This window comes from Paenibacillus sp. AN1007, from assembly GCF_040702995.1.
In the GTDB taxonomy this organism is placed as follows: Bacteria; Bacillota; Bacilli; order Paenibacillales; family Paenibacillaceae; genus Paenibacillus.
Window position 1 is genome coordinate 5,722,501 of sequence record NZ_CP159992.1, and the last position, 57,671, is coordinate 5,780,171.

The following is a 57,671-nucleotide window of genomic DNA, read 5'->3' on the forward strand; positions in this document are numbered from 1 at the left end:
GTACATTCAATGTCACTCCCTACTTTTCATATAAGGGATGTGCATACTGAATGGCTGCGTTTTTGTTTTATCCAATAATAATTCGGCCTTCCGGATGGCGATACAATTTCTTCTCCTTACGTGGACGAAGCGCATACGCTATCGTTAATGGCCCAATCCGACCAACAAACATGGTGAAGGTAATAATAATTTTGCCCCAATTGGTCATCTCATGGGTTACGCCCACCGAAAGACCAACCGTTCCAATAGCCGATGCCGCCTCAAACATCAGTGAAAGGAATGGTGCATCCTCTGTTGTAAGCAGGAGCATCACCACAACCATGAAGATACTGAGGGAAACCATAATAATGGTCAATGCTCTCATGAGCAGATCTTTCGGTACACGCTGACGGAAGAAAACAATGTCCTTGTTTCCGCGAATCATGGCATATACTGCTCCTATCATGATCAGAAACGTGGTCGTTTTGATTCCCCCACCTGTCGAACCTGGAGAAGCCCCAATGAACATAAGCAGGATAAAGAAAAATTGAGTCGCCTGCCGCATCTGCGTGATATCAATAGTACTCGTTCCAGAAGAGCGTGTAGAGACAGATTGAAAGAACGCCGCATATATCTTCTCGCTCCACGTCAGTGAACCCAGCGTATGACCGTTCGTAAATTCAAAAATGAACAGCACTACTGCACCTATCCCGATCAGCGCACCTGATACAGACAGCACCAGTTTGGACTGCAAGGATAACCGCCGACGTTTGCGATATTCGAACAGGTCATTCAGAACAACAAAGCCAAGTCCGCCCGACACCACCAAAATTGAAGCTGTGACATTAAAAATCCAGTCTCCGGTATAGTATTGAAAGCTGTTGCCAAACAGATCAAATCCCCCGTTGTTAAACAAGGATACCGAATGAAAGATGCCATAGTAAACTGCCTGCATGAACGGCATCTCGGCTGCCCAGCGCAGCGCCAGAATAACTGCCGCCACTCCCTCAATGGTAAATGAAAAGATCAGAACTTTGCGGATAATTCGTACGATTCCCTCCATACTGTCTGCATTAATAGCTTCCTTCAGCAGCAGCCTGTCCTTAAGAGACAGCCTTTTACCCAGCACAAGTGCAAACAATGTGGCCATGGTCATGAAACCCAGCCCACCCAGCTGCATGAGAATCATAATGACAATCTGACCAAACAAATTAAAGGTTGCCCCTATGTCCACCACAACCAACCCCGTCACACATGCCGCAGAGGTAGCTGTAAAAAGAGCGTCGATAAAGGCTAGGTGTGTACCGCTCTGATTGGCAAACGGCAGCATCAACAGCACCGTTCCGAAGGAAATAATCAGCAGGAAGCCGCCAACCAAAATTAACGGGGGAGATACAAACTTGGCGATGTGAAGCCTGAACTTCATGAAGGGCACCTCTTTTAACCAAAATAAAAATTTGAGCAGCTGTAACCCGCACTAACAACAACAATAGTTTGACTTGCCTATGTAAACCCAAAGAGGAACTTGCCCCAGCTTGAAGCAAGTGGCAGGTTCCTCTCCTATTATGAACGAAAACTACGTTCCTTATTTACTCTTGTGTACGTGGACGCATATGAGGGAAGAGCAGTACGTCACGAATAGATGGTGAATTGGTGAGCAGCATGATCAGACGATCAATCCCGATTCCCAAACCACCTGTTGGCGGCATACCATACTCCAGTGCACGGATGAAGTCGTCATCCATCTCATGAGCCTCGTCATTACCATGCTCTTTTTCCAACATCTGTGCTTCAAAACGCTGACGCTGATCAATTGGATCATTCAGCTCAGTGAAAGCATTGGCATGCTCACGCCCAACGATAAACAACTCAAAGCGGTCCGTAAAGCGTGGATCTGCATCGCTTTTCTTCGCTAACGGTGATATTTCAAGTGGATGCCCCATAATGAATGTTGGCTGAATTAGTGTCTCTTCAACAAACTCTTCGAAGAAAGCGTTCAGGATATGGCCAAATGTCATATGCGGTTCAACTTTTACATTGTGCTCTTTGGCCAAGCTGTGAGCTTCCTCATCCGTCATATGAACGGAGAAGTCTACGCCAACCACTTCCTTAACAGCATCCACCATCGTTACGCGGCGCCATTGAGGCGTTAGATCAACTTCGTGATCTCCATACTGAATCACTTGTGTACCCAGCACTTCCTGCGCGATGTGAGCTACCAGGTTTTCAGTTAGAGCCATGATATCCTTGTAATCCGCATAAGCTTCATACAGCTCAATCATCGTAAATTCCGGATTGTGTCGTGTAGACATGCCTTCATTGCGGTATACACGGCCGATCTCATATACCTTTTCCAAACCGCCAACAATCAAACGTTTCAAGTGAAGTTCGATCGCAATCCGCATGTACAATTCCATATCAAGCGCATTGTGATGTGTAATGAACGGACGAGCCGCGGCACCACCTGCGATCGCATGAAGCGTTGGTGTCTCCACTTCAAGGTAGCCATGGGAGTCGAGGTAACGACGCATGGATTGAATGATTTTGGAACGCATAATGAAGGTCTGCTGCACATCAGGGTTCATGATCAGATCTACATAGCGCTGACGATAACGCAGTTCAACATCAGTCAGACCATGATATTTGTCTGGAAGTGGATACAGTGACTTCGACAGCACTTCCAGGTCTTTTACTTTAATGGTAGTCTCGCCTGTCTTGGTTTTGAACACAACACCGGTTACCCCGACGATATCCCCAAGATCAAGCAGACTAAATGCCGTAAACTTATCCTCTGGCACGCTATCCTGACGAACATAGATCTGGATTCGGCCGCTCAGGTCCTGAATATGTGCAAAGCTTGCTTTACCCATTCCCCGCTTCGCCATAATCCGTCCGGCAATACTGACTTCGATGTGCTTCTCTTCCAGCTCTTCCTTGGTCAGTTCTTCATATTTCTTCAGAATGGAGCCGGCTTCTTCGGTACGTACGTATTTTTGGCCAAATGGATCGATCCCCAAGCTGCGGAGCTCGTCCAATTTGTCGCGGCGAATCTGTAACAGCTCGCTAAGTTCGGTTTCCTGATTCAAGACTTCATCCGTCATGATCTGTATTCATCTCCTTATTTACATTGCAGCCGTGAGTAAACGCTTCTCGGTAATGTTGAAAAAAGCTTCCCTAAGGAAGCTTTTGTCTACCGCACCTGACTGCTTCGTTACTACAGCTTTTTAATATCTACAATTTTATATTGGATTACGCCAGCAGGCACACTTACATCAACCACTGTACCCTTTTTCTTGCCCAAAATAGCTTTACCTACAGGACTTTCATTGGAAATCTTGTTCTGAAGCGGATTGGATTCCGCAGTACCTACAATCGTATATTCCGTGATATCGCCAAATTCCAGATCCTCTACCGTTACGGTTGCACCCACACTTACGGAATCGGTATCGATTTCGTCGCTGTTGATAATTCGCGCATTACGCAGCAGCTTCTCCAGTGTAATGATACGTCCCTCAATGAAAGCCTGCTCATTCTTAGCATCTTCGTATTCGGAGTTTTCACTGATATCACCATATCCGATGGCTACTTTGATCCGCTCAGCCACTTCGCGGCGCTTCACTGATTTCAGTGTTTCCAGTTCTTCTTCCAGCTTCTTGAGTCCTTCTGGTGTAAGGATAACTTCCTTGTCGCTCATCTCAACCGATTCTCCTGTCATGGGAATAATTTGATTGTACGGCAACGGAATCAGTGCTGATGACAGAACTCCGCCCGCATACATCTTCAAAACTATATGAAGTTCTCCAGAGAAATAGAATATTCCTCCTGATGCACTATACTTAGTAAACGCACATGGCGAATTTATACTGAGAAATTATAGGGGAACGATCTCGAAAAGTCAATGTTACGCCCCCTATGGCTGTAAACGTTTTACAACCGCTTCGTTAATTAAGAGGCATTTCCAGTGATGACAGGCTCAGACTCCAGATTCCCTTCGATTTTCAGCTGCTCCACGAAGTTCTCCAAAATCTCTACCATCTCATCGCGTTTGGTTCCTTCCATAATAACATCCTTAATTCGGGCTGATCCTTTCAACCCCTTCAGGTACCATGCCAGATGTTTGCGCATTTCACGTACAGCGACCGTTTCATTCTTGAGTGCAATCAGTCGATCCATATGGAGAACAGCTACACGGATTTTCTCCTCCGCATTCGGGTCGGGAGGCAGCTGGCCTGAACTCAGGTACTGAATTGTACGATACAGCATCCATGGGTTACCCAAGGCAGCACGTCCGATCATTACTCCGTCACAGCCCGTTTCATCCAGCATACGGCGGGCATCCTCCGGTGAAGATACGTCGCCATTACCAATGACAGGAATGGAGACAGCATCCTTGACGTTTTTGATATGCGACCAATCTGCTGTGCCGGTATAGAGCTGTTCTCTTGTCCGGCCATGCACGCTGACAGCACTTCCGCCGGCGCGTTCCACAGCAAGAGCATTCTCCACTACATAGATGTGCTCGTTATCCCAGCCAATCCGCATTTTAACGGTAACAGGTTTCTCCACAGCTTCTACAACGGCGGATACCATCTCGTATATTTTATTCGGGTCCAGCAGCCAGCGTGCACCTGCATCACACTTCGTTACCTTTGGTACAGGGCACCCCATGTTAATGTCAATGATATCTGCATTCGTTTCCTTATCTACGATTCTTGCCGCTTCAACGAGTGATTCCCGGTCGCCTCCCCAGATCTGAAGACTAAGCGGTTTCTCGCGCTCATCAACAAACAACATCTCACGTGTTCGCTGGTTGCCATGCACAATTGCTTTGCCGCTCACCATCTCTGCGCAGACAAGACCTGTGCCAAACTCTTTGGCAATCAAGCGAAAAGCTGGATTACATACACCAGCCATTGGCGCAAGGACCACCTGATTTTTCATTTTAATATTGCCGATCTTAAGCATGCTTGCTGTTTCACCCCTTATCTATTCCAAGCCCGGGCTGTCTGTTCATCCCCAAAGCTGATTTTGTTCAAATTGATCTATATATCTGTCATTCAGGTTTGGTTTGACCTTGTAATTCCTCAATACTAATTGCGAGCACACCAGCAATCCTGCTTAATTCTTGTGGTGTCACTTTCCGATTTCCCCGTTCAATCGTTCCCAGAATGGCCAAAGATATGCCTGTCTCGGCTGCGAGCTCATGCTGGGTTAACCCTTTCAGCTTCCGGAACGCCCGGATTCGGTTGGCCAATTGCATGTTTTCCAACGCTGTATTCCATCCTTTCCATCCAGTACAGACAACGATGCGTGTACAAAGGTATGCAGACCTGATGCCTCGTCCTGCGGTACGATGTCCGACAGCGGCACCAGTACAAAAGCCCGCTCTCCCATACGGGGATGCGGCAGTTGAAGCAGTTCAGTATCTCGCGTCTCACTCTGCATCCAGAGCAAATCCAGATCTACTGTACGCGGACCCCAGCGAATATCTCGAACCCGCCCCAGCTGGTTCTCTATACTCAGCAATTCAGCGAGCAGCTGCTCCGGTGTCAGACTGGTGCTGACGGCAGCGGCCATATTCAAAAAAGCAGGCTGATCCACATATCCTACCGGCTCCGTCTCATACATCGCAGAGCATCGCAGCACAGATATGTGAGGGTGTGCATCCAGAAGCGTTAACGCTTCAAGCAGCGTCTGCTCCCGGTCACCCAAATTAGCCCCTAAAGCAATATAAGCCTCTGAGGATTCAGAGGTCGAATGTGCAATCATGATCAGTTCTCACTTTCTTGAGCGGCGAAGCTCTACAGTTACGCCTCCAAAATGAATATCAAATGGCGGATGCGGCTTCGTCACCTTGACTGTCAACGCATTGATAATAGTATAAGTGTCTAGTAAAGAAGATGCAATATGTTCACCCAACGCTTCAATTAACTGGAATGATTTATTTTCAACAATCTGTTTCACCAATTCATGAATCTCTGCATAATTGATTGTTTTGGTCAGATCATCGTTACGTCCAGCCTCGCCCAGGTCCATATCAATCTCCAAATCGATGTAATACCGCTGCCCCAGCTTGCGTTCCTCCGCAAACACCCCATGATAACCGTAATACTCCATGCGATGCAGTACCATTCTATCCATTCGTTTCGCCTGCTTTCTATTTAAATATTGATATAAGTAGAGAGATAATTACTTTTTTACGCCCTAAAACTCACTCTTTATATAAAACGCTCCGCTCCTGCATGGAAGGGCCGGGCAGGCCCTCCATTATGATCTTCTCCGCAAGCCTGGAGATTGATACAGCATCGCATCACACATGTCTGCCGTCCGCCGGATCGACTTCACATCATGGACTCGTACCATTTGGCAGCCTTGGGCAATGCCAAAGGCCACCGTTGCCGCCGTGCCCTCCAAAGCATCATCTGCACCAACATTCAGCGTATGCTGAATGAATCGTTTGCGGGATGTGGCGAGCAGTACCGGATATCCCAGCTCGTTTAGCAGACCTAAGGAAGACATCAGTTCCAGGTTCTCCGAGAGATCCTTCACAAATCCGATTCCCGGGTCCAGTATAATCTGATGCTCCTGCACACCGGCTGCCAAGGCAAGCCGGATGCTTTCCTGCACATCATGCACAACATCATGCAGATAATCCGTGTAGTCCTGGGCCTGCCGATTATGCATAAGAATAATTGGACAGCCCAACTCTGCCGCTGTTCGCGCCATAACCGGGTCAGCCTTGGCTCCCCACACATCGTTGATGATGTGTGCCCCTGCCTGAACAGCCTGGCGAGCTACATTCGCTTTATAGGTATCGACCGAGATCGGAATATGCGGTGCCTCTGCATGAAGGGCTTCAATGACCGGAATAATCCGTTGAAGCTCCTCGTCTGCACTGACTCTATCTGAACCTGGACGTGTAGATTCTCCGCCGATATCAATAAGGTCGGCACCATCCTCCATCATTTGCTTCGCATGGGCTACCGCTCGCTCTACGCTATTATAGCGTCCACCATCTGAAAATGAATCTGGTGTAACGTTCAAAATGCCCATTATCTGTGTCCGGGTTCCCAGCGTTATTGAAGCTGGACCCCATTCATACTTCCGTTCATAAATGACTGGTGTAAGTGTCATGAAGTATACCCCGCTTTCTCCCGGTACATACGCAGTAGTCCTGCCGTAACCGGGCCGATCTGTCCGCTGCTGATTGTTGTTTCGGTGCCATCCAGATTCCGCAGTGTTGTTACTGGAACCAATTCAGCTACTGAGCCAGTCAAAAATATTTCATCAGCCTGCCACAGCTCTTCCCATGGTGACTGCTTCTCCATGCAGACGATGCCCTGCTCCGCTGCAATCTCCATTACGACCCCTCTGGTAATGCCAGGCAGAATGCCAGTGGACAGGGAGGGGGTATAGAGTATATTTTCACGCACCCAAAATACGTTACTGACAATTCCCTCCGCAGCGTAACCGTCCTGGGTGAGCTGCAGTCCCTCCGCCCCAAGCAGACGCTGATCCTGCTGACCATAACCATTCAATTCACGTTTCGCCAAAATACTGTTCATGTAATGTAGTGACTTGAACCTTACCCTGCTCTCCGGCGTATTGCGCGGTGTGGACAAGCGCTGAAGCACTTTACCCGTCTCATATAGGGCAGGAGAGGGAGCAGGTAGAGCTTTTGCCAATACGATGTGAGTGGGGTCTGTATAATCCCCTGAAGGCAGTCCGAGCGGTGCTTCGCCGGCAGATACGGTATAACGCACGTAAGCATCTTCAATCCTGTTCGCCTGCATCAGACGGGATATCCAGTCTGTTACTTCTGCTGCGGTTACCGTAAAAGGAATACCCAACTCGGCACAACCTGAAGCCATGCGATCCAGATGCCGTTCCAGAAGATAGGGCACACCTTGGTATGTCCGCAGCGTCTCGAACAAACCGAGTCCGTACAAAAAACCGTGATCCGTTACAGGAACCACGGCTGCCGCCAGTTGAACCAGTTCTCCGTTAATCGCGGCATACTGCATGTTATACGTTGGCCTTCTGTTGGGACAGGAAGTTGCGAAGCATCTGATGGCCATGGTCTGTAATAATGGATTCCGGGTGGAACTGTACCCCTTCAATGGCATACTCTTTGTGACGCAAACCCATAATCTCTCCTTCGGCAGTCTCCGCTGTAATCTCCAGACAATCCGGCAGACTGCTGCGTTCCACGATCAATGAATGATAACGGGTGGCTGTGAACGGGGAAGGTAAACCGGCAAATACTGATGTGCCCGAATGAAGCATTTCGGATGTTTTGCCATGCATCATCCGATCTGCACGAATGACATTTCCGCCAAATGCCTGTCCAATGGCTTGATGCCCGAGACATACACCAAAGATCGGAATACTGCCTTTAAAGTGTTCAATGACTGCTAGGCTAATTCCCGCCTCATTCGGTGTACATGGGCCTGGAGAGATCAGAATGTGATCCGGTGCCAGCGCTTCAATGCCTGCCAGGTCAATCTCGTCATTACGGCGAACTTCCACCGTCTCCCCCAATTCACCCAGATATTGAACCAGGTTGTACGTAAATGAATCGTAATTGTCGATAACCAGAATCATACGTCCGCTCCTCCTCATCTCCCACCGCAGACTGCAGTGGAGGCCTTATTATTTTTGTTTAACGGCTTCAATCCGTTCAGATGATTTCTGCTTGTGTTGTGACTCTTCCTGTTCGTGCTTTTGCTTATGCCTCTGCTTACTCTCAGCTTCAGCTCGCTCACTGTAATTCACAGCCCTCATCATTGCTCTGGCCTTGTTGTGACACTCTCTGTACTCGCGGTACGGATCAGAATCAATCACGATGCCTGCACCGGCCTGAACATAGCCCATCCCATCTTTGATCGCAAGTGTACGAATGACAATATTAAGCTCCATGTTACCACTGTAATCGATCCACCCGATTGATCCCGTATAAGGTCCTCTCCGCACTGGTTCAAGTTCTTCAATAATCTCCATCGTGCGGACTTTGGGAGCACCCGTAATCGTTCCGCCCGGGAAGGTGGCAGCTATGACATCAAATACAGATAGTCCCTCGGCCAGCCTGCCTTCTACCTGTGACACGAGATGCATGACATGGGAGTACTTTTCGATGGTCATTAGTTCAGGGACATGAACTGATCCATAAGCAGCAATTCGTCCAATATCATTGCGCTCCAGATCAACCAGCATAATATGCTCGGCCCGTTCCTTCTCACTGCCAAGCAGCTCATCCGCCATCGCCTGATCCTCTGCCTCATCATGCCCTCTTCTTCTCGTTCCTGCTATGGGACGTGCGCTGACTTTGCCATTCTCCACTTTGACGAGCAGCTCCGGTGATCCACTGACCAGCTGAAAGCCGGGACTGCGAAGCATTCCCATGTAGGGTGATGGGTTCACGATTCGAAGCCATTCGTAGATGTGCTCACTGCTGGATTGGAGCTTCTTCTCATGTCGGAGTGAAAGATTAACCTGAAATACATCACCCTGCCGGATATATTCCTGCACCTTATGCACTGCCTGTTCAAAATCTTCTTGAGGAAAAGAGGTCTGCCAACCTTCCGTTTCCCGCTCGGAGTCTTCTCTGCGCAGTGCAAGATGAACCTGCCGATGACGGAGTTCCAATGCCTGCTGCTGCTCTGCTGCCTGGGCAAAACCCATAATATGCAGCCATCGCTGCTGCATAACACCCGCTCGCTTTGCTGCCGCTGCATACAGAGAGCGCAGATCCGCCCCTGCCCGCTGCTGGGGACTCACCTGCAGATGCACCATACAGAAGAGTGCCTGCTGCTTGTGATCGTATGCCCATATCTCTTCAAAACGCATCCACCAGTAATCCGGGAGATCAGGATTATCTTCTGCTATTGTTGGCAGCTTCTCCAGTGATCTGGCCACATCATAGCTGAGGTATCCGGCACAACCGCCTGCGAAATCAGGTGCTCCGTTAACCTTGGGTGCGCGGTAAGGTTCCGTCCATCTTTTTAATACTTCAAGCGGTTTACCTTGATCTGTTCGTGTTGTTCCTTGGTGCACATCATGAACGACGGCGTCCTGCCCTTTGCCAGAAATGACCGATACCGGATTCAAGCCGAGAAAGGTATACCTTCCGCCTTTGCCATTCTCCAGTATGATTGCATTAGGGGACGCATGCTGCCATGCGGCTTCCCACGTCAGCGGTAGACCGCCATGATACGGTCCCTCATCCGACTTCGTTATATAAGGCAGCATAGTCCAGCCTCGTTTCGCCCATGCTTCCCAGTCGGCATATGTTGTCATCAGGTGTGTCATTGCGGCCCGCCGCCCTTTCCTGTGTCACGATATAAGTTGAATTATTGATTTAGACGGACGCTGCGCTTCTCCAGCTTTTTTCTTCCCTCTCCGTTTGGTATAAATCGGTCCGACTTATATAGTTCTTATTGTTTGATAGTATACTAAAGCGCCGTTGCTTTTAAAAGCATTACGCAAAAAATCCTCCCCACCCGTCAGGGCAGGAAGGATTCGTTCATGATCATGTGTGAAACAGAAATATGCTCACATCAGATTAGACCATCAGAAGCATCTGTATCCGTATTATTATGCCTCGAAGTTGTACAGTGGTGTGCTCAGATAACGTTCACCATTACTAGGCACGATAACGACAACGCGCTTGCCGGCTCCCAGCTGTTTTGCTACCTGAAGGCCTGCGCGGATTGCCGCACCAGATGAAATGCCGGACAGAATCCCCTCTTCTTTCGCGACAGCACGTGCGGTTTCGAATGCATCATCATTCTCAATGTGAATGATTTCATCATATATTTCCTGATCCAGAATCTCAGGAATGAAGTTTGCACCAATCCCCTGAATTTTGTGAGGTCCCGGTTTGCCACCTGCCAGAATTGGCGATGCTGCCGGCTCAACTGCCACGATTTTGATACCAGGGAATGCTTCTTTCAACACTTCGCCAGTACCGGTGATCGTTCCGCCGGTACCAATACCTGCGATAAACGCATCAAGAGTGCCGCCTATGGATTGGATCGCTTCAACGATTTCCGGACCTGTTGTTTCGCGGTGAATTTTCACGTTCGCTTTATTCTTAAACTGCTCTGCCATGAAGTATGTCGGGTTTTCTTTGAGCAGCTCTTCTGCTTTTTTGACAGCACCGTTCATTCCTTCTGCTCCAGGTGTGAGTACAAGCTCGGCACCATAGGCACGAAGCAGGTTGCGGCGCTCCAAGCTCATCGTTTCAGGCATTACAATAACAGATTTGTAGCCTTTGGCAGCAGCCACCATCGCAAGACCAATACCTGTGTTACCACTTGTTGCTTCAATAATAGTACCACCCGGCTGCAGCTTTCCTTCTTTTTCTGCTTCTTCAACAATGCTGATGGCAATGCGATCCTTGACACTTGAGCCTGGATTTTGGTACTCCAGCTTTACAAACACTTCAGCACTGCCTTCAGGAACAATGTTGTTCAGACGAACAAGCGGAGTACCTCCGATGAGTTCTGTTACGTTATTAACTACTTTAGCCATATGAATGCCCTCCTTAGTGGGATGAATAATACTTATATAAATTCTACCTTTATACGATTGTGCTTATGAGCCTCTGGATGTTTTTATGAAGAACTGCGGAAATCCGGTGATTATCCGTTCCTTTCTGCATCAAAAACACGCATACAGGTATAGGCAGCGCCGAGCTTTCCGAAAGTTTCTCTTACAATGAAATCATGAATTCAAATCTGTTTATACAGATCTTGTCTTGAATCTTATCTATATCCGAGTAAACGAGTAGGTATTTGATTATTTTCATCTTATCAACGTTACAAGACATTGTCAATATGAGTGCTCAAAAAAATACTTTGCCTTAGGCCCTGAGACCGTAGACAAAGTATTTTTATCAAGATGCAGCTCCTATAAGACAGGACGTTTGTCATTCAATTGTTTTAGGAGGCCGGGATTTCGGAGATGATCACAGCCTCGTATTTATCTCGGAGCATCTCTTCAACCTGCGGCAGCGGATCAGCTTGGCTGAGCGCCAGTTCCATGCGAATTTCCTCATGCACTTCCTCTACAGACTGCTCCTGGCGTTCAGCTCTGTCATTCAGCCTGATGATAGCATAACCGTCATCCACCTGTACCGGACCGGCCGTATCACCAATTTCCATATTAGCAGCAAGCTGCAGAACGGATTTTGGCTGGAACGGATCGTTCTGCTCAATCCATCCCAGTCTGCCTCCCGAATCCCGGGAATAGCTGTCCAGCGATTGCGAACGAGCTGTTTCTTCAAAATCAGCCCCGTTCCTCAAAGCCTTCAGCAGGGCTTCTGATTCAGACCTTTCTTTTACAAGAATAATGGACAGGTCATATTTCTCAGGTGTGATATAGGCTTCACGATGCTCTACCCAGTACTGCTGAATATCATCATCTTGGATTTGTATACCTGCAGTAGCGATCTTTTCAAGCAGTAGACGGTACCCTGCCTCAAGCTCCAGATCCTGCTTGGACAGACCCAGCTGTGATTTCATAGCATCATAGTAGGATCTCTCTGAATCATAACCCTCCATTGCCCCAGCCATTTCTCTTGCAATTTCTTTTGGAGTAACCACCAAATTACGCTGCACAGCTTCGGCATATACCGCTTTCCGGTTCAGCATCTGCAGCAGCATTTCACTGCCATAACGCCGTTTTAATGCCTCAGTCCAGGCTTTATCTGTAATAACTTCACCGTTAATTGTTGCAACCGCGGCTCCTTCTTCCTTGTTGGCATCATGGGAATTCTCTGCCTCATCTTTATTTTGCTGAAGCATCTGCATTCCCATCACTGTACCCATAACCAATACGCCGAGTGTCAGAATAACAACTGCTGTCCATAACCCTTTTTCCTGTCTGTTCATTACCGCATCCCGTCCCCGCATCGATCAGTTCTTAGCTTGTTCTAGGATGGTTTCCAGCTGCTCTTTGTTAAAATCATAAGCTTCATTGCAGAATTGGCAGACCACTTCAGCCTGTCCTTCTTCTTCAATTAACTCTTCCAGCTCGGTCTGACCGAGACTGATTAATGTTTTTTCCAAGCGTTCACGTGAACAACTGCAGTTAAAGCGTATATCCAGCTCACCCATCACCTGTACATCTGGTAAAAGACGGCGCAGCAGTTCTTCCAGTTCAAGTCCCTCATTCAGCAGGGTTGTGACTGGAGGCAGGGCACTAATCGCATTCTCGATTTCCGTAATCTCCGGGTCCGTTAGGCCTGGCAGCAGCTGTATAATAAATCCGCCCGCAACGATAACTGAATTATCCGTATCCACCAGAACACCAACCCCTACTGCAGAAGGCGTCTGTTCGGATTGTGCAAAATAATACGTAAAATCTTCGCCCAGTTCACCTGAGATAATCGGAATACTGCCGCGATAAGGCTCCTTCAGTCCCAGATCCTTGGTTATGTTAATAAAACCTTCCGTACCTACTGCTCCGGCCACATCCAGCTTGCCAAAACGATTGCTCGGCAGATGCACGTGCGGTTGGGACACATAGCCCCGTACCTCACCTTTGGCATTGGCATCAGCTACAATCTGGCCAATCGGGCCGTCACCCTTTACTTGAATGGTGAGTTTTTCTTCCCCTTTGAGCATGGCTCCCATTATGGCAGCCGTGGTTACTGTACGCCCCATGGCTGCTGTAGCCGTGGGAAACGTATCATGTCTTCTGCGCAGTTCCTCTACCAGTTCCGTCGTCTGAACGGCAAATGCTCTTACCTTTCCGTTCATCGCTGTACCACGGATTAACCGGTCAAGCTTGTTGTTGTTGTTTTCCAAGTCATTCAGCCTCCTTTGGCGTATAATCCTATCTCATTAACAGAAAAAAACGGCTCCACAATTAAGCTGTAATTCCAGCCTGCTGTATGCCGCCCTGTGTATGTCTTACCTTTCCCGATTCCGCTCATAGATGACACGCAGCCCTTCGAGCGTAAGAAGCGGATCTACCTTCTCTATGCTTCGGGTCTCTTCTGCAATCAGTGCAGCAAGGCCTCCCGTGGCAATAACCATAGGTTCCGCCTTCATTTCTTCACGGATTCGTTCTACAATGCCGTCCACCTGCCCGGCATAACCATAGATGATTCCTGCCTGCATGGCATGCACTGTGTTGCGTCCTATAACCTTCTTCGGCTTCTCCAGCTCAATTCGCGGCAGTTTGGCTGCCCGCTCATACAGCGCCTCGGTAGCAATATGAATGCCGGGTACGATAGCGCCTCCCAAATAATGGCCTTTCTCATCGATACAGTCAAATGTAGTAGCTGTACCAAAATCAACGACCACAAGGGGGCCGCCGTATTTCTCCACGGCCGCCACAGCATTTACAATCCGGTCCGCGCCCACTTCACGCGGATTCTCGTATCGCAGGTTCAGGCCGGTCTTGATTCCTGGCCCGACAATCATTGGTTTTTGGCCCACGTATTTCTCACACATCATCTCGATGACATTCACCAGCGGTGGAACCACGGATGAAATAATAACACCTTCAATGTCACGAGCTGAGATACTGGACATATGAAATAAATTATAAATCAATACGCCGTATTCATCCACTGTGGACTGACGAGATGTACTCAGACGAAAATGGTGCAGCAGTTCCCGGCCCTGATATACCCCGAGCACAATGTTGCTGTTGCCCACGTCTACGACTAAAATCAAAGAGGTTCACCCCTCTTTCTTTTCGTTTAAATCCAGGCTGATATCCAGGCTCTCAAAAGAATAGGTTAACCTGCCAACCGAAATTACATCCACACCCGTTTCCGCAATTCCGCGAATAGTTTCGAGAGAAACGTTCCCGGATGCTTCTATCTTCACATGTGGAGCCTGTTCCCGAATCAGAGCGATCGCTTCTCGCATCTGATCGGGCCGCATGTTATCCAGCATAATGATATCTGCCCCAGCTTGCAAGGCTTCCTGCACCTGAATCTGGTTTTCCGTCTCTACTTCAATCGTCATCGTATGCGGAATTACGGCCCGTGCACGCTGCACGGCCTTGGAAATACTTCCTGCACCTTTAATATGATTGTCTTTAATCATAACGGCATCATATAGTCCAAAACGGTGATTGGCACCGCCACCCACACGTACAGCATACTTTTCCAATAAGCGGTGGCCTGGTGTTGTTTTGCGTGTATCAACAAGTCTGGTTTTTAACCCTTCAAGGGCAGCGACGTAGGAACGCGTTCGCGTTGCGATACCAGACATCCGCTGCAGCAGATTAAGCGCCAATCGTTCTCCAGTAAGGAGAGAATGAGTGCTCCCTTCAACTTCTGCCAAAATAGTGCCAGGGGTGACTGCATCACCGTCATCTACTTTTGCTGTATAACGAAGCTCTGGATCTACGACTTGAAATACAAGCTCTGCGATTGTTATACCCGCTATGACCCCGTGATCTTTCGCATGGATTACAGCTTTGGATTCACTGCCTGCCGGAATGGTCACATTCGTTGTGATATCTCCTGCACCTACATCCTCACGAAGCCAGCCTTTGATCGTCTCAATAAGTTCCTCATTATATCCATTCAGTATCATGACATCCATTCCTCCACAATCACTTGTTCTCGCTGCTGCAGACTATGCTTCTGCCATACTGCATCATCCCGTGCGGGGAAATCCTCACGATAGTGTGCCCCTCGGCTTTCTTCACGGTGCAGCGCTCCGCTGGTGACAAGCCATGCACAGGTCAGAAGATTGGCATACTCCAGTTCTTCCCTTTGGGTAAGTCTTTGATCAAAAAAAGACAACTCCTGCTGCAGCTTATCCTTTGCCTGCTGCAGGCTCTTTCCGTTTCTTCGAAGTCCTACTTGACGAACCATCATCTTCTGCAGACGCAAACGTCTCTCCGATATCGGCTCGGAAGGCCGCTGCTCTTTCTCACGGCTGATGCTCTTATTGTCCAAGCTTAGAGATTTCACATCAATCCCAAGTGATTCATGAAGTGAAGGCAGGGAATGAATACGTTCCACGATTCTTCGTCCAAATACAATCGCTTCAGATAAGGAATTGCTCGCTAGTCTATTAGCTCCGTGTACACCTGTAGAGGATACCTCACCGCATGCAAATAATCGGGCAATGCTGCTTTCACCGCTCAAATCTGTTTTTACTCCGCCCATCATATAATGCGCAGCAGGGGCAACGGGAATCCAATCTGTGGTCAGATCAAGCCCGTACCGCATGCAGGTTTCGTAAATAGTAGGAAAGCGATGCTTTACCATCTCCGGCTGCTCATGTGTAATGTCGAGGTATACAAACGTGCTGTTAGTCAGTTCCATTTCGCTAACAATTGCTCTGGCTACAACATCCCGTGGTGCGAGTTCAAGCTGCGTGTGGTACTTCTCCATAAAACGTTCACCCTTCACGTTGCGAAGGAACGCACCCTCCCCGCGTACAGCTTCAGATATCAAAAAGCGCGGAGCCCCGGGGTAACACAGAGAAGTCGGGTGGAACTGAATAAATTCCATATCACGAACGACTGCACCTGCCCGATAAGCCATCGCAACACCATCTGCGGTAGCCACATTGGGATTGGTTGTATAACGATACAGCTGCCCCGCCCCGCCTGAGCAGAGCACTGTGGCCTTTGCTTTGACGAACACCTTTGAACCGTCTTCTTTCAGAATCAGAGCACCGATGCACTCCCCATGATCCGTAATGAGATCAACGACAAAATGCTCATCCCAAACATCAATTCCAGAATGTTCATGGACCTCCACAGCGAGCGCTCTGACGATCTCATATCCGGTGGCATCTCCGTTGGCATGTAAAATACGGCGGTGGCTGTGCGCACCCTCCTGCGTCAACGCCAACTCGCCGTTCTCTTGATCAAATAATGTTCCCAGACGGATCAGTTCTCTGACTCCGTCCGGGCCCTCGTTTACCAATACCTCCACTGCCTCAGAGCGGCATAAGCCTGCTCCAGCGGCAAGGGTATCCTGCAAATGGTATACAGGTGAATCATCTTCAGCAATTACAGCCGCAATGCCCCCCTGCGCATATCTGGTGTTGCTCTCAAGCAAAGACTTCTTCGTAATCATCAATACCCGATGCTGTTCGCTGGCTTTAATCGCGGTAAACAGACCGGCAATGCCTGAACCGATCACCAGCACATCAGTCTCCACCATCGGCAGCGCAGAGAGATCAAAATCATATATATATTGCGGTATCATCTTATTCACCTGTCTCGGAGCAAGAGTAACGCATGTTACTTCACCAGTAACATGCGCTCTAGTGATTCTCTGGCTTTATCAGCAACAGCCGGCGGTACATAAATCTGCGGTTTCATCGTTTCCAGACATTTGACCAGCTTTTTGAGGTTGTTGACCTTCATGTTAGGACATACCAGGAACTTCGTCGCAAAATGGAACTGTTTATCCGGGCTGTCAAGACGCAGCTGATATCCTGTACCATCCTCGGTACCAACAATGAACTCTTTGGTTGCTGATTTCTTGCAGTACTCCAGGATTGCTGTTGTGCTGCCTACGAAGTCCCCCATCTCTACAACCTCAGGACGACATTCGGGATGCACAACAAACTCAGCATTCGGATATTTAGCCTTCATTTCAACGACATCTTTTACGGTCAGCATATCATGCGTATTGCAGTAACCTTCCCAGATAATCATCTTTTTGTCTGTATGCTGCTGCACATAGTGCCCTAGATTTTTATCTGGCACCCAAATAATTTCCTCCGAATCCACCGATTGGATTACACGAACAGCATTAGCAGATGTACAGCAAATATCCGTTTCCGCTTTGATCTCAGCCGAAGAGTTAATGTATGTGACGACTTTAGCATTCGGATGCTGTGCCTTGAGCTTACGTAATCCATCCACGTTAACCATATCCGCCATCGGGCAGCCTGCACGTTCATCGGGAATCAGCACCGTCTTGTTCGGAGCCAAAATTTTAGCGCTTTCACCCATAAAATGAACACCGCAGAATACGATGACATCCGCATCTGTCTGCGCAGCTTTCTGAGCCAGCAGGAAGGAGTCTCCACGGAAATCTGCGACTTCCTGTACCTCGTCACGTTGATAGTAATGAGCAAGAATAATGGCATTGCGTTCCTTCTTGAGTTCCATCAGCCGCTCACGCAGCTCGCGATTCATCTCAGCCTTGCGCTCTAAAGCCAGAGCTTCCACCTGTGATCCTCTCCTTATCGGGACAGCGTCAAGCGCTGTTTCATAGGACTAACTAAGTCGTTATATTCGCTGGTGAAACGAATCACAAGCGGTTTAACAACTAATGTACACAACGTTCACGACTCTGTCAATAAATGAAAAAGGGCAGGATATCCCCTCTTATCCCCCTTATACTATCCGGTTCGCCATCTAGCTCTCGATTATCCTTTCCTTCTCTAAATGAATAATTATTTGCAAAAAAAGAGAGCCACGAGGGCTCTCTTTCATCATGCCGGCATCATCGCCGGCCATTCATTACATATTATGATGTTGGCTTTGTGCCGCCATCATTCGGATCACTGCCGCCTTTATCCATGTCCGGAGTTTCGTTAGGAATGTCTCCAACTGGTAGCTCAGATGTTTCATCTTTGCCTTGAATGCGGACACGAACGTCACCGATATTATCGATGATTGGCTCGCCGCCTTCAGTTGGGGTGCCTTCTCCTGAGTTATCGCCTTCCGGTTTTGGCGTCAGAGAACCTGTTTCGATCAATTGCTTGATCTGATCCATTTCGAGCGTTTCCACTTCAAGCAGTGTTTCAGCGATCAGATGCATCTCTCTCGTATGTTTTGTAAGGAGAGCTTTACACTTCTCATAGCAGTCGTTAATAAAACGCTGCATCTCTTGGTCAATCTCATATGCGATGGAATCCGAGTAATTCTGTTCGTGACCGATATCCCGTCCGAGGAATACCTGTCCTTGTGAACTTCCGAACTGCATTGGACCCAGTTTCTCACTCATACCGTATTCCATAACCATGCTGCGCACAATACCTGTCGCCTGCTGGAAGTCACTGTACGCACCGGTACCAATCTCTCCGATGAACAGTTCTTCCGCTACGCGACCTCCAAGGAGTCCGGTTACTTTATCCAGCAGCTCCTGCTTGGTAACAAGCATGCGGTCTTCTTTTGGCAACATGATTACATATCCACCCGCACGTCCGCGCGGAATGATGGTCACTTTATGTACCATATCAGCATGTTCCAGGAAGTATCCTACAATGGTATGGCCTGCTTCGTGATAAGCGACAATACGTTTCTCGCGATCGCTGATGACACGGCTTTTCTTCTCCGTACCCACAATAACACGGTCAATTGCCTCATCGACTTCACGCATGGAAATATCTTTTCTGTTACGGCGTGCTGCAAGCAGTGCCGCTTCATTCAGTAAGTTCTCCAAGTCTGCGCCTGAGAACCCTGTTGTACGCTTCGCGATAATGTCCAGTCTCACATCTTTTGTGAGTGGTTTATTGCGGGAGTGTACTTTCAGAACAGCTTCACGGCCCCTAACGTCTGGACGATCCACTGTGATTTGACGGTCAAAACGGCCTGGACGCAGCAGCGCAGGGTCAAGAATATCTGCACGGTTTGTCGCAGCAACGATGATAATACCTTCGTTCGCTCCAAAACCGTCCATTTCAACAAGCAGCTGGTTGAGGGTTTGTTCACGTTCATCATGACCGCCACCAAGACCAGCACCACGCTGACGTCCCACTGCATCAATCTCGTCAATAAAGATGATACATGGTGCGTTTTTCTTCGCATTTTCGAACAAGTCACGAACACGTGATGCACCGACACCGACAAACATTTCAACAAAGTCAGAACCGGAAATGCTGAAGAATGGCACACCCGCTTCACCAGCTACGGCACGAGCGAGCAATGTTTTACCTGTACCTGGAGGACCTACAAGCAGTACGCCCTTCGGAATCCGTGCACCAACAGCTGCGAATTTCCGAGGGTCCTTGAGGAAGTCTACCACTTCAACAAGCTCCTGTTTCTCCTCGTCAGCACCTGCAACATCTTCAAATGTAACTCGTTTCTTCTCTTCATTGTAGAGACGAGCACGGCTTTTACCAAAGTTCATTACTTTACCGCCGCCGCCTTGAGCCTGATTGAACAGGAAGAAGAACAGCAGGAACATAATGATCAGGGGAATAAAGGAGGTCAGCAGTGTTAACCAGATGCTGTCACCTTTCATTGGTTCCTGATGATATTCAAATTTGTTAGCTTCACTTGCAGCTACAAGTTCGGTAATTGCCTCATCCGTAGGAGGAATATACGTTGAGAAATTTTCTGATTTGGCACCATCAGGTGCTTGTTTGTATCGGCCGGTCACGAGATATGTCTGACCGTTGAATTGAACAGTCACTTCGGCGATATTGTTGGCTTTAACCTCAGCGCGAAACTGATCATATCTAGGGTTTTCTATAACATCGTTTCCATCTGTGATAAATCTAACTAAACCCACCACAACTAAAAAAAGAATCAAATAAAAAGCAGAATTCCGCATGAAGCGATTCATCCCCTACCTCCTCTCGAGACACTTTAATTATTTTAACATAGCCCGGCGTGGCTTCTCAATAGATGCCAAAAACAGCTCAAGGCATGGGCCTTGCATGAAATCAGCTTGTGTAGATCTCGGGTTTCAGAATCCCGATGTATGGCAGGTTCCGGTAGTGTTCGGCATAATCCAAACCGTATCCAACGATGAATGCATCAGGAATGTCAAAGCCTGTATAATGGGCTTCCAATTCCACCTTACGGCCTGATGGCTTATCGAACAGAGTAACTACACGTACCGTTTCAGCTCCGCGGTTCTCCAAAAGCTCAATCAAATAGCTGAGGGTAAGTCCACTGTCGATAATATCTTCGACAATCAGAACTTCACGTCCTTCAACAGATACATCCAAATCCTTAATGATTTTGACAACACCGGATGACTTGGTAGAAGCACCGTAACTGGATACGGCCATAAAATCCATCTCAACCGGTACCGTTATGTTTTTAACCAAATCAGCCATAAATATAAACGCACCTTTGAGCACGCAAATGACCAAAGGATTCCGGTTAGCGTAATCGGCACTTAGTGCTGCGCCTAATTCCTTGACTTTACTCTGAATTTCTTCTTCACTGATCAATACTTCCTGAATGTCGTTCTGCAACTGTGCGAACCTCCTAAGTTATACTATGAAAGCCTTACCTGAACCATACCCACTACCCCTGAATCGCTGAATCGCCTACAGTCATGTACAGGATTGCGGAAGTACTCTCCCTTACAGGAGCTGCATCGGACCGGCGAACACCCGGTAACCAGATCACATTGCCTGCTCCATCACACACCACAGGAATGCGGGGTCTGACAGATGGGGGAATTTTCTCATCGATGAAAATATTTTTCACCTTTTTGCTTCCGTTTAATCCCATTACTTTCATGGTATCTCCAGGTAACCGTGAACGTACAACCAGCGGCATCAAGAGTTGATCCGCATCAAACGCAGCTTGATCCGCCGATTCCGGTACATGATAGTTCTCGGGACTCATCGGCATCAACCGGATATACCGGTTAATTTCGGTGAGTGAAAGCTCATAAGTTCCGCTCCATTGTGCAAGACGATACTCGTAAGATTGATCCTGTACGCCTGTACGTATCCCAAACGAGATCAGATCATACTCCCGGGTACAAGTCAGTGTCTGTCCCATATCCAGACTCCAGGTCGTCACCTCGGCATCCATGACCTTGCGCCGAATAGTTTCGATACGGGTAAAGTCGACAAAATCACTGTCCAAAGGCAGATAATTCAATATTAGTTTAATCAACCTTCGTTGTAAAGCGACATGTAACTTCAAGAAGGAAGGCACCTCAAAGGTCTGCCTTCCGCCGTTCACCTGCACTAGACACCTGTATGTGTCGTAAGTACTCTGCTCCAAGAAATCGTCTTCTTCACCCACAATTTCGGCAAGTCGATTCAGTGACGGCGTGAGTTGTCCATTATATTGCCCCAAAAAAGGAAGCACATCCAAACGAATCGCGTTACGCCGATATTTGCGCTGTTCGTTGCTTTCATCAAGAAAGTACGTAAACCCCTGTGTATTACAAGCTTCTACAAGGTCCGTCTTGTTTATACGAAGGCATGGGCGAATAAGTTCCACATTTTTTTCACGGCGTTTGAACTTCATGCCTGCAAGCCCCGAAAGCCCGCTGCCTCGCAGTAAATGAAGCATAACCGTCTCTGCCTGATCATCGGCATGATGTGCCAAGGCAATGCTTGCTGCACCATATTTCTCAGCCACCTCATGCAAAAAAGCGTATCGCCGATTACGTGCTGCCTCCTGTGGGCTCTGGCCTGTCTGTTTCATATAGGACGGTATGTCGACTTTGACCCATTCAAACGGAAGGCCGAGCTGGCCTGCCAAGGCCATCATCTGACGAGCCTCTTCATCCGATGCAGCGCGAAATCCATGATGCACATGGGCGCAGATCAATTCAAGCGGCATATGATGCCTGCTGATCTCGTGCATAATATGCAAAAAAGCTACCGAATCCGGCCCGCCTGACACAGCGATGACAATCCGGTCTCCGGGAACCCATAACTGATGCTCTTCCGCTGCATCCAGTACGTTATCCACCAGTGTATCCCAGCGTAAAGCTTCCATACCTGTTCCTCATTCCTAGCATTATGTATATGCACGCTCACGATCAAAAACGCAGTGCATAGATGACAACCCCAATAAGTAAAATAACCGACAAAGCAAATGCATTTTTAAGCCATCGCGGTGTGCGTCTTCGAGAACGGCGGCGCATCGGTACGGGCCGTGCCATCAATTCCTTCCACGCTTTTGCCGCAGCATCTGCATCCTTAAACTGACTTTGGAGAGCTCTGGTGATCCAGTGACGAAAAGGTTCCATTCTCTCACTACGTTCAGCCAGCCGCACAAGCTGACTAACATTCCGCAGCTGGGGCAATCCATCAGCAGCCAGAGACTTCAGAGCATCACCTTCCAGAATATGAATCAGCAGCAGTGCAAAGGCAAACACATCATATGAAGCATCTGCGGTTCGACTTCCTGCATTCCAGTACCCGCGATCATACCATTCCGTAAACTGTTTAACACTGCGCCCAATAGATGTTACCCCGCCATAATCAATCAGCTCAACATGCCCGTAATCTGATACCAGTACATTCTGAGGTTTGAGGTCTCCAAACACCCAGCCTGCCTGATGTAATTGGGCAAGTTTCTGCAGCAGTCTTAGTCCGACCAGCAATGTCCAGTCTGTTCCCTGGCGTCGAATAAAGTGATGAAGTGCCTCACCTTGAACATAACGCATCACATAAAAAGGAATGTCTCGGCCTCGAACGGCATAATCATCCACATCTTTAAGATAAGAAGGTATGCCGCTCTGCCGAAGGGCTTCATGATTACGCTGTAACTGAAACGATTTGAGCACATTGATCTCAGACTGCAGATCGATGGGGTCAAACCCCATTTTGAGCGCATATTGTTTGCCATTCTCTCCACGCTGGACAAGAAAAACAACCCCATTAGCGCCTCTGCCCAGCAGCTTTCGAATCGTATATCGGCTTCGATTCCATTTCCCTGTAATCACAGTTCCTGGTGGGAAAGAGGCATCAGACAACGTTGTCACCGAGCATCCCTTCTCTTTCAATGCGATAGTTCCCTTCTATTTCCTGCTGTTCCTCCAGTGTACCATAACGGTAAAAATCAATCACCTTCTGAATTGCAGGACCTGTCGGCGTTGCCCCCTTCGTCTGCAGCCGTCCAAATAAGGAACGAACACGTCCCGGATCATCGGTCCAGTCGATGTCCATTACCGCATCCTCTCCGCTGTGGCGGCCTGGAAAATGAAATACAGATAAGCGGCTCTTGCCTACTCTTGCCTGCAGACTTAACATCAGATCCCGTATGCCTTCTTCTACAGCTGCCAGTTTTGGTTTCATACTTGCACTGACGTCAATGAGCAGCGTGACCTGCAGGGCAGCCGTTTCCGTCATGTTATCCATAACTTCCACGACCTGTGATCGCTGTGAAGGCTCCAGATCGATTACAGTTTTTGGTCCCTTCTCCCCCAAAATTTGTGTTAACTCTCTATTAACCGCCTGCTGAATCGTCTGAACCACTGTTTTTCTTGTCATCATCTGCATCGTATGGGCAAGCTGTCTTGTGCCTACAATTTGGCTGATTCCCCCTCCGGCTCTGGCAATATCCTCAATCTCCCTGCTGCCCAGCTCCCCAATCGTTCCATAATCGATGACACCCACTACATTGACTGTAATGCCCTCTTCCCTCGCCTCAGCCGCTGCCAGTACCGGACTTACTCCCACATTGGAACAACCGTCGGTAATCAACAAAATTTGCTTCATCCGATATCCCTCCGTTATTCGTACTCTCCAACTCTATGACTAGCATTGCCAGATTGAAGAGAGTTCAAACGGATTTCGAGGAAGGATTTGGTCAATGCTGCCCCGCCCTAACTTACAGTACGAGGACGTTCCATACGGCTAATGCCAGGCATATGCAGGGTTGCCCATTCCGGGCGATAGTGTTCAACTTTGCCAACCACGACAGTCATGTCATCCAGAATCTCGTGCTGCTGGTACCGGATCACACTTTCGAGTAGGCAGTCAGCCAGTTCCTGCGGATCCTTCGTGTCAATCTCCTGAATGAGTCGTTTCATCCACAACTCTTTATTTACCGCATATCCTGGAGCATCATAGATGCCGTCTGTCATCATAATCAAAATATCACCTGGCTGCAGCTGCAGTGTCACCAGATCCACCTCAATATCTTTAATGATGCCGATCGGCAGATTGCTCGCCGAAACCTGGATAACCTCCTGTCCGCGTTTAATAAAGCTCGGGGTTGAACCAATTTTCATAAAGGTTGTCTCTGCCGTATATTCATCAATCAGTGCCATATCTACTGTGGCATACATCTCCTCTGGAGAACGCAGCATCAGTACTGAATTGACTGATTTAATTGCCAGTTTCTCATCCATACCTGATTGAAGCAGCTGCTCCAGAATGTTGAGTGCAGCGCTGCTTTCCATGCGAGCACGCTCACCGTTCCCCATTCCATCGCTAAGTGCGACCGCAAATGTACCATTCCCCAGTTCCACGGTGCTGAAGCTGTCGCCTGACATCACATCTCCTCCCTTGGCAGCAGCAGCTACACCTGTAGTGACTTCAAACGTCTTTGCCGATCCAAACGTCACTGTTGCCAGCCCCTGGCGAGGGTCAGTCATCGTCTCATGCAGTACAGCAATATGCTCATCAAGCACATTAGAGATCAGCGGAGCGATCATTTTACGGCATTCATCAAACCCTCTGGTGTATGCATGTACGATTTCAATCTCTACATTACCCGCTTCCAGATTGATAATTTCAATGGAATGAATGGATAGGCCAAGTGACTCCAGTGCATCCCGAATCTGTTCCTCCTGCTGTACCATCTCCTCACTTTCACGTTGAATTTCTTTGGCCAGATCCTCCATCACCTGAGATACTCCTGACAGCTGTTCCGCAACGAGCTGCCGGCTGTCAATAATCTGGCGTTTCCACTGCATATTATGCTGATGCAGCCCATATTGAGCACGCATGACCTCAAGTACCTCTTCCGGCTTGGCACATACTCTGTTCCATTCCACCGGAATCTCTTTGCCGGTTATCTCCGGGTTCGCCTCAATTGAACTCATAACATCGGTCATGTAGCTGTAAGTCTGAATAAACTTTGCATCCCAGCACTGCGCTCGTTTGAAACAGCCTGCACAGGTACCCTCAGCAACCGCATTCATGAAATGGTCCATTCCGCCCTCTTTATGCACCGGCTCCCCCGTACCGGACATCTGGTCAAAGCTGCGTGATAACTGACGGAAAACCTGTGAGAAACGTGTAACTCGTTCTGCTGTAATATCACGAATGCGTTTCGCATATTCATGCTGGGATTTGGTATGATCCTGTGTACCAGGAACATATTTGGAGATCGCGGCAAGCATGCTCTTAGGTGTTAACATAAACAGCACAATGGCTGCACATGTTTCCCACAGGGAGTTCATCACGTCACCCGGGCCGCCCAGGTAAATGGAAAGAATAGACGAGCCCAGCAGCATCCCGAGTGCGACTGCCAAACGTTTTCCTTCACGAAGCATGCCTGCCAGCATCCCGGCAAAAGCAAGCAGACTCATCTGATATACTGCCGACATATCAGCCAGACTCAGAATTAACCCTGTAATCACACCAACCGATGCACCCAAAGGAGCCCCACCTACCAGAGCAAAAATCAGAATAAGGTATCGGGATAACATATGTTCCACGGATAACGACTGAATGGTCCATCCTACCGCACCGGTCATCACGGATGCCAGCAGAATGATTAGGCATAGGATCTCCTCGTTCTTTAGGTTGAACTTTTTTTTGCGGTACGTAAAAATCGGAATGGCCTGAATGAATACCAGGGTCAGCACAAAGCTCAGCACCGAATCCATCGTCAGCATCAGTATGGCGTACCAGCTGAACGAAGGACCAATAACAACGGCGAACAGCTTTACCATAAAAGTTGTCGTAAACACCATCATTGGTGCATAAGATAATTCAGCGCGATCATAAGACTCCAGCCCTCGGAACAGAAGATAGAAGATAGCGATCTCGGAGGCTACAATTAGTGAGACTGGAAACGGAGCAAAGAGACTTCCTGCGAGCAGTGCGGCACCAACCGGAATAATGTAATCCCTGCGCATAAAGGCGATGACGGCGAAGTATGCAATGGCAAAAGGAGATAATTCATTCAGAATCATCGCCTTACCCAGTAAAAAGCCCATAAAGGTAAGCAGCAGTACCCATTTGCGCGAAGCTACCGCCTGGACAGCCTTGCGGGAACCCAGCCATTGTTTCAGACGTCCTGACAGCTCCTCCCGAGCTCGCAGCACCTCCTTTACCTGCTTTCATCCCCGGAAATTGAATGACATTCCACTTCTCCATCATGCTCAAGGCACCCCATTCGATTATTTGATTTCGTGTTTCGTTCTCGATGGTTCTGATTATAGATAGAAGAGAAGACGTAGTTTGTCAGAATAGCTGGACGAGCTGCAAAAATTTTACGACAAAAGAAACAACCACGGCGCGGCGGTGTAAAACCCTCGGCCTTATTACGGTTTCCCTCTTTTTAAAAATAGACGGGGAGTAGAGGATATGTCTGATTTTGAACGAGGAGCCAGACCATATCGTCACAATCTGAGCAGGATAACTGGGGAATGCCACGGAAACCTGTCGGTAAAAAATGGAAGACGACAAATGTTCTTATTATTCCGTTTGGCGGCATATATTGCGAAGAGATTATGTCGTGATGTACCTAAAAATCCACACCTCTCTGATGTTTCGTCGAATGTGAAAGTGATATAAATACTCAAAAGAATGCACAAAAAAACCGTTAGCCTCTTGGCTAACGGTTTTACTTATATATTCAAATCAGGTTGAAACAGATTACACACGCTTGGCGCCGCGGCCGCCGCGTTTGCCTTCTGTATTCTTCTTGAGCGAAGAGATCCGTTCTTCGCTGTCTTTCAGGAAGCGTGACATTTTATCCTCAAATGAAGGTTTGCCTGCTGCGGGCTTGAAAGAACGGCCTCCGCGGTCACGGTTAAATCCACCGCCGCCACCACGACCTTGGCCACCACTTGGGCCTCCGCCGCTGAATCGTTCGCGATCTCCTCCACTGCGTTCCGGTCTAGGAGCTCTCGGGGGTCTGGATTGTGTCTGCTGCTCTACCGGTTTGTCAACAGCCTGTTTGATGGAAAGTCCGATCTTGCCGTCCTTGTCAACGTTGATAACCTTAACTGTAACTTGGTCATTCAGCTTCAGGTGGTCGTTGACATCTTTGACGTAATTGTCGGCGATTTCCGAGATGTGAACGAGACCCGTGACACCTCCTGACAGATCCACAAATGCTCCAAAATGCGTGATTCCTGTCACCTTGCCCTCTAACTTGGTGCCCACTTCAATTGCCATAGAATAAAATGATCCTCCCTTAAAAATATACAACCCGATTTTTTGATTGCCAAAATCATGCTGTGCTACTTGTAATTATACCTTATGCCATAAACCAAGGTCAACTAAGCACAGGCCCAATAGAGAGCCTATTTTTTCCGGTTTATGTGCGTAAGACGCTGGAAAACGAACCTTGCTCAGCAATAGGCTGTATTCCACTAGTTCCCTGAGCCTTCAACCTGAATAGGTGTTTCCTCAGGCAGATAATATCCCTTTTTTCGTGCCAGCTGTCCTATGTATTCAGGATCCTTCAACCGGCTGACCTCATACTTCAGCTGCTCCAGCTGTTTCTGCGTATCCTGCTTTGAAGTCTGCTGTGCGGCCAGATAAGAACTCTTGTCCGAAATTTGCGCATTCTGTACAAGAAACGTATACCCTGCCCAGATCGCAAAAACGGAAACAAATGTCAGCCAAAGCATCAGGCGCCTTCGTGCACCGGCAGATTTACCCTGATTAACCGGACCCTTCGTTCTGCCCACAGGTGTTCTACTCATTCCCCGGACCTCCTTGAAACCAGCGTTTCCATATCGCTGCAATTCTTGTACCCGCTTGGATCATCCACCCAGGCGTTACCCAATATCTCAGGAGCGGCCTAAACATCCAGCGGAGCAATTTGCCGAAAGGAATTAAACATTGCAGCACCAACTTGCCAAGGAATATTAGTATCGCAAGGATGAAACCGAATAATACGCGTACCAATCTGTATATTCCCTTCGCCGGCACCACAATCAGGATGTTAAGGATATGTCCACACCACTGAATCAGTGTTCTTGCGAGTTTAATTAACATTACCACAAAACGCTGGGTTGTAACACTTAAAAGCCAAAAATAGAAGCAAACCCCGATAATCAGCCCCAAAAAGACATAAAACCGCAGCTGTCCTTGATTTCCGGCATACAGCATCCGAAAAACGAACAGCGCGGAGGCGACCCAGTACAGCAGGTCAAGTGTGTGGATGCTCCACCTCGGAAACTGCAGCTGTCCGGACAGTACCCGGTAACTGTCGTAGGCTGCACCCATCACAACTCCCGATAGAAGCATCCAGGTCAGTGTGATCCACTGCGCATCCAGAATCATCGGAACATCTTGCCAAACAGGCCTTTGCTATTTTTGGACTGGGAACCGGGGTCCAAATATTGAAGTGAACTAACCGTACCCTCAATGGATAAAAGACCTTCCTCCAGGCTCAGGTTTTTGATATGTAAATTATGCCCTCGGATCGTCAGATGCCCAAGTTCGGTTTGAAGCAGAAACTCCTCACTGTCAAAGCTCTCCACATTGGAGACTCCCGTCAGGTCCAGCAGTTTCCGATTTTGCATATTCAGATGGTGCTGTTTGGTCTTTCCGTGCTCAACCATGGCATGTACCCCTCCTTCTTTAGTACCTAGCATATGGACGAGAAACCAAGATTAGAACTTCCGGCTGACGGATCTATTATTTCTCTCTGAATACAGCATAAAAAAACGCCCTCCCTTAATCGGGAAGGCGCTTCATTTAATGATATCTAGATAAAAATGTATCGGAAGAACTGTTACCAGTCCATCCCGTTATCCTTGGCGATCGGCTCTTCCTTAACCAAGGTATAGAGGCTGCTCGCCTCATCCTTCTTGGTGCTCTCGGCAAGACGCTCTACCTTAACAGTGACGAGCTTCTGACCGAACTGAACCGTGAGCTCATCGCCAACCTTAACAGCAGCGCTGGGCTTGGCTTCCCGTCCGTTCACCAGAACACGTCCCTGTTCGGAAACGTCTTTGGCTACCGTACGGCGTTTGATCAGCCGAGATACCTTCAGGAATTTATCAAGACGCATTATTTTACAGCTTCTTTAAGTTTGTTACCTGCTTTGAATGCAGGAACAGTGGACTCAGGAATCACGATCTCATTCCCTGTTTGCGGGTTGCGTCCGGTACGACCGGAACGTTTGCGGGTCTCAAAAGTGCCAAAGCCGATCAATTGTACTTTGTCTCCGCTCGCAAGTGCATCTGTAATTTCTCCTAAAAAGCCATTCAATACGGACTCGACATCTTTCTTTGTCAAACCGCTTTTGTTTGAAATGTTGTTGATCAGGTCTGTTTTGTTCATGTTAAAAGCCTCCCAAATTGAAAAAAAAGTATCTGCGAGCCCTGGCTTTCATCCTTTAACCAAGTCATTTCTCGCAAGGTTACTACACATGTATTCTGGCTTGCAAGCTGAATTCCTGCCTTGACCTGCGACTTTTTTTAGCTTTTGCCGCTGCACTGCAGTGAGTCATCTAAGTCCAGTACCCGAAACGATATCTCATTAAACACCAGACTCCAAGCGTTTATGAACACATGTTCGTATCATCATAACATACTGTCCAGCCTGATGGAATAAGGCCTTTGGGTATTTTTACAAATCAGTAAAATTAAAGCCCTGCCTTCTTTGCCTGCTGCCAGAACTGCTCCATCTCTTCAACCGAACTTTCCGCAGGTGTTCTGCCCTGTTCACGCAGCCGATCCTCAATGTACTGGAACCTTGCCACAAACTTGCGGTTTGTCGCGGCAAGAGCCTCTTCCGGGTCTGTATCAATAAAGCGGGCCACATTGGCCGCAGCAAACAAGACATCACCGAGCTCCAGCTTACGTGCTTCCGCATCATGGCCCTGCTGCACTGCTTCTTTCAGTTCGGCCAGTTCTTCCTCAATCTTAGCAAAGACGCCCTCTACGTCATCCCAGTCAAAGCCAACTTTGGCTGCTTTCTTCTGAAGTTTATAACCTTTCATAAGTGCAGGCAAGTCGCGCGGCACACCATCCAGTACAGATTTTTTCTGCACGTCCTCACCTTTGCGCCTTTTCTCCTCTGCCTTCATCTGTTCCCAGTTCTGCAGGGCTTCATTCGCATCTTCAGCCTGATTCTCGCCAAATACGTGCGGATGACGGAAGATCAGCTTGTCGTTCAGTCCCTCAATGACATCATAAACGTTGAATGTGCCGATCTCTTCCTCCATCTGAGAGTGCAGCATAATCTGCAGCAGCAGATCGCCCAGCTCTTCTTTCATATGATCTGGGTCATCCTCATCGATGGTTTCAATCACTTCGTATGTTTCTTCGATCAGGTTTTTACGAATGGATTGATGTGTCTGCTCCTGATCCCACGGACAGCCGCCTGGGCTTCGGAGAATATTCACAATCTCGTGCAGACGCGCGAAAGAGCGGCGGCGAAGCGCATCATCTGTATTTTTGGGTACATAAATCAACGAAAGGTTACCATAACCAGGGGTGCGGTCCAGTTCATGCAGCGGCACCTTATGAATGACTTCCTGCCCCTGCACACCGAGTGCATGGCCAACAAACACCGGATAATCATCCGGATAAACCTCCATCAAACACAGCTTCACATCCGAAGCCGTGAAACCATCGTAAACTTGTCCAATCAGCGTATGCAGCTGCGGCTGTACCAATTCAGGATTCAGACTGCTGGCATCCAGCAGTTGAAAACCTTCAATGGGATCAAAGCCAAGTCGGATAAAGGCCTCATCCAAGAAGCTCTCTCCACCCATGATCCGCAGGGAAATGCCCTGCTGCGGACAGCGTTCCTTCAGCAGACGTACACTCGCTTCCGCCACCATTGGATGGCCCGGGACAGCGTAGACTATCTCGGTACCTGCCTCCCCTTTACGAGCAGCCTCAATCAATTGGTTGGCAATCTCATCGTAAACCTCGGGAAAGGAGGCTTTTGCCTCATAGATGGCGTCAAAAGACGTCATCTCCAGTCCCTCCTGCTTCAGATCAGTTAATACGGGATGATCCAATGTGCGCACATACAATACAGCCGCATGTTTCATTTTTTTAATAATACCTAATGTCAGTTGGTCTGCATCACCGGACCCCAGACCTACTATTGTCAAAGCTGCACTCATCGCGCTTAAACCTCCATCCGAATCATCCTGCCCTTCAGGCAACCTCACCATACGGCACAAAAAAATCCCTATGAACATAAGAACTTTTGCCTCATCTGGCAGGATGTCGCTCTATAATTACACGTATTATACCAGATTCTGTCGCTATCCTATAATTGCCTTGGCCTAGCGGTCACTGGTTCATCACAACCTGCTGCGAGATTTGTACTTATCTGCACAGCATGAATAGTTGAGGCGATCGACTATACGCCGCAGCCTCGCCCGTGGTGCTCGGGCTAGCCCAGCACACGCAGTCTGCGCAGCAGCTTGGCCAGGCGCGGCCCCAGTTTCGGCAGGGCCGCCAGCTCTGCTGCGGTCAGCAGCCCCGTGCGGGCCGCGGCCACCACAAACACGGCTGCGCCTGCGGCTATGCCCAGCAGGCTCACGCCCATCGCAGCCAGCCGATGGGCAGCTGCGATGCCCAAGCCGCCGAGTACCGCTTCGGCGGCCAAGGCTGTGCCCAGCGCCGCCAGGCTCATGGCGGCGATCACCAGCGCCGGCTTCGCCAGGACGGCGCCAGGGGCAGGGCGCATGGCGGTGAGCCGCGCCAGCAGCGCCACATTCAGGCCAGCCGCCAGCATATAGGCGGCTGCACCTGCAAGAGCCGCGCCGCTGATGCCCAGCGCCGGCACAAACATCACGTTCAGCAGCGCCTTGATGCCTGCGGCGGCCAACATGCTGAACGCGGGAGCGCGCACGGCGCCGAGGCCCTGCAGCAGCGCCGCCGCAATAATGCTGACGGTGCTGCCTGCTGCCGTCAGCGCCATGTACCGCAATGCTTCGGTGCCTGCGGCATCCCCGTACAGCATGCGGTTAATCGGATCTGCCAGAACCGCAAGACCTGCGGATGCTGCCAGACCGATCAGCCAGAACCAGCGCAGCGCCAAGCCTGCCTGCTGCCTGACGGCTTCTGGCCCGCCCTTCAGACGCGCTTCGGCCATTGCCGGGATAAACAGCACCGATAGTGACGTGGCAAGCATCGTTACCAGCTGTACCAGCGGCAGGCCGCGGTTATAGATGCCGAACGATACCATCGTCTGCACCTCGTCCAGCCCTTCGCCGCGCAGCAGACGCGGAACCGTAAAGGTGTCCACCAGATTCATCAGGGGCACCGCGAGTGATCCAAGACACACTGGAATGGCATAAATCAGCAACGTGCGTATCCACTCCCCGTTAGAGCGCTTGACCTCCAAAGCTTGTACACCCTGCTCCAATGCATCTTTATGATGTACCTTTTCTTCGGGACTTGCTCTATACGTGCTTCCTATATTTCTTGAAGCATCCGTGGACTGTCTAGACTGGCTAATATCACCCGGCTGCTCCGGCTCAGCATACAAGACCTCTCCACGTACTTTCTCACTCTTGATCTCTCGCTCTTCTTCATGCCGCACCGCCCCATCGAACAGAAGCCTTGTCCGTTCATTCCGCCGATGTCGGTATACATATCCCAGCATCACCGCAAGTCCCGCACATCCTCCTGCGACAGAACCCAACATGGCACCAGCAGCGACCATTTCCAGCGAAGCATGCTGCTGAATCAGCCACAATAACACCACAATCATAACCGTAACCCGAACGGCCTGTTCAATCACTTGCGACATTGCTGTAGGCAGCATCTGCTGCATGCCCTGGAAGTAGCCGCGCAGGCCTGTCATCAGCGGCACAAATAACAAAGCTAAAGACGCTGCCCGGATGGAAGGGGCCACATGCTGATTGCCAATGAGGTCTGCGACCCAAGATGCACTGACGTACATCACTACCGCTGTGAACAGTCCAAGTCCCGCGAGCAGCAGTGATGATAATCGTATAATTCTGCGGCTCTCCTCGGGTCTGCCCAGTGCATGCTGCTCTGCTACAAATTTGGATACAGCTAACGGCAGTCCAGCTGCAGCCAGCGTAATAATAAGCATATATAGCGGATACACCGTATTGTAGATGCCAAAAACACCGTCTCCTCCGAGATTTTGCAGTGGAATCTTCTGAAAAGCACCAATGATTTTAGAGATAATGGCAGCAAGCCCAAGGATAAAAGCACCCTGCAGCAGCTTTGTGCCTGAAGACGAAGACGGCTGTTTCATATATTTCCTCCTATGCGTACCTTAGCATTCAGATGAAGCATAAGCTCCCTTTGCTATTATACTTGCCTGAAGATACACACACGAACTTCATTTGATCACATTTTGTGACCAAATCAAAGCCTCTTCCTATCTACCCCACTCTACGTAAGTTGGAATATTCTTTACACTTTAACGCAGAGGACAGAAAAACCTGAAAAAGCGGAGCGGTCGCCTGAAAGCTTTCTGCAAGAAAGCTCCATCGAAAGCCTAGGCTTCGCCTTTATCACCGGAGTTTCCCTTTTTAAAAACAAAAAATCCGGGGATAACCGCTGCTCTCCAGGTTATTCTGTCATCGGAGTACTTGTGTAAACACCTATAGTTCAACTTATATGTAAAAGCAAAAACTCCCGTATGCCCGGTTCAGGCCCACAGGAGTCCATCTGCTGTTTATTGTTCCATCTGCTTCCCAAGGAAACCTGCCGCCGTCTCAGCCATTTTGGTTTCCATCTGAGACATCTTCACGGATTCATCCTTGTTGAACATAATAACGGTTCCGATGGGATCACCACCAGAGATAATTGGCGCGATAACAAAAGAGGATAACGTCTCGTCATGATCTTTGCTAAGCTCATAGGTACCGTTTGCTGTTTCCATAATCGTCTTCCGATTTTCCATGCAGCTCTCCACAAGGCTTCCTACCTGTTTATCCAGGTACTCCTTCTTGGAACCACCTGCCACCGTGATAATGGTATCACGGTCAGAAATCATCGTCACATGACCTGTACTCTCATACAGGGATTCGGCATATTCTTTAGCAAAATCACCAAGCTCGCCAATCGGTGAATATTTTTTAAGAATAACTTCTCCGTCGCGGTCCACAAAAATTTCAAGCGGGTCCCCTTCACGAATACGTAACGTACGACGGATTTCTTTAGGAATGACCACACGACCCAGGTCATCTATACGGCGGACAATACCAGTAGCTTTCATTTGACATGTTGCCCCACTTTCTCGAGAAGATTTTTCAACTACTGTTCCTTATTGGGTAGAGGAAAGTCCCAGAACGTTTAGTGTGATTTCTTGACCATAGTATTCATCTGTTCCCATATCCTTATACATGCTTTGCAGAATATAGTTGATTATCTTTTACGAAAAGCAAACGTAAACAACACCACACTCATGTAAGCAAAACGAAGCAGCAGAAAGAACCGTAGTTCTTCCCGTGCTTCGTTAAGGTTGTCCATATAAATCGTGATCTAACCGTATGAGCAAACTCCTGAGGTTTCGCTGCAGCACCTGTCAGCATCACTGTTATATAAATTATTTACTGCTTGTACCTTCTTCGGTTTTTGCATCTTTGTCTGTTCCTGTTGTACCTTGATCAGTCTTCGTATCTGTACCTTTGGAATCTGTTTTGGATTCATCTGTTTTTGTGCCCTCTGTGCCAGTTCCCGTTGTACCTTCTTTAGTACCTTCCTCTTTTTTATCCGTTTTAGGAAGTTTTACTTCTTTGATGATTTTCTCCAGATCTTTTTGCATAAATGTATCGATTTGACCCGCAGCCAATTGGCTTTTCAGCGTTTCTTTTTGCTCAGCTGTTAACTTGGAGTAATCTGCATCTGTACGGGACTCCACTTTTATAATGTGATACCCAAACTGGGATTCCACTGGATCACTGATCTTATTGAGCGGCAATGTTTTCGCAGCTTCCTTGAAGGAATCTACCCAATTAGCTACCGGAGCATCTTTAAATAATCCTCCATCTGCAACAGAGTTGGTATCATCTGAATATTCTTTTACAACGGCAGCGAAATCAGCTCCACCATCAAGTTTTGCTTTTACTTCTTTTGCCAATTTCAGGGCATCTTCTTTTTTACGTTCTTTCTTGGTTTTTGAGTCGGTAAATCCAATTAAAACGTGACGTACAGAAGCCGTTGTAAACTGGTCTTTGTTTTTCTCAAATTCTGCCTTCATCGCGTCTTCTGTTACACCGGTTTCTTTATCTTTGATTACCGTCATAATACGGGTCATGTAGTCTTTAATGTTTTGATCTGTCAGGTTTTGTGTTTTCAGCATTTCCTTCCACTGGTCTTCCTTCACTTGAGCTTTCATCTTGTCGAATTGCTCTGCAGCTGTTTTGGCACCAGCGGTTTTTGCTTCATCACTTGCCTTGCCGCTCAAATATTCATAAGCAATCTCCTGCTTCACCAGGTATTCCTTGAAATCATCCATATCCATCATCTGCGCATATTCAGGATACAGGAATTTCATGACACGCTGCTCCATATCGAATTCATTCGCTGTAATTGTACCGCCATCATAAGTAGCGACTACAGCACTGTTATCTTTTGATTCCGGTGCTTTCGCTTCTTCCTTCTTGCCGCATGCAGCAAGCAGGGACAGGGACAGTACTGCCACCATACCTACAGACAGCACTTTTCCCACTTTTTTATACTTTGCTAACATCTTTTAGTTCCCCCTTTGATTTAAAAGCAGTTTTCATGGACTCCAGAAATTTTTCTACCAGCTCCATCAGCTGCTTATCCCCAAGCCCCCTGCCTTTGACATGAATCAGCATTTGGGGTCCTTGTTCAAATTGTACACGTCTTTCGAACTGATTTCCAATGTGTGCAATTTTAGAGAGTTCGAACGCATGCTCACGTCCTTCATAAAATTTCACAGTAAGGTCGTCTCCACGCTGAGTAATGGACTCAATTCCATAGATTTTCCCATACACTTTAAGGCGAGCCACCGCCATCAAATTGATTACAGCTTCAGGCAGATCACCGAACCGATCAACTAGTTCGTCTTCCAGTTCCATCGCATCTTCAAAGGATGCAATGACGGCTACCTTTTTATAAATCTCAATCTTCTGAATACTGTCATAAATATAATCTGATGGCAAGTAGGCATCCATACTCAGGTCGAGCGTTGTGTTCCATTGATCGGAAGGAACTGGCTCCTCACCAAGCATCGTCACTTTACGTTTGTTGATCTCCTCTGCCAGCATCTGTGAATACAGATCGAACCCGACGGAGGCAATAAAGCCGTGCTGCTCTGCTCCCAGCAGGTTGCCCGCCCCACGGATGGACAAGTCACGCATCGCGATTTTGAAACCTGAGCCGAGCTCGGTAAATTCTTTAATGGACTGCAGACGTTTCTCGGCAACTTCCGTCAGCACTTTATCCCGTTGGTACGTGAAATACGCGTAGGCAATCCGGTTTGACCGGCCTACCCGTCCACGCAGCTGGTACAATTGGGAAAGTCCCATTTTGTCCGCATCATGCACGATCAGTGTGTTTACATTCGGAATATCCACACCTGTCTCGATAATGCTGGTGCTCACCAGTACATCATACTCTCCGTCCAGGAAGTCGAGAATCGTCTTCTCCAGCTCGGTTTCTGTCATCTGACCGTGTCCTACGCCCACTTTGGCTTCCGGCACCAGCTCCGATATTTCAGCAGCCATCTCCTGAATGCCCTGCACTCGGTTGTAAAGATAATACACCTGACCGCCGCGGGCCAGCTCGCGTTCAATTGCTTCACGAACAAGCGCCTGACTGTGTTCCACCACATACGTCTGAACAGGGAAACGATTCTCGGGCGGTGTCTCAATAACCGACAGGTCACGTACCCCCAGCATGGACATGTGAAGTGTACGCGGAATCGGTGTTGCTGTAAGAGTTAACACGTCTACATTCGTTTTAAGTTTTTTGAGCTTTTCTTTATGTGTTACACCAAAACGCTGCTCCTCATCGACAATAAGCAGTCCCAGGTCTTTAAACACTAGATCCTGTGACAACAAGCGGTGTGTACCAATAACGATGTCCACTGTACCGGCTTTGATCCCTTTCGCTGTCTCATTCTGTTCCTTACGGGAACGGAATCGGCTAAGGACATGGATGTTAAACGGGTAACCAGAGAAACGCTCGCGGAATGTTTCATAGTGCTGCTGAGCCAAAATCGTGGTCGGAACCAGCACCGCCACCTGTTTGCCCTCAATTGCTGCTTTGAATGCAGCCCGAATAGCCACTTCTGTCTTACCGTATCCAACGTCTCCACACAATAAACGATCCATCGGACGGTTTTGTTCCATATCTTTTTTGATTTCTTCAATTGCACGCATCTGATCCCGTGTCTCATCGTAAGGGAACATATCTTCAAATTCCTGCTGCTCTGCGGAATCTTTATCGAATCCATAACCTTTGGACGTTTGACGTTCTGCATAAAGCTTGATCAGATCGTCAGCGATATCCTGAACGGATGAACGAACTTTATTTTTGACACGAGTCCATTCATTGCCGCCCAGCTTGTATATTTTCGGCTCTTTCTCTTCGGAACCGACATACTTTTGAATCAGGTCAATTTGTTCAATGGGAACAGACAATTTGTCGCCGCCTGCATACAGAATATGCATGTAGTCTTTGTGAATACCAGCGACTTCGAGCGTGCCAATTCCAAGGTATTTACCAATCCCGTGGTTTTGGTGAACAACGTAATCGCCCACTTTCAGTTCACTGTAGGATTTAATACGCTCGGCATTGTCGATGTTTCGAATCGGCTTGCGGGCTTTGCGCTGCTTCTGCGAGAACATCTCACCTTCCGTGATCACCGCCAAATGAATGGAAGGCATCTCGAAACCGGTCTGGAGGTTACCATTCAGCATCTCCGGCTCAGGGATGTCGTAATCCTGCAGTACACGACGCATCCGATCCATACGTTCTTCACCGTTCGCCAGCATCAGCACCTGAACTCCGGCCTTCTGCCAGCGTTCCATCTCGGCCTTGAGCACATTCATCTGTCCGTGGAAATCCTGCATACCCCGGCTGATAAAGTTCAGAATGTTCTGCGGCTGCGTATGCGGCACCTGACGCAGGAAGATCGACATAAAGATCGTCTGGAATGGACGTTCATAGAGCAGATCATCCCCATCCGCTGACAGCGGCAGATCTGGCAGTGTTTTTCCATTCTGCATCAGGTGCAGGTTCCATTCTGACTCATCTCGATCCAGCTGTTTGGATGTCTCCGACAGCCTCGCAGGCTCATCCATCACCAGAATTGTATCTTCCGGCATATAGTCGTATATCGTTTTATTTTCCGGATAAAGCGGGGAGATATATTTATACATCTCCGAGAAATAAACATGCTGACGCAGCAGCTCGACCTCTCGGTGCATCTCTTCGCGCAGACGCAGCTTCGCCTGACGATCTGTCATTTTCTCCAACTGCTGCTCAAGCAGAAGTGCTGCCGTATCGGCTGCCTTCTCCATACGTTCGCGATCAGCAATCAACTCTTTGCACGGCAGCACTGTAATTTCTTCTATCCGTTCAATGGAGCGCTGATCTGCCGGATCAAATGTGCGAATTGAATCGATTTCGTCATCAAATAACTCTATCCGGTAGGCAATTGATGAAGTTACTGGATAGAAGTCGATAATGCCTCCGCGTACGCTCATTTCACCCCGCGATTCAACGCGCTCCACACGCTCATAACCAAGCGTCACCATCTCCAGCAGGAATGAATCCAGCTGAAGCGTGCTGCCCTGCTTAATCTGAATATGTGCATTCGCCATCACTTCCGGCAGGGGGACATAACGTCTTACCCCGGAAAAAGGAATGACAACGACGCCCCTAAACCCTTGGGCGCAGCGAACCAATACTTCTATGCGTTGAGCAAGTGTCTCCGGACTGGATACCGCGGCCTCAGCCGCAACAAGTTCATTTGCTGGATAGATTAAAACCCGATCCGGTGAAAGCGCTTCCTGTAAATCTTCTGCCATTTTTTGTGCGGAAAACATGTTATGTGTCACAACGAGCAGTGGACGATCCATTTCCTGATGCAGTGCCGCCAGCATAATCTGGCGAGCCGAACCGGATAATCCCGAAACCAACTGCTCCTTCATGCCGGATTTAACCCCGGCTGTAATGGACGCAAAGTCCGGATCTTTGGAAAAAGCCTGTATGAGTGCTTGTAACAAAAGGGGCACCTCTCTTATAACTTTCTTGATTATTGCACGCATAAGCGCAGCATCTTTACGGACGTTGAAATTTTATAAATTGGATACTTATTCCTTTTTGTCCTGTTTCATCATAAAGGATTACTCAAAACATTGCCACATCTGTTCATGCAGCTCATCCTGAAGCCGGGTACATCCAGCTTGTTTTCGTTCCAACTGAAAAGAAGCCTCAGCAGGCTGCCAAGGCTATAAAAGGCGGACCACGGTATCTGCGGCCGCCCCATCTGTCATTTGTTCAAATGTTTGTAGATACGTCGCCACTGCTGGTCCGCAGCTTACGATGATATTACTGAAGCGGATTAGCAAGCAGGCTCAGCTCGGGATTGTGTTCCAGCGCTTCCTTACAGTAATCACATGTGATCCGAACGGTCACATCACCACCGGAATTATACGCTATTATATCCCTCCGCTCGTCGGGGGTCAAGAAATGAAAACCGAGCTGCGCTTCTGTGATTTTAGCCGAATCGATTCGTCCAATAAAGATACGGCAATGCCGACATACATAATTCACTGACATAGTTATGCCTCCTGAACATGGTTTATACATCCAGTATGCCCAGGTTGTCTGAATAAAAGTCGTCATATTAATCTTTTTTCCAGTGATACTGCCATATTAACCGTTGAATTTGGCCATAGTTTGCTCAAATGTATGTGTCAGGCTGTGCTCCAAAGCATCACATGTCTGCTCGATTGTCTGCTCCAGCGCTTCCTTTTCCTTCTTCATAAACGTAGACAAGACATAGTCCACAATGGCATGTCCCGGATCAGGCCGGGATATGCCCATACGAATTCGGTTAAACTGCTGTGTACCTGTATGCTGAATAATGGACTTGATTCCATTATGTCCACCTGCACTACCCTGGTAGCGCAAGCGAACTCTGCCAATCTCTGTATCCATATCGTCATATACGACAATTAGGTCCTCTAGACTGACTTTATAAAAGTCCATATACGCGCGAACTGATTCACCAGAAAGGTTCATATACGTCATCGGTTTAATCAGCACCGTTTTGACGCCGCCAATATTGCCTTCTCCGATTAATGCTTTGCATTTGTTCTGTGTGATCGAAATGTTATGGCGTTCTGCCATCCGATCCAGCGCCATAAAACCGATATTATGCCGGGTTTTGGCATAGTTCGAGCCTGGATTCCCAAGTCCGACAATCCACTTCATCTTATTCCCTCCTTCAGCCAGCTTAAGTTGAGGCATAGACTTCGAAAGTTATATTTCATATAATATCAGGAAAGTACGTATTGAACATTTATCATCCTAGGAAGGTGAGCGGGTTTTGCGCGAAGATAACGGACAGCTGACTCAACATAGTGACTTTATTTATCATCTGGAACATCACGTGCCTGTACAGGTATACGACCGTGACACCCATATCGAGATTGGCTTGGTTACCCGTTTCGATAGTCAATTTGTCGAAATTGCTGATACACTCTTTCACAGACGACGCTTTCGCTTTATTTCCCGCCCGGGTTATTGATGCGCTGGCGTCCTTTTTCATCCTGATTAAAAATGGCACGCCGACAGGGGTTACATTTTCCGTTCAACCGGAAGACGTAACCCCTCTACTACTTTATGCAGACATCCTTATTCAATTTCAAACAGCTTGCTGATTGACAATTCCTCATGAACACGGATGATGGCTTCCCCAAGCAGCGGCGCTACAGAAAGCACTTTAAGCTTGCTTGTTGGATTCGCATGTGTAATTGGAATCGTATCCGTTACGATGACTTCCTTCAATGGTGCATTCTCCAGACGTTCCATTGCAGGGCCAGACAATACCGGGTGAGTACAGCATGCATATACTTCTTTCACGCCGCCTTCCATCAAAGCATTAGCTCCCAGTACAATCGTTCCGGCAGTGTCAATGATGTCATCAATCAAAATCGCTGTTTTGCCTTCGATGTTACCGATAATATTCATGACTTCGCTCACATTTGGCTCAGGGCGACGTTTGTCGATGATCGCAAGCGGTGCATTCAGGAAATCAGCCAGTTTACGCGCACGAACCACACCACCGTGGTCAGGTGACACAACAACCGGATTTTCAATCTGTTTCGAGCGGAAGTATTGAGCCAGAATCGGCACACCCAGCAGATGATCGACTGGAATGTCGAAGAAACCTTGAATCTGCATAGCATGCAGGTCCATTGCAATAACACGAGTTGCGCCTGCTTTTTCAATCAGGTTAGCAACCAGCTTGGCTGTAATCGGGTCACGCGAACGCGCTTTGCGATCTTGACGTGCATAACCGTAATACGGAATAACCACGTTAATTGTTTTGGCCGATGCACGTTTCAATGCATCAATCATCACGAGCATTTCCATCAGGTTGTCATTAACCGGCAAGCAAGTTGACTGCACGATATAAACGTGACAGCCACGAACACTCTCGGAGAGTTTCACTTGAATCTCGCCATCACTAAAGCTGGTTGTATGAGATTCACCCATAGGAATCCCGATATAATCAGCAATTTGATGAGCAAGCTTGGGGTTAGAATTGCAAGTAAATATTTTTAATTTCGAGTCAAAATAAGTCATAAAATAAAAACCCTCCGTGCTGGTTCATTGGAATCTATAAGCGTCTGCGACATGTCGGCACCTCCCGGGAAGCGGGAGGTAATTCGTTATCAAAACCCTTATTCGGGTTTAGCATTTTGTTTCTTGGCTTTAGCACGTCCGCGGATTTTTTCCGCATAACCGGCTTTGTTCTCCTGGCGTGGACGAGCAATCGCCAGATCATTCTCAGGAACGGAATGTGTAACGGTGGAACCTGCAACGACATAAGCGCCTTTTCCAACCGTAATCGGAGCAATCAAATTGACATTACTGCCTACAAAGGCATCATCTTCAATGATTGTTACAGCCTTATTATATCCATCATAATTGACGGTTATTGCCCCGCATCCAACATTTACGTTCTTCCCTACCTGAGCATCCCCAATGTAGCTAAGATGGGACACTTTGGAACCTTCGTCAATTGTAGCATTTTTCACTTCAACAAAGTCACCAATTTTTACGCTGCGGCCTAACTTGGTGCCCGGGCGCAGATTGGCGAAAGGACCTACGGTTGCATCAGGGCCAACTTCTGCCTTGGACAGCACCGAATGTTTAATCACGGCACCATCTTGAATGATACTGTCTTCGATATCTGTATGAGGCCCGATATGACACCCTTCACCAATCGAAGTAGTACCTTTAAGAACGGTTCCCGGATACAATACTGTATCTGATCCAATCGTAACATCTGCCCCGATATATGTCGATGACGGATCGATGATGGTTACACCGTTCAACATATGACGGACAGCCAGACGTTCACGCATGTATGCCTCTGCCTGTGAAAGTGCAAGTCTGTCATTAACGCCAATAGACTCTGCAATATCATCAGACATGTATGCCTCAACAATCTCGCCCTCACTTTTGAAAATGCCAACCACATCTGTCAGATAATACTCACCCTGAGCATTCTGATTGGTTACCTTCTCCAATGCTGCAAACAGCTTCGCATTATCAAAGCAGTATGTGCCTGTATTGATTTCCTTCACAGCGTCTTCCTGTGGTGTGCAATCCTTCTGCTCCACGATCCGCTGTACAGAACCGTCTTCTCCGCGGATTACACGTCCATATCCCTTCGGATTATCGAGCTGAGCTGTGAGCACTGTTGCAGCTGCACCACTCTCCTCGTGAAGTTTCATCAGACCTTCCAGCGTTTCACTGGTAACGAGAGGTGTGTCACCACAAACTACAATTGTTGATCCAGTTTCACTGCCAAGCAGGGATTTAACTTGTTTTACAGCATGCCCTGTACCGAGCTGCTCTGCCTGAAGTGCGTATTCTGCTCTGGAACCTAAAAATGACTGCACCGCTTCGGCCCCATGTCCGACAACAACCACGCTGCGTTCAACACCTGCGCGAAGTGCTGCATCCAGCACATGTCCAACCATAGGTTTACCGCATACGGGATGCAGCACTTTGTACAATTTAGATTTCATTCGTTTGCCCTGCCCTGCGGCTAGAACAATTGCCATGCGTTTCAAAATTAACGACCTCCTGTTCTGAAAATCCCATTGAATGGTTTGCACATTTATATATCCAATGGGCATCGTTCAGCCGGCTCCATGCCGGTCTTGTTCATCGCCTGCTGTCTCTGTAATCACGCGTAACAACGAAATCAAGAGCAATTCATGACCCGTTATATGACGCCGTGTACTCGTGAGCTTAACTGAATCCCAACGATTCCTAAGATGCCGCTCTGCAACCGAACGCATGACGCGCTCCGGTTCTCTTTGAATAAACTCAATACTGAATATATCTTATTCCGGTCAAAAAGAAAAGAGAGCCATAAGACATGGCTCTCTTTTCCTTCGAACCCCAATAATGTTCTCAGGCACCTTCTTCAATGACTTCTTCCTCAGTTGCTGCACGGTCATATTCAGTTAATACTGCTGCCTGAATCTTCTCACGTGTACCGGAAGAGATCGGGTGGGCGATGTCACGGAACTCTCCGTCAGGAGTCCGCTTGCTCGGCATTGCAACAAACATTCCGTTGTTACCATCGATGACACGAATGTCATGAACGACGAATTCGTTATCGATGGTAATGGATGCGATAGCCTTCATTCTCCCTTCCGAGTTAACGCGGCGGAGTCTGACATCCGTAATTTGCATGTGTGTGTTCACCACCTTTTTCCATCAGAACTTGGTGTATAATTCCACACAGCCTATACGAACTCCTTCTTTTTATAACCATAAAAATGTCCTAATTTCAGGAATTTTTTTATTTAATACACAATTCGACAATGTTAGTCCCAGGTCGATGGAAAAGAACCTTTCCCGACATGTTATTCGCCATGATTCTACAGATTGAAATAGTTACCTGGCGAGACAGAAATGTGTCTGCTCTTGGCATCAACCGCTGTCAGCTTCGTGAGAGATACGTAATCCGTCAGCAAACGCTCCTCTGAATCTACAGAACCAGACTCCACCAAAACACCAACTCCGGCCACTGTCGCATTAAACTCCGCGAGCAGATCAATCATGCCCTGAACAGTACCCCCGGCCTTCATGAAATCATCCACGATCAGCACCCGGGAATGTTCTTTCATAGCCCGGCGGGATAGGGACATCGTATGCAGACTTTTGTGGGACCCCGATACATAATTAATACTTACGGCCGATCCTTCTGTAGCCTGATGGTCCCTGCGAACAAGTACAACAGGAAGGTTGAGCTGGGCCCCGGTAGCATAAGCAAGCGGGATTCCTTTGGTTTCCACCGTCATGACTACATCAATGTTCATATCGCCAAAAGCTGTTGCAAAAATTTTACCCGCTTCATTCATCAGAGCCGGCTGTCCCAGAAGGTCTGACATGTACAGGTATCCCCCTGGCAAAATCCGATCCGGCTGCGCGAGCTGGGTTGACAGCCGCTCAGCAAAAGCAAGTGCATGTTCAACAGGCACCTTCGGAATCCACTTCACTCCGCCCGCAGCACCTGCCAGCGTGTGCAGTTCTCCCGACCCACCTTCTTCGAACACTTCCTTGATAATAGCCAGATCCTCACTAATGGATGACTTGGCAGCACCATAACGTTCGGCAAATGTGGTGAGCGGAATCACCGTATGTGGTCTGGACAATAAGTATTGCGTCATTTCAACCAGCCTTGCGCTTCGTTTTAACTTCTTCACAGAGATCCATCCTCACGATCACGGAAACATCCAAATCCGAATAATTATTTAAAAATATACCACCTTTATACGTGTTTGTACATTATAAAAGTAAATTTACGTTAACATCCGTACAGCGTAGACTTCTTTGCAAAATCCCCGCAGCCCATTATAAATTCGTGCAACCTTGGCTTCCTTGGACACGAGTCCAAATACAGTTGGACCACTGCCAGACATCAACACGCCGTCTGCGCCAAGACGAATCATAGCATCTTTGAGATGCTGTACCTCAGGATAAAGTTTCAAAGTCACATCCTCCAGCACATTGCCCATCTGGCTGCAGACCTCAGTAAAGGATTGATTGCGAATGGCTTGTTCCATTTTAACTGCACTTGGATGCCGAACAATCTTGTCACTGCGAAAACGTCCATATACATCAGCCGTCGATACATTGATTGGAGGTTTCGCCAGAATAACCCAACACTGCGGCGGATTAGGAATCGGAGTTAACTTCTCCCCCCGCCCTGTTGCAAGTGCAGTTCCACCTGTAATACAGAACGGTACATCCGAGCCGAGTTCTGCTCCAAGTTCCTGCAATTCCTGATCCGGTATATTCAGCCGCCATAGACGATTCAGACCTCGCAGCGCTGCGGCAGCATCACTGCTGCCGCCGGCGAGACCGGCAGCGACCGGAATTTTTTTGTCCAGATGAATATGAACTCCCGTACGTACGCTGTAACGCTCCTTGATGAGTCTCGCCGCCTGAAAGGCCAGATTCTTCTCATCCAGCGGAATATAACCCGCCTGGCTGGAGATTACAATGGTATCTCGCGGCAGTTCTGACATCTCAAGCCGATCGGCCAGATCAACCATCGTCATGATCATTTCAACTTCATGAAATCCATCACTTCTTTTATGTAGAACATCCAACATCAAATTGATTTTAGCAGGCGCTTTTTCGTAAATTTTCAAGACGTTCACCCGTCCTCACCTTTTCCCTAAGACAACTTAACATATTATATCAAAATGGGGCTGTCAAGTCATTTGTATTCCGCATCTAGGGGGAAAAAGCGGGGTGTCTCAAGATGAATTGCCCCGCTCTCCAATCTGGTTAAATTGTAGCTATGATTTACGCGCTGCCTGCTCTGCCATCTGAATTGCCCGTTTCACCATGTTACCCGCATCCTTGGCCTTGATCCCACCCCAACCTTCCTGCTGAACAGTGTCGTAGAAGCCCAGATCTTTCGCAAGCTCATACTTCAGTTCCTCCGACATGACACTTCTTCTTCGACTCATAAACCATCCTCCTCCAGATCTTGATCAAGTCACAATGAGTCCCTCTGATTCGGGATCGTTTAATCCCCAGGTTCTGGTGCATGCTTCCCGTCGTAACGAACGGGCGCATTCCTTGACCTGTTCAAATAGTATGCCGCCTGCATTCCATCGTCATTCCTGCATATGTATGGTTTCAATCTTGGGAGAAGCTGCATTCGTACTAAAAAATATAAAAAGGCGATTCGCTGTGAAAGCGAATCGCCTGAAACCAATGCTTACGTCTCCATGTAGGAGCTAGTCTCGCTGCCTGGGTCAAAGACCATAACTTCCACAGACTCCGTAAGTATATCCGCATAGCTGTAAGATACTCGCTTGAATGTTTCCTGCTCCTCATCAAGCTTTACAATAAAAACAGAAGGGTACGTTTCTTCCAATACACCCGTACGCTCAATCGTCTTACGGCGGCCACCATTAGCCCGCAGCGTAATTTTCTGACCAATATGTGCATCGAGATTGCGTTTGATATCCAACAGCGTATTTTTAGCCATTGTGGACGTCCACCTCTTTTCTTGTCCATTATACTGAATTTTACAGCCATTGTCAAATCAAAGCTAAATATTATATCAGCACTAAAAAGTTGCTGTCAATGATTTTTTTTGCAAATAAAAAAAGCCCCTTTCAGGGCTGCTGCTGGACCGGAGTGCGACTCCGGTATAACTTCATCAGACTGCAGATGGATTTACTTTTAGCGTAGATAAATCATTGAGTCCTGGCAGGCCTACCCGGTAACTGCCTTTGGTTTCCACACCACCTACACCTTGGATACCGCTAATCGTATTATGCAGTACATCATTCATGTTTACGGTATCCCGAACGGATGTGAACGAAGCCTTGGCGGCCACATAGACGGGATCAAGTGCATGAATGAGAATTCGACCTGGAGAACTTGCAAAGTTTGCGCCGGCACGCAGCAGTGCTTCAAAATGAGACTGACAGGCCCCTGCAATAATGGTCAGCGCATCAAGATGACGCTCATACTGCCTTGCGACCTGAATGGCCGAGACAAAATTTTGTGAATTTTTATAACTCCCCAAACTATAGAGATCATAGGGCTGCCTTGTCTTTAACACACCATCATGACCAGTAATCACTACGATATCCGGACGAACTTTGGGCAGCAGGCGGTATAACGTATCTGCCATTGCTGATTCATGCACATACTGTCCTTCTGCAGGAACACGAAGCTGTTCATACAGATTCATGCTTTTTTTCAAATAATTCGGGTCACCATCCAGGTGCAGCACCTTGCCGGGCATTTCGAAATACGCAGGCTCCTGCTGTGCAGCCCATTCCTGCATCAAACCTTCCCGGTTACGCTCTGCCTGCTCCATACGATGCTGCTGCAGGCGGGAGAGCGTCTGATGGGCTTTAATATGTGCCTGACGCGTTTTTGCACTCTGTGGTTCGTAAGGAACCTGTATCAAATCGTCCACCGGGGAGTCAGCCAGCAGCCGGAACTCGGTCCCTTTAATGACCGCAGCATCTGACTGGAGTCCTTCTACCCGAAAAGTCACATCGCCACCGTATGACTTCCGAACGACCAAGTCTCCGATATTCATCACCATTATCACCTCTACCCCATCGTATGGGCAGAGACCCGGATTGGTTCATTAAAATTACAGTCCGCCGCGAACCCCGGCTTCCCACATTACCGTGCTGAGGGTCGCATACTCCTGCAGACTTAATGTCTCTCCGCGCCGTGAGGGCTGTATACCTGCCTGCTCCAACAGTTGATCCGCCTGCTCTCTGTTCTCCTTCGAGAAGAAGCGGGCTTTAAGATTGTTGGAGATTGTTTTTCTCCGCTGCGCAAACGAAGCCTGCACGACTTCAAAATAATGCTGTTCGTTCGGAATCTGCACTGGAGGCTGGTCACGAACCTTCAGCTTAATAACTGCTGACTCTACGTTAGGCTGCGGGATAAATACGGTAGGCGGTACCACACAGACCAGTTCCGGCATACTGTAATACTGCACGGCAATACTCAGACTTCCATAATCCTTGGAACCTGGTGCCGCCGCCATGCGTTCAGCTACTTCCTTCTGGATCATGACCACGATGCTGTCTACAGGCAGCTTCTCTTCCAGCAGCTTCATCATGATTGGCGTCGTTACATAATAGGGAAGGTTCGCAACAACACTTACTTTATCAACCGAAGCGAAGTCTGATGCAAACAGCGCAGCCAGATCCAGCTTAAGAACATCTCCGTGATGAATGCGTACATTGGGATACGGCTCCATGACCTCTCCAAGGATCGGCAGCAGACGTTGGTCAATTTCCACAGCCGTAACAGGACCAGCCGCACGCGCGAGGCGCTCCGTAAGAGCTCCAATCCCCGGACCAATCTCCAGAGCGCCCTTGGACTCGTCCAAATCGGCAGCGCCCACGATTTTGTTCAATATATTTTGATCGATCAGGAAGTTCTGTCCCAGACTCTTCTTAAAGGAGAATCCATGCCTCTGAATAATTTCCTTAGTGCGTTTGGGTGTTGCAATTTCAACGGTTTGTTCCATGTCTTTCATAACCTCACAATCCTTCACGTTCGATTTGCGCTAATGCATCGGAGAACTCTTCTCTTGTAATCTGGAAAACACTCAGCCGTTTGTGAAACTGTTTGCCGTTGCAATACCCGATCCCCAGCAGGTTGCCCATCTCCATGCGTCTTGCTGCAGCTTGCGGGTGTATAATCAGTCCTGCCTCAATGAGGTCTTCCCAATCAATCAGACTTGGTGCACCTTCATAGGATGTGTGTACACGTGCCAGAGCATGACGTATGGCCTCCGGTGAAGCATTCTCAACGCCGATATCCCCTTTACGTGTCGCATCTGCCTCTGGAATGAACGCATGTTTGCAGCCTGGAATCTTATTGGCAATGATTTTACGAATACGCTCACCCGCATGGTCCGGATCTGTCAAGATGATGACACCCCGTCTCTCCTGAGCAAGTGCAATTCGCTTCAGTATACGCTGATTAATAGCAGAACCTCCGGTTTCGATCGTGTCTGCTTCAACGGCCCTTCTAATGGCTACCGTGTCGTCACGGCCCTCCACAACAATTACTTCTTTTATCATGTTCCAATTCTTCCTTTCTAACGCAAAAAGAAGAGGAATATCCTCTTCTCTGCCAAACGGCGGAGGAGACTGAATTCAGACTCCTCCGCCGCATATTCCGCATGAATCTTCATGCAACTATTTTATAGCATTCCCATTTCAAAGTAAAACGATTTTAGTTCGCTTCCGGCTTCACGGGTCCAATCACATATACCGTTTTGCCTTTCTTACGTCCGAAATTCAGGGCATGCTTCACACTGTCATAATAAACATCAATTTTGTTGCCTTTAATCGCACCACCGGTATCTTCCGCACGACGGAAGCCTAGGCCCTCGATGTATACCCACCAGCCAATTGGAATGACTTTCGGATCAACTGCGATAGTGCGGCCTTCCGTTACACGAGTACCGGAAGCTGTCTTCGTACCAATGCCTGGCTCTTCAGCAGAGTAGGCTGTCATGGATACATTTTTCAGAACTTTAGAATATTTAAAAGAATTCCCGGAGACCGTAATCACCTTGCTGCCCGAGGCAGATGTTTTCTTCGAGTTCGATACTGCTGTTTTGCTGCTTTTCGAAGTTTTGGCCGATACCAATTGAACCTCTGGCTTTTTCTCAACCGGCTTCGCTTTTGTACCTACTGCAATAACTTTGTCTACACGATTGGAAGCAATCGTTTTGCCGACCATTTTTTTGGAGACGAGTTCTCCATCTTGAAACACTTTTTCGATATGCTGCACAAGTGTGCCTTCCTGACCTTTCACTACTACACGATTATCCCCTTGGAACAAACTAGGATCTGCTGTTTTGACAACCTTGTAGGCAATCGGATGCTTCACGTCCACTGTACGCTTTGTTACACGCACTACACGAATCTTCATATCCGATTTTACAGTAGTTCCGAGCGCTGGATACACTTTATCATGCTTTGCAACTTCAATACCTGATTGCTGAATTACATCTTGTACCGATGAATCGGTTGTATACAGAGTCTTGGTGTCTCCGTCTGCCGTAATGTTAACTGGGATGGCCCGCTCAATAACGATTCGGTCTCCGTCCGTAATCGCCCCATTCATGGGCATGGATACCTTGTCGTGAGGGCTGACTGTGATTGACTGCTCCTCCAGCATTTCCTGAAGCATTCCTGTACGAGTCTCTACCACTTGAGCTTTGCCGTCAATAACCAGTGAAATCTGCTTCCCGGCCTGACCGTAAACGACTAACAAGATCATGATTGCAAGCGCAATTGAGAATATCGCGATCAGTGCCATTTGACGCAAGTTCTCATGCTTCCACCGCAACGCGAAAGACTTACTGGATGATCGTGACTCATGGGTCTCTTCTGGTTGGAATCTGCCCACTTCTCCGTCCTCCTTCATAGCCTCGCCGTCTAAAGTAATGCATGATGTCTTTGACGCGACTATACCAAATTTTCTACAGAACACAGATCAGAGGTAATGATCGGTCCTGCACCATGAACCCCTCTTCGCAGCATGATGTCATCCTCCTGAATACTTACCGTATGATGACTCTATTTCTTTTATTCAAAACAAAAAAAGCCAAAGAAAGAGTGTAAGAGACTCTTTCGTGGCTTCCGAATGATTTGAATATCGGAAATTCATGCACGAGGTTGCCTCTCTTTTTCCGCTTGCGAGGTTAGCTGTCGGGTTCGGGCGAAAGAGAGCCGCCCTATCTCAGGTCACCCGCTCATGGCGGACGCCCTTGAATTCACCCCGAGACCCAAAGAAGAAATCAAATACGGCTTCGCAGAACATTCCACTGTTTTGGGTCAGCGAACGATGCGCATCGGCTGCATTCACCGATGTTTAAGCCCTATTGGTTCCCCCGCTCTCCATTAACGGAGACTCAGCGAGATTGATTCATGAAAGTAATGTTGTCTTATCGGAAAGTGTCCCTTTGTTCATCCCCCGAACATCTGTCCAATTTTCCGCACAACAATTCACTGAAAAGATGATATCCTGTTTTGATGCATGTTGTAAAGCATGGATCAAGTACGTTTTTCTAAATATTTGGTTAAAATATTGTAATATTCTTCAATAATTCGAATCAAAGAGCAAATTACCTCTCGTTAGCTTCCTTTTTCACCTGATTTACTCCTTTTTTTACCGAATCCCAAATCGTTCCATGGCATTTTTGGTGGTTATTGCAGCAATTTCCTCCACCGAAATGCCTTTAATTTCCGCAGCGGCTTCAGCAACCAGACGTACATGCGCTGTTTCATTTCTCTTTCCACGATAAGGGTGAGGTGTAAGATAAGGGGAGTCTGTTTCTAGAAAAAATCGATCCATCGGAACCTTGGCCAGCACCTCTTTAGGCTGCTTCGCATTCTTGAATGTGATTGGCCCTCCAAAAGAAAGATGGAAGCCCAATTCCAGACACATTTTCGCCGTCTCCCAGCTGCCTGAGAAGGAGTGCATCACACCGCCAACCTCACTCGCTTTCTCTTCACGCAAAATACGTACAATATCCTCATGGGCATCCCGATTATGGATGACAATGGGCATATTTAATTCACGTGCCAATGCAATTTGTTGTCGTAATACGCGGTGCTGTATTTCCTTAGGTGAGGTGTCCCAGTGATAGTCCAGACCGATTTCACCAATGGCTACCACCTTTTCGTGTTTGCACAAAGATGCAATCCATTCTAAATCACCCTCCTGCATCGTGATTGCATCCACCGGGTGCCAGCCTACAGCTGCATAGATGAAGTCATACGTTTCAGCCAGTTTCATCGTCGTTGGAATCGTCTCCCGATTAAAGCCAATGTTGATCATACGAGTAATGCCTGCATCAACAGCCCGCTGGATCATGTCCTCTCGGTCTTCGTCGAATTGTGGTGCATCGAGATGTGTATGTGTGTCGAATAACATAGTGTTTATTTCTCCCTTCATGTCGAAAATCGAATACCGATTATATGCATTAGAATTTTGAATTTATTTTTTTGAAACACAAATTTTGATTGGGACATGCCGCGATTTCTGTATTTTCACTTTTAATACTCAAGCTACTATATATAGAAGGAAAATAAAAAGTCAAATCTACATCTTGCAGCTAAACCGGATTTAAAACTGTATATTTACTCACTTTGATTACAAAATTATGTCGATCTACATATCCTCGCCATTAAAGCAGATTAATGTATCATGTAAAATAGCTCTTTTAGAAAGTCTTTTGATATCAAAATGTTTCACCTGCCGCATCATTCATGATTACAAAAAATAGGGGCGTATATGGGACGGTAATTCATGAAGGATGGCATCAACCTTGTTCTGAGGATAGTACAGATGATGTTTGCCCAGATGAAGTCCACTGATCGAACGTACAATATCAGACACTTCTGACAACTCGTGCAGCTTGTCCTGCCTATCCAGTAAAAGAATCTGCTTATCCGTGGATTGATCTGGACGAAACACGTCGTAAGGATTATCCGTTGGGAAATCAACCTCAAGATCGTATTCCGGATTCAACCCTGCATGAGCAAAAGCTTCCCTAATTTCTTCAACCATGTCCAGATCCGTCTGTTCGAGCTCCACATACTTATACAATCTGCGATCCATAAAGCGTTCGCACAGCTCACTCAGAACAGTATCGTCCTCTTTACGCCACTGCATAAAGGCTGTTTGAATCAATGATTCATCAAGCTGCAGATATTCATCAACGGAAATTTCTCCATAAAACAGTTTGGGCAGTGGTTCTACCATAAAGCGGAACGGAAAGCTCTGCTCCACTAATGCTTTTGCCCGTTTGAAGATTTGCCGTAATATAATTTCCGAGCTTCGCGTTACGGGATGGAAGTAAATCTGCCAGTACATCTGGTACCTTGACATCAGGTAATCTTCTACAGCATGCATGCCGGACTCTTTAACCACGATTCGCCCATGAAATGGACGCAGCATCCGTAGAATACGGTCCAGATCAATTGTGCCATAATTTACGCCTGTAAAGTAGGCATCCCTGAGCAGGTAATCCATCCGGTCAGCATCAAGCGGGCTGGTCACCAGATTCACAACGATTGGTTTATCATATGTTTTCTGGATGACTGAAGCCACCTTCTCGTCAAAATCAGGAGCGTACCGTCTTAGAATCGCCCCTACTTCGGTATCCCCCTTGATAATGCGGCACGTCCAGTCTTCATGATTCATATCAAAAGCTTCTTCAATGGAATGAGAGAACGGTCCATGTCCAAGATCATGAAGCAGGGCAGCACACAAGGCCACCAGTTTTTCTTCCTTTGGCCAGTCTGAATAATGACTTCGTTCAAACTGTGAGATGATTTTGCGAGTAATTTCGTATACACCTAAGGAGTGGGAGAAGCGACTGTGTTCTGCCCCATGAAAAGTAAGATAGGATGTTCCTAATTGACGAATGCGGCGCAGCCGTTGAAATTCAGGTGTATTGATCAACTGCCAAATAATCGGTTCTTGCACATGAATGTAATTATGTACCGGATCTTTAAACACTTTTTCTTCTGTCAGACGATGTTCCATTTCATTTCACTCCTTTTAAAAAATTATCTTAACCTAAATATTATCGCGTTTGGCTTCATTTTTCATCAAAGATTCGACACACTTTGACGAATTTTGTCGAATAAAGAACTTTTGTCGTTTTCCAAATCGACAAAGCTGACATGCATGTTCAAATATGAATTTACGCTCTTAACCCCTTACCACCAGCAAACTTAAGAAAAATACCCTTAATTTTAAGCTAATTTTAAGGTTGACTGTTTTGGGAATCGTTGGTATGATGAGTATCATAAAACATAAAATAATGTCGAATAATGACAATGATAGTTAGCTGAGAGGAGCACTGATTATAATGATGAAATCAACAGGTATTGTAAGAAAAGTGGATGAACTGGGACGGGTAGTTATTCCAATCGAATTGCGCCGTACACTCGGTATTGGTGAAAAAGATGCTTTGGAGATCTATGTTGACGGTGAGCGCATCATGCTCAAAAAATATGAGCCAGCTTGTATCTTCTGCGGTAATGCAGAGAACGTTACGTACTTCAAAGGCAAAATCGTTTGTAACGAATGTATTTCCGAAATCCCTGCACCTGTCGCAAAATAAGAAGAAACAGGCATACTGGAATTATTCAAATTGTTAATTCTAACCTTTCTATATTCCTTAATAACCTTCCCGGTGAAAATCACCGCTGGAAGGTGTTTTTTTATCTCTTCAAAGAGCAGACACACATTTTTCACATTTCTACGTGCTGCCCTTTTTACATTTTAAGGTTATATTAAGGTTTCTTTTAAGCTCCTGCTCATTATTTCTAACCATTTCAGGGCTCTCTTCAGATTCAGACTTCATAAATTACTCAATTAAAGCATTATAGACATCGCGTTTGGTCAGACCCCGATCAGCTGCTGTTTTTTTCATCGCATCCTTACGGCTGTTCCCTTCATTTTCGTAGTGTTCCACATGTTTCTCCAGTGACATAACCTGCCACCAAGCTTCCCGTTCAGCTTTACGTTCCTCTTCTCTAATCCCTTCAACCAACAGACAATATTCACCCAGAGGTGGATGCTCCTCCAGCCATTCAATGCATTCCTGCAGACTGCCTCTGACAAACTCTTCATGCCGTTTGGTCAGCTCACGAGCGAGTACAATCGAGCGCTCGCCCAGGATTTCCTCCAGATATGTTAATGTTTTGCGGATACGGTGAGGAGACTCATAGAAAAGCAGTGTACCGTTGGACTCATTAAAAGATTCCAGTACCTTACGCATATCCTTTTTCTCACGCGGCAGAAATCCCCCAAAGGTAAAACGTTCCGTCGGTAATCCGGATACGATTAGAGCGGACAACGCTGCATTGGGACCCGGAATGGGAATGACGGTAATTCCTGCTTCAATCGCAAGCTGTACCAGATCAGAACCAGGGTCTGAAATGGCCGGCAGACCAGCATCACTAACCAGAGCCAAATTTTTTCCTTCTATTATATAGCGTATCAATTCAGGGCCACTTGCACCCTTATTGTGCTCGTGATAACTAAACAGCATGGAAGGTGTAATTTCAAAATGGGTGAGCAGTTTACGCGTCTGACGTGTATCCTCAGCAGCGATGATATCACAGCTCTGTAATGTCTTGATAGCCCGGAAAGTCATATCCTCCAGGTTTCCGATCGGAGTCCCGACCAAATACAGTTTGCCACTATGCTCGGACTGCTCACTGTAGCTTTTTTGGACTTGAATAACCATCTAGTTCCCTCCTTCCTCTGTGCGTTCAGCATGCTGCTGTCCATAATAGATGTCCATAATCTCATTACAATAGCTGCCCTGTTCATTATAAACAATGAGCGGAGGCAGCATACGTACCTCAGGTCTGCCATCTTTCATCGCTTCAATCAGCACCATATTGGCCTCCAGATGTGCTCGCGGGTGTACCATACGAATGCGCTTGGGTTCCAGCTTGTATTCACGCATTAATGATATAATCTCCCCGAGACGCTGCGGCCTGTGTACCATGGATACTTTTCCACCATTACGTACGAGACGATTGCATGCTTGAATGACCTCTTCAAGTGTACATCCGATCTCATGACGTGCCATCGCCTGATGTGTATTCATCTTGAGGTCACTTCCATTAAGCGGCATGTACGGAGGATTCACTGTAATCGCATCATACACTGCATGTCCTGTTTCTTTAACCAATTCCCGCAAATCTCCCTCACGAATAAGGATAGATCCATCTAACTTATTCAGCTGTACACTCCGGCGTGCCATATCAGCCAGTCTCGGCTGAATCTCAATGCCTTCCAGGTTTGCCTGCGTACGTGTTGTCAGCAGAATAGGCACGACTCCATTTCCCGTGCACAAATCCAGGACACGCCCCCGTTTCGGTACAGAAGCAAATCGGGCCAGCAGTACTGCATCCATAGAAAAGCTGAACACTTCATCACTCTGAATAATTCGTAAATTATGAGAGAGCAGATCATCGATCCGCTCCGATTCCTGTAAAATTACTTCTTGGTCTGCCATATAGTACACTCATCCTCCGGTACGTTAAACGTTTATAACCTTGAAAAAAAACCGTAGGGAATCCCTACGGTCACTTCATTTATTCAAAAAAGACAGGCAGAACAGACAATCGCCTTCCGTCCGCAAATGTCCATAGTAGACGTTGCAGATATGGAATCCTTCATGATAGAGCCGAGCTAGATTATCATAACCCTCACCTACTACATCTTCGCCTGCAGCTGGACCAGCTGGTCTTGCAGCAGGAGCAAGAGCAGCTGAGATTGGCAGATCTGCTGGTGCTTCTCGCTTCAGCAGTTTGCGAAGCTGCTCATTTTCAATGGTAAGCCGCTGGTTATCTTCCAGCAGCTCTTTGACAATCATTTTTAATTCTGATAAATCACCGTGCAGCTGACCCATTTGGGTTTCCATTTCATGAATGTGCGTAAACAGATTTTTCTTTTCCAAGTTTCCACCCCGAAGCAACCTTAATGGTTTACTTGATAACGACGTCATCCAGCGGAAGTTCTTTGACTTTACTGATGTCGAACAGTTGAACATGCACCGTGCGGCTGCCAGCATTAATTCCGACAACTTTGCCTTCACCCATTGAGG

The 57,671-nt window shown here is 47.6% G+C and carries 55 protein-coding genes, 1 pseudogene and 1 riboswitch (1 of these 57 running past the window's edge); of the genes and pseudogenes, 2 read left to right on the forward strand and 54 right to left on the reverse strand.

Features of this window, described 5'->3' with window-relative positions; translation table 11 throughout:
- Window positions 1-67: 67 nt before the first annotated feature.
- From ABXS70_RS25770 to pth, 37 genes and pseudogenes are all read right to left on the reverse strand, one after another.
- Window positions 68-1,405, reverse strand: a complete 1,338-nt coding sequence (locus tag ABXS70_RS25770; protein WP_366291963.1) for a TrkH family potassium uptake protein — start codon at window positions 1,403-1,405, stop codon at window positions 68-70.
- Window positions 1,406-1,568: 163 nt separating this feature from the next.
- Window positions 1,569-3,080: a lysine--tRNA ligase gene (gene lysS, locus ABXS70_RS25775; RefSeq protein ID WP_342553630.1), complete on the reverse strand. Its 1,512-nt coding sequence runs from the start codon at window positions 3,078-3,080 to the stop codon at window positions 1,569-1,571.
- 113 nt (window positions 3,081-3,193) lie between these two features.
- Window positions 3,194-3,673, reverse strand: a complete 480-nt coding sequence (greA, locus tag ABXS70_RS25780; RefSeq protein ID WP_090924651.1) for a transcription elongation factor GreA — start codon at window positions 3,671-3,673, stop codon at window positions 3,194-3,196.
- A gap of 251 nt (window positions 3,674-3,924) precedes the next feature.
- Window positions 3,925-4,944: a tRNA dihydrouridine synthase DusB gene (gene dusB / locus ABXS70_RS25785; protein ID WP_342553629.1), complete on the reverse strand. Its 1,020-nt coding sequence runs from the start codon at window positions 4,942-4,944 to the stop codon at window positions 3,925-3,927.
- Between the two features lie 88 nt (window positions 4,945-5,032).
- Window positions 5,033-5,239 (reverse strand): helix-turn-helix transcriptional regulator, encoded by a 207-nt coding sequence (locus ABXS70_RS25790; RefSeq protein WP_342556187.1) that lies wholly within the window; start codon window positions 5,237-5,239, stop codon window positions 5,033-5,035.
- On the reverse strand, window positions 5,200-5,748 hold the full coding sequence (folK, locus tag ABXS70_RS25795; RefSeq protein WP_342553628.1) for a 2-amino-4-hydroxy-6-hydroxymethyldihydropteridine diphosphokinase: 549 nt from the start codon (window positions 5,746-5,748) through the stop codon (window positions 5,200-5,202). Before folK ends, ABXS70_RS25790 begins: the two co-directional genes overlap by 40 nt.
- Before the next feature lie 9 nt (window positions 5,749-5,757).
- Window positions 5,758-6,120, reverse strand: a complete 363-nt coding sequence (gene folB / locus ABXS70_RS25800; RefSeq protein WP_090924638.1) for a dihydroneopterin aldolase — start codon at window positions 6,118-6,120, stop codon at window positions 5,758-5,760.
- A 126-nt stretch (window positions 6,121-6,246) separates the two neighbouring features.
- The gene (gene folP, locus ABXS70_RS25805; protein ID WP_366291968.1) at window positions 6,247-7,113 is read right to left on the reverse strand and encodes a dihydropteroate synthase; all 867 of its coding nucleotides are present in this window, start codon (window positions 7,111-7,113) and stop codon (window positions 6,247-6,249) included.
- Window positions 7,110-8,003 (reverse strand): aminotransferase class IV, encoded by an 894-nt coding sequence (locus ABXS70_RS25810; RefSeq protein ID WP_366291971.1) that lies wholly within the window; start codon window positions 8,001-8,003, stop codon window positions 7,110-7,112. Before ABXS70_RS25810 ends, folP begins: the two co-directional genes overlap by 4 nt.
- Window position 8,004: 1 nt before the next feature.
- Window positions 8,005-8,583, reverse strand: a complete 579-nt coding sequence (pabA, locus tag ABXS70_RS25815; protein ID WP_342553625.1) for an aminodeoxychorismate/anthranilate synthase component II — start codon at window positions 8,581-8,583, stop codon at window positions 8,005-8,007.
- Between the two features lie 48 nt (window positions 8,584-8,631).
- Window positions 8,632-10,287 (reverse strand): anthranilate synthase component I family protein, encoded by a 1,656-nt coding sequence (locus tag ABXS70_RS25820; protein WP_366291974.1) that lies wholly within the window; start codon window positions 10,285-10,287, stop codon window positions 8,632-8,634.
- Window positions 10,288-10,572: 285 nt separating this feature from the next.
- Window positions 10,573-11,511, reverse strand: a complete 939-nt coding sequence (gene cysK, locus ABXS70_RS25825) for a cysteine synthase A (RefSeq protein ID WP_342553623.1) — start codon at window positions 11,509-11,511, stop codon at window positions 10,573-10,575.
- 410 nt (window positions 11,512-11,921) lie between these two features.
- Window positions 11,922-12,872, reverse strand: a complete 951-nt coding sequence (locus ABXS70_RS25830; protein ID WP_366291977.1) for a peptidyl-prolyl cis-trans isomerase — start codon at window positions 12,870-12,872, stop codon at window positions 11,922-11,924.
- 24 nt (window positions 12,873-12,896) lie between these two features.
- Entirely contained in the window at window positions 12,897-13,790 is an 894-nt protein-coding gene (gene hslO / locus ABXS70_RS25835; RefSeq protein WP_366291980.1) for an Hsp33 family molecular chaperone HslO, read from the reverse strand.
- 105 nt (window positions 13,791-13,895) lie between these two features.
- On the reverse strand, window positions 13,896-14,666 hold the full coding sequence (locus tag ABXS70_RS25840) for a type III pantothenate kinase (protein WP_342553620.1): 771 nt from the start codon (window positions 14,664-14,666) through the stop codon (window positions 13,896-13,898).
- 6 nt (window positions 14,667-14,672) lie between these two features.
- Window positions 14,673-15,539, reverse strand: a complete 867-nt coding sequence (gene nadC / locus ABXS70_RS25845; protein WP_342553619.1) for a carboxylating nicotinate-nucleotide diphosphorylase — start codon at window positions 15,537-15,539, stop codon at window positions 14,673-14,675.
- Window positions 15,536-17,173 (reverse strand): L-aspartate oxidase, encoded by a 1,638-nt coding sequence (gene nadB, locus ABXS70_RS25850; protein ID WP_342553618.1) that lies wholly within the window; start codon window positions 17,171-17,173, stop codon window positions 15,536-15,538. Before nadB ends, nadC begins: the two co-directional genes overlap by 4 nt.
- 35 nt (window positions 17,174-17,208) lie before the next feature.
- Window positions 17,209-18,147: a quinolinate synthase NadA gene (gene nadA, locus ABXS70_RS25855; protein ID WP_342553617.1), complete on the reverse strand. Its 939-nt coding sequence runs from the start codon at window positions 18,145-18,147 to the stop codon at window positions 17,209-17,211.
- A 301-nt stretch (window positions 18,148-18,448) separates the two neighbouring features.
- A complete protein-coding gene (gene ftsH, locus ABXS70_RS25860; protein WP_342553616.1) occupies window positions 18,449-20,491 on the reverse strand; it encodes an ATP-dependent zinc metalloprotease FtsH in 2,043 nt (680 codons plus the stop codon).
- Window positions 20,492-20,591: 100 nt separating this feature from the next.
- Window positions 20,592-21,131 (reverse strand): hypoxanthine phosphoribosyltransferase, encoded by a 540-nt coding sequence (gene hpt / locus ABXS70_RS25865; RefSeq protein ID WP_342553615.1) that lies wholly within the window; start codon window positions 21,129-21,131, stop codon window positions 20,592-20,594.
- Between the two features lie 52 nt (window positions 21,132-21,183).
- Window positions 21,184-22,623 (reverse strand): tRNA lysidine(34) synthetase TilS, encoded by a 1,440-nt coding sequence (tilS, locus tag ABXS70_RS25870; protein ID WP_342553614.1) that lies wholly within the window; start codon window positions 22,621-22,623, stop codon window positions 21,184-21,186.
- Between the two features lie 43 nt (window positions 22,624-22,666).
- Entirely contained in the window at window positions 22,667-23,614 is a 948-nt protein-coding gene (locus tag ABXS70_RS25875; RefSeq protein ID WP_342553613.1) for a protein kinase, read from the reverse strand.
- Complete coding sequence (locus ABXS70_RS25880; RefSeq protein ID WP_342553612.1) at window positions 23,598-24,350, reverse strand: VWA domain-containing protein; 753 nt, start codon at window positions 24,348-24,350, stop codon at window positions 23,598-23,600. Before ABXS70_RS25880 ends, ABXS70_RS25875 begins: the two co-directional genes overlap by 17 nt.
- Window positions 24,351-24,457: 107 nt before the next feature.
- Window positions 24,458-26,966, reverse strand: a pseudogene (spoIIE, locus tag ABXS70_RS25885) (stage II sporulation protein E).
- Window positions 26,967-27,464: 498 nt separating this feature from the next.
- Window positions 27,465-27,989 carry a S1 domain-containing RNA-binding protein gene (locus ABXS70_RS25890; protein WP_056697430.1) on the reverse strand — a complete coding sequence of 175 codons (525 nt, stop codon included), beginning with the start codon at window positions 27,987-27,989 and terminating at the stop codon, window positions 27,465-27,467.
- Window positions 27,990-28,186: 197 nt separating this feature from the next.
- Window positions 28,187-28,522 (reverse strand): septum formation initiator family protein, encoded by a 336-nt coding sequence (locus ABXS70_RS25895; protein WP_342553610.1) that lies wholly within the window; start codon window positions 28,520-28,522, stop codon window positions 28,187-28,189.
- Window positions 28,515-29,105, reverse strand: a complete 591-nt coding sequence (yabQ, locus tag ABXS70_RS25900; protein WP_366291990.1) for a spore cortex biosynthesis protein YabQ — start codon at window positions 29,103-29,105, stop codon at window positions 28,515-28,517. The genes ABXS70_RS25895 and yabQ overlap by 8 nt, the downstream gene beginning before the upstream one ends.
- Window positions 29,102-29,386: a sporulation protein YabP gene (yabP, locus tag ABXS70_RS25905; RefSeq protein ID WP_342553608.1), complete on the reverse strand. Its 285-nt coding sequence runs from the start codon at window positions 29,384-29,386 to the stop codon at window positions 29,102-29,104. The genes yabQ and yabP overlap by 4 nt, the downstream gene beginning before the upstream one ends.
- A gap of 173 nt (window positions 29,387-29,559) precedes the next feature.
- Complete coding sequence (locus ABXS70_RS25910) at window positions 29,560-29,838, reverse strand: RNA-binding S4 domain-containing protein (RefSeq protein WP_090924618.1); 279 nt, start codon at window positions 29,836-29,838, stop codon at window positions 29,560-29,562.
- Entirely contained in the window at window positions 29,838-30,110 is a 273-nt protein-coding gene (locus ABXS70_RS25915) for an HU family DNA-binding protein (protein ID WP_090924617.1), read from the reverse strand. The genes ABXS70_RS25910 and ABXS70_RS25915 overlap by 1 nt, the downstream gene beginning before the upstream one ends.
- Before the next feature lie 304 nt (window positions 30,111-30,414).
- Complete coding sequence (gene mazG, locus ABXS70_RS25920) at window positions 30,415-31,908, reverse strand: nucleoside triphosphate pyrophosphohydrolase (RefSeq protein ID WP_366291995.1); 1,494 nt, start codon at window positions 31,906-31,908, stop codon at window positions 30,415-30,417.
- A 275-nt stretch (window positions 31,909-32,183) separates the two neighbouring features.
- Window positions 32,184-34,025 (reverse strand): polysaccharide biosynthesis protein, encoded by a 1,842-nt coding sequence (locus tag ABXS70_RS25925; protein ID WP_366291998.1) that lies wholly within the window; start codon window positions 34,023-34,025, stop codon window positions 32,184-32,186.
- A 426-nt stretch (window positions 34,026-34,451) separates the two neighbouring features.
- Window positions 34,452-34,994, reverse strand: coding sequence for a stage V sporulation protein T (gene spoVT / locus ABXS70_RS25930; RefSeq protein WP_342553605.1), 543 nt, complete (start codon window positions 34,992-34,994; stop codon window positions 34,452-34,454).
- Window positions 34,995-35,324: 330 nt separating this feature from the next.
- Window positions 35,325-36,470 carry a peptidylprolyl isomerase gene (locus ABXS70_RS25935; protein ID WP_342553604.1) on the reverse strand — a complete coding sequence of 382 codons (1,146 nt, stop codon included), beginning with the start codon at window positions 36,468-36,470 and terminating at the stop codon, window positions 35,325-35,327.
- Entirely contained in the window at window positions 36,454-39,981 is a 3,528-nt protein-coding gene (gene mfd, locus ABXS70_RS25940; protein WP_342553603.1) for a transcription-repair coupling factor, read from the reverse strand. Before mfd ends, ABXS70_RS25935 begins: the two co-directional genes overlap by 17 nt.
- A 325-nt stretch (window positions 39,982-40,306) precedes the next feature.
- On the reverse strand, window positions 40,307-40,537 hold the full coding sequence (locus ABXS70_RS25945; RefSeq protein WP_342553602.1) for an anti-sigma-F factor Fin family protein: 231 nt from the start codon (window positions 40,535-40,537) through the stop codon (window positions 40,307-40,309).
- Between the two features lie 96 nt (window positions 40,538-40,633).
- On the reverse strand, window positions 40,634-41,194 hold the full coding sequence (gene pth, locus ABXS70_RS25950; protein WP_342553601.1) for an aminoacyl-tRNA hydrolase: 561 nt from the start codon (window positions 41,192-41,194) through the stop codon (window positions 40,634-40,636).
- Window positions 41,195-41,309: 115 nt separating this feature from the next.
- Here pth and ABXS70_RS25955 point away from each other — a divergent pair, with 115 nt between their 5' ends.
- Window positions 41,310-41,510, forward strand: coding sequence for a hypothetical protein (locus tag ABXS70_RS25955; protein ID WP_342553600.1), 201 nt, complete (start codon window positions 41,310-41,312; stop codon window positions 41,508-41,510).
- Between the two features lie 107 nt (window positions 41,511-41,617).
- Here the strand turns inward: ABXS70_RS25955 and ABXS70_RS25960 are convergent, their stop codons facing one another.
- From ABXS70_RS25960 to ABXS70_RS26020, 13 genes are all read right to left on the reverse strand, one after another.
- Complete coding sequence (locus ABXS70_RS25960) at window positions 41,618-42,571, reverse strand: ribose-phosphate diphosphokinase (protein WP_017691370.1); 954 nt, start codon at window positions 42,569-42,571, stop codon at window positions 41,618-41,620.
- Window positions 42,572-42,669: 98 nt separating this feature from the next.
- Window positions 42,670-44,070 carry a bifunctional UDP-N-acetylglucosamine diphosphorylase/glucosamine-1-phosphate N-acetyltransferase GlmU gene (gene glmU / locus ABXS70_RS25965; RefSeq protein WP_342553599.1) on the reverse strand — a complete coding sequence of 467 codons (1,401 nt, stop codon included), beginning with the start codon at window positions 44,068-44,070 and terminating at the stop codon, window positions 42,670-42,672.
- 346 nt (window positions 44,071-44,416) lie between these two features.
- Window positions 44,417-44,701, reverse strand: coding sequence for a septation regulator SpoVG (gene spoVG / locus ABXS70_RS25970; RefSeq protein ID WP_017691372.1), 285 nt, complete (start codon window positions 44,699-44,701; stop codon window positions 44,417-44,419).
- A 188-nt stretch (window positions 44,702-44,889) separates the two neighbouring features.
- Complete coding sequence (gene purR / locus ABXS70_RS25975) at window positions 44,890-45,717, reverse strand: pur operon repressor (RefSeq protein WP_342553598.1); 828 nt, start codon at window positions 45,715-45,717, stop codon at window positions 44,890-44,892.
- Window positions 45,718-45,813: 96 nt separating this feature from the next.
- Window positions 45,814-46,668: a 4-(cytidine 5'-diphospho)-2-C-methyl-D-erythritol kinase gene (ispE, locus tag ABXS70_RS25980; protein WP_342553597.1), complete on the reverse strand. Its 855-nt coding sequence runs from the start codon at window positions 46,666-46,668 to the stop codon at window positions 45,814-45,816.
- 150 nt (window positions 46,669-46,818) lie between these two features.
- Complete coding sequence (locus tag ABXS70_RS25985) at window positions 46,819-46,992, reverse strand: small, acid-soluble spore protein, alpha/beta type (protein WP_342553596.1); 174 nt, start codon at window positions 46,990-46,992, stop codon at window positions 46,819-46,821.
- A 254-nt stretch (window positions 46,993-47,246) separates the two neighbouring features.
- Complete coding sequence (gene veg, locus ABXS70_RS25990; RefSeq protein WP_342553595.1) at window positions 47,247-47,519, reverse strand: biofilm formation stimulator Veg; 273 nt, start codon at window positions 47,517-47,519, stop codon at window positions 47,247-47,249.
- 174 nt (window positions 47,520-47,693) lie between these two features.
- Window positions 47,694-48,590, reverse strand: a complete 897-nt coding sequence (gene yabG, locus ABXS70_RS25995) for a sporulation peptidase YabG (protein WP_342553594.1) — start codon at window positions 48,588-48,590, stop codon at window positions 47,694-47,696.
- A gap of 57 nt (window positions 48,591-48,647) precedes the next feature.
- Complete coding sequence (rsmA, locus tag ABXS70_RS26000) at window positions 48,648-49,541, reverse strand: 16S rRNA (adenine(1518)-N(6)/adenine(1519)-N(6))-dimethyltransferase RsmA (RefSeq protein WP_342556186.1); 894 nt, start codon at window positions 49,539-49,541, stop codon at window positions 48,648-48,650.
- A 13-nt stretch (window positions 49,542-49,554) separates the two neighbouring features.
- Complete coding sequence (rnmV, locus tag ABXS70_RS26005) at window positions 49,555-50,100, reverse strand: ribonuclease M5 (RefSeq protein WP_342553593.1); 546 nt, start codon at window positions 50,098-50,100, stop codon at window positions 49,555-49,557.
- 154 nt (window positions 50,101-50,254) lie between these two features.
- Complete coding sequence (locus tag ABXS70_RS26010; RefSeq protein WP_342553592.1) at window positions 50,255-51,439, reverse strand: ubiquitin-like domain-containing protein; 1,185 nt, start codon at window positions 51,437-51,439, stop codon at window positions 50,255-50,257.
- A 268-nt stretch (window positions 51,440-51,707) separates the two neighbouring features.
- Window positions 51,708-51,960, reverse strand: a riboswitch (cyclic di-AMP (ydaO/yuaA leader).
- A gap of 241 nt (window positions 51,961-52,201) precedes the next feature.
- Window positions 52,202-52,969, reverse strand: coding sequence for a TatD family hydrolase (locus ABXS70_RS26015; protein WP_342553591.1), 768 nt, complete (start codon window positions 52,967-52,969; stop codon window positions 52,202-52,204).
- Between the two features lie 339 nt (window positions 52,970-53,308).
- Window positions 53,309-54,586 (reverse strand): HD domain-containing protein, encoded by a 1,278-nt coding sequence (locus ABXS70_RS26020; RefSeq protein ID WP_342553590.1) that lies wholly within the window; start codon window positions 54,584-54,586, stop codon window positions 53,309-53,311.
- A gap of 328 nt (window positions 54,587-54,914) precedes the next feature.
- Between ABXS70_RS26020 and ABXS70_RS26025 the strand changes: the two genes are divergently transcribed.
- A complete protein-coding gene (locus tag ABXS70_RS26025) occupies window positions 54,915-55,169 on the forward strand; it encodes an AbrB/MazE/SpoVT family DNA-binding domain-containing protein (protein WP_017691383.1) in 255 nt (84 codons plus the stop codon).
- A gap of 246 nt (window positions 55,170-55,415) precedes the next feature.
- On the opposite strand, the gene rsmI is transcribed toward ABXS70_RS26025, so the two are convergent.
- From rsmI to ABXS70_RS26045, 4 genes are all read right to left on the reverse strand, one after another.
- Complete coding sequence (gene rsmI, locus ABXS70_RS26030) at window positions 55,416-56,300, reverse strand: 16S rRNA (cytidine(1402)-2'-O)-methyltransferase (RefSeq protein ID WP_342553589.1); 885 nt, start codon at window positions 56,298-56,300, stop codon at window positions 55,416-55,418.
- Window positions 56,301-57,080 carry a tRNA1(Val) (adenine(37)-N6)-methyltransferase gene (locus ABXS70_RS26035; protein WP_342553588.1) on the reverse strand — a complete coding sequence of 260 codons (780 nt, stop codon included), beginning with the start codon at window positions 57,078-57,080 and terminating at the stop codon, window positions 56,301-56,303. It lies immediately after the preceding gene.
- A 75-nt stretch (window positions 57,081-57,155) separates the two neighbouring features.
- Complete coding sequence (locus tag ABXS70_RS26040) at window positions 57,156-57,524, reverse strand: DNA replication initiation control protein YabA (protein WP_342553587.1); 369 nt, start codon at window positions 57,522-57,524, stop codon at window positions 57,156-57,158.
- A gap of 28 nt (window positions 57,525-57,552) precedes the next feature.
- On the reverse strand, window positions 57,553-57,671 hold the 3' portion of the coding sequence (locus tag ABXS70_RS26045; RefSeq protein ID WP_342553586.1) for a stage 0 sporulation family protein. 682 nt of this gene lie beyond the right edge of the window; only the last 119 of its 801 coding nucleotides appear in the window; its start codon lies off the right edge, out of view — the gene reads right to left on this strand; it ends in the stop codon at window positions 57,553-57,555.

What these genes read in the sequence shown, in the direction of transcription:
- spoVG (WP_017691372.1), bottom strand. Translation starts at nt 44,701, where the DNA reads ATGCAAATTACGGATGTCAGACTCCGCCGCGTTAACTCGGAAGGGAGA.
- tilS (WP_342553614.1), bottom strand. Translation starts at nt 22,623, where the DNA reads ATGGAAGCTTTACGCTGGGATACACTGGTGGATAACGTACTGGATGCA.
- nadB (WP_342553618.1), bottom strand. Translation starts at nt 17,173, where the DNA reads ATGATACCGCAATATATATATGATTTTGATCTCTCTGCGCTGCCGATG.
- yabQ (WP_366291990.1), bottom strand. Translation starts at nt 29,105, where the DNA reads ATGATTCTGGATGCGCAGTGGATCACACTGACCTGGATGCTTCTATCG.
- folK (WP_342553628.1), bottom strand. Translation starts at nt 5,748, where the DNA reads ATGATTGCACATTCGACCTCTGAATCCTCAGAGGCTTATATTGCTTTA.
- lysS (WP_342553630.1), bottom strand. Translation starts at nt 3,080, where the DNA reads ATGACGGATGAAGTCTTGAATCAGGAAACCGAACTTAGCGAGCTGTTA.
- ABXS70_RS25935 (WP_342553604.1), bottom strand. Translation starts at nt 36,470, where the DNA reads ATGTTAGCAAAGTATAAAAAAGTGGGAAAAGTGCTGTCTGTAGGTATG.
- ABXS70_RS25960 (WP_017691370.1), bottom strand. Translation starts at nt 42,571, where the DNA reads ATGACTTATTTTGACTCGAAATTAAAAATATTTACTTGCAATTCTAAC.
- ABXS70_RS26025 (WP_017691383.1), top strand. Translation starts at nt 54,915, where the DNA reads ATGATGAAATCAACAGGTATTGTAAGAAAAGTGGATGAACTGGGACGG.
- ABXS70_RS25880 (WP_342553612.1), bottom strand. Translation starts at nt 24,350, where the DNA reads ATGAAGCAAATTTTGTTGATTACCGACGGTTGTTCCAATGTGGGAGTA.
- ABXS70_RS26020 (WP_342553590.1), bottom strand. Translation starts at nt 54,586, where the DNA reads ATGGAACATCGTCTGACAGAAGAAAAAGTGTTTAAAGATCCGGTACAT.
- rnmV (WP_342553593.1), bottom strand. Translation starts at nt 50,100, where the DNA reads ATGATAAAAGAAGTAATTGTTGTGGAGGGCCGTGACGACACGGTAGCC.
- ABXS70_RS25790 (WP_342556187.1), bottom strand. Translation starts at nt 5,239, where the DNA reads ATGCAATTGGCCAACCGAATCCGGGCGTTCCGGAAGCTGAAAGGGTTA.
- cysK (WP_342553623.1), bottom strand. Translation starts at nt 11,511, where the DNA reads ATGGCTAAAGTAGTTAATAACGTAACAGAACTCATCGGAGGTACTCCG.
- folB (WP_090924638.1), bottom strand. Translation starts at nt 6,120, where the DNA reads ATGGATAGAATGGTACTGCATCGCATGGAGTATTACGGTTATCATGGG.
- nadC (WP_342553619.1), bottom strand. Translation starts at nt 15,539, where the DNA reads ATGATACTGAATGGATATAATGAGGAACTTATTGAGACGATCAAAGGC.
- mazG (WP_366291995.1), bottom strand. Translation starts at nt 31,908, where the DNA reads ATGAGTGCAGCTTTGACAATAGTAGGTCTGGGGTCCGGTGATGCAGAC.
- spoVT (WP_342553605.1), bottom strand. Translation starts at nt 34,994, where the DNA reads ATGAAAGCTACTGGTATTGTCCGCCGTATAGATGACCTGGGTCGTGTG.
- folP (WP_366291968.1), bottom strand. Translation starts at nt 7,113, where the DNA reads ATGACACTTACACCAGTCATTTATGAACGGAAGTATGAATGGGGTCCA.
- rsmA (WP_342556186.1), bottom strand. Translation starts at nt 49,541, where the DNA reads ATGGAACAAACCGTTGAAATTGCAACACCCAAACGCACTAAGGAAATT.
- yabP (WP_342553608.1), bottom strand. Translation starts at nt 29,386, where the DNA reads ATGGTTGAGCACGGAAAGACCAAACAGCACCATCTGAATATGCAAAAT.
- ABXS70_RS25810 (WP_366291971.1), bottom strand. Translation starts at nt 8,003, where the DNA reads ATGCAGTATGCCGCGATTAACGGAGAACTGGTTCAACTGGCGGCAGCC.
- ABXS70_RS25830 (WP_366291977.1), bottom strand. Translation starts at nt 12,872, where the DNA reads ATGAACAGACAGGAAAAAGGGTTATGGACAGCAGTTGTTATTCTGACA.
- ABXS70_RS25770 (WP_366291963.1), bottom strand. Translation starts at nt 1,405, where the DNA reads ATGAAGTTCAGGCTTCACATCGCCAAGTTTGTATCTCCCCCGTTAATT.
- ABXS70_RS25925 (WP_366291998.1), bottom strand. Translation starts at nt 34,025, where the DNA reads ATGAAACAGCCGTCTTCGTCTTCAGGCACAAAGCTGCTGCAGGGTGCT.
- pabA (WP_342553625.1), bottom strand. Translation starts at nt 8,583, where the DNA reads ATGATTCTGGTTATCGACAATTACGATTCATTTACGTACAACCTGGTT.
- veg (WP_342553595.1), bottom strand. Translation starts at nt 47,519, where the DNA reads ATGGCTAAAAATACGCTGTTGGATATCAAACGCAATCTCGATGCACAT.
- rsmI (WP_342553589.1), bottom strand. Translation starts at nt 56,300, where the DNA reads ATGGTTATTCAAGTCCAAAAAAGCTACAGTGAGCAGTCCGAGCATAGT.
- ABXS70_RS25915 (WP_090924617.1), bottom strand. Translation starts at nt 30,110, where the DNA reads ATGAACAAAACAGACCTGATCAACAACATTTCAAACAAAAGCGGTTTG.
- ABXS70_RS25910 (WP_090924618.1), bottom strand. Translation starts at nt 29,838, where the DNA reads ATGCGTCTTGATAAATTCCTGAAGGTATCTCGGCTGATCAAACGCCGT.
- ABXS70_RS25895 (WP_342553610.1), bottom strand. Translation starts at nt 28,522, where the DNA reads ATGAGTAGAACACCTGTGGGCAGAACGAAGGGTCCGGTTAATCAGGGT.
- ftsH (WP_342553616.1), bottom strand. Translation starts at nt 20,491, where the DNA reads ATGAATCGCTTCATGCGGAATTCTGCTTTTTATTTGATTCTTTTTTTA.
- ABXS70_RS25890 (WP_056697430.1), bottom strand. Translation starts at nt 27,989, where the DNA reads ATGGCAATTGAAGTGGGCACCAAGTTAGAGGGCAAGGTGACAGGAATC.
- ABXS70_RS26035 (WP_342553588.1), bottom strand. Translation starts at nt 57,080, where the DNA reads ATGGCAGACCAAGAAGTAATTTTACAGGAATCGGAGCGGATCGATGAT.
- dusB (WP_342553629.1), bottom strand. Translation starts at nt 4,944, where the DNA reads ATGCTTAAGATCGGCAATATTAAAATGAAAAATCAGGTGGTCCTTGCG.
- ABXS70_RS26015 (WP_342553591.1), bottom strand. Translation starts at nt 52,969, where the DNA reads ATGTTATTCGACACACATACACATCTCGATGCACCACAATTCGACGAA.
- pth (WP_342553601.1), bottom strand. Translation starts at nt 41,194, where the DNA reads ATGAAGTGGATTGTCGGACTTGGGAATCCAGGCTCGAACTATGCCAAA.
- greA (WP_090924651.1), bottom strand. Translation starts at nt 3,673, where the DNA reads ATGAGCGACAAGGAAGTTATCCTTACACCAGAAGGACTCAAGAAGCTG.
- yabG (WP_342553594.1), bottom strand. Translation starts at nt 48,590, where the DNA reads ATGAATATCGGAGACTTGGTCGTTCGGAAGTCATACGGTGGCGATGTG.
- ABXS70_RS25820 (WP_366291974.1), bottom strand. Translation starts at nt 10,287, where the DNA reads ATGACACACCTGATGACAACATATGCCGACTGGGAAGCATGGGCGAAA.
- ABXS70_RS25985 (WP_342553596.1), bottom strand. Translation starts at nt 46,992, where the DNA reads ATGAGTCGAAGAAGAAGTGTCATGTCGGAGGAACTGAAGTATGAGCTT.
- ABXS70_RS25945 (WP_342553602.1), bottom strand. Translation starts at nt 40,537, where the DNA reads ATGTCAGTGAATTATGTATGTCGGCATTGCCGTATCTTTATTGGACGA.